Origin of the sequence: Nostoc sp. CCY 9925 (genome assembly GCF_963920935.1) — a bacterium.
Classification (GTDB): Bacteria; Cyanobacteriota; Cyanobacteriia; order Cyanobacteriales; family Nostocaceae; genus Nostoc.
In genome coordinates this window covers 1-48726 of sequence record NZ_CAWUDO010000066.1, presented here as the reverse complement: position 1 = coordinate 48726, position 48726 = coordinate 1, and the positions used below count along the sequence as shown (strand labels likewise).

At 40.4% G+C, this 48726-nt stretch carries 50 protein-coding genes and 1 pseudogene; 7 read left to right on the top strand and 44 right to left on the bottom strand.

Annotation, left to right across the window (positions count from 1 at the left end; translation table 11 throughout):
* Positions 1-2: 2 nt before the first annotated feature.
* From ACM0OY_RS27085 to ACM0OY_RS27015, 15 genes are all read right to left on the bottom strand, one after another.
* Complete coding sequence (locus ACM0OY_RS27085) at positions 3-356, bottom strand: hypothetical protein (RefSeq protein WP_414571882.1); 354 nt, start codon at positions 354-356, stop codon at positions 3-5.
* Between the two features lie 220 nt (positions 357-576).
* Positions 577-1629: an SAM-dependent DNA methyltransferase gene (locus ACM0OY_RS27080; RefSeq protein WP_414571881.1), complete on the bottom strand. Its 1053-nt coding sequence runs from the start codon at positions 1627-1629 to the stop codon at positions 577-579.
* Positions 1598-1939, bottom strand: a complete 342-nt coding sequence (locus ACM0OY_RS27075; RefSeq protein ID WP_414571880.1) for a hypothetical protein — start codon at positions 1937-1939, stop codon at positions 1598-1600. The genes ACM0OY_RS27080 and ACM0OY_RS27075 overlap by 32 nt, the downstream gene beginning before the upstream one ends.
* Positions 1936-2619, bottom strand: a complete 684-nt coding sequence (locus ACM0OY_RS27070) for a hypothetical protein (RefSeq protein WP_414571879.1) — start codon at positions 2617-2619, stop codon at positions 1936-1938. The genes ACM0OY_RS27075 and ACM0OY_RS27070 overlap by 4 nt, the downstream gene beginning before the upstream one ends.
* 62 nt (positions 2620-2681) lie before the next feature.
* Positions 2682-3521 (bottom strand): ThiF family adenylyltransferase, encoded by an 840-nt coding sequence (locus tag ACM0OY_RS27065; protein ID WP_414571878.1) that lies wholly within the window; start codon positions 3519-3521, stop codon positions 2682-2684.
* On the bottom strand, positions 3509-4105 hold the full coding sequence (locus ACM0OY_RS27060; RefSeq protein WP_414571877.1) for a Mov34/MPN/PAD-1 family protein: 597 nt from the start codon (positions 4103-4105) through the stop codon (positions 3509-3511). The genes ACM0OY_RS27065 and ACM0OY_RS27060 overlap by 13 nt, the downstream gene beginning before the upstream one ends.
* A gap of 2 nt (positions 4106-4107) precedes the next feature.
* Positions 4108-4830 (bottom strand): hypothetical protein, encoded by a 723-nt coding sequence (locus ACM0OY_RS27055; protein WP_414571876.1) that lies wholly within the window; start codon positions 4828-4830, stop codon positions 4108-4110.
* Positions 4827-5555, bottom strand: a complete 729-nt coding sequence (locus tag ACM0OY_RS27050) for a hypothetical protein (protein ID WP_414571875.1) — start codon at positions 5553-5555, stop codon at positions 4827-4829. Before ACM0OY_RS27050 ends, ACM0OY_RS27055 begins: the two co-directional genes overlap by 4 nt.
* Before the next feature lie 43 nt (positions 5556-5598).
* Positions 5599-6021, bottom strand: a complete 423-nt coding sequence (locus tag ACM0OY_RS27045) for a hypothetical protein (protein ID WP_414571874.1) — start codon at positions 6019-6021, stop codon at positions 5599-5601.
* A 5-nt stretch (positions 6022-6026) separates the two neighbouring features.
* Entirely contained in the window at positions 6027-6521 is a 495-nt protein-coding gene (locus tag ACM0OY_RS27040; protein WP_414571873.1) for a hypothetical protein, read from the bottom strand.
* 2 nt (positions 6522-6523) lie between these two features.
* On the bottom strand, positions 6524-7522 hold the full coding sequence (locus ACM0OY_RS27035; protein WP_414571872.1) for a bifunctional DNA primase/polymerase: 999 nt from the start codon (positions 7520-7522) through the stop codon (positions 6524-6526).
* A gap of 73 nt (positions 7523-7595) precedes the next feature.
* Complete coding sequence (locus ACM0OY_RS27030; protein ID WP_414571871.1) at positions 7596-7814, bottom strand: hypothetical protein; 219 nt, start codon at positions 7812-7814, stop codon at positions 7596-7598.
* A 29-nt stretch (positions 7815-7843) separates the two neighbouring features.
* Positions 7844-8590, bottom strand: coding sequence for a hypothetical protein (locus ACM0OY_RS27025; protein WP_322641975.1), 747 nt, complete (start codon positions 8588-8590; stop codon positions 7844-7846).
* 101 nt (positions 8591-8691) lie between these two features.
* Positions 8692-11412 (bottom strand): DEAD/DEAH box helicase, encoded by a 2721-nt coding sequence (locus ACM0OY_RS27020; protein WP_414571870.1) that lies wholly within the window; start codon positions 11410-11412, stop codon positions 8692-8694.
* 244 nt (positions 11413-11656) lie between these two features.
* Positions 11657-12283: a hypothetical protein gene (locus ACM0OY_RS27015; protein WP_414571869.1), complete on the bottom strand. Its 627-nt coding sequence runs from the start codon at positions 12281-12283 to the stop codon at positions 11657-11659.
* A 148-nt stretch (positions 12284-12431) separates the two neighbouring features.
* Between ACM0OY_RS27015 and ACM0OY_RS27010 the strand changes: the two genes are divergently transcribed.
* Positions 12432-12875, top strand: coding sequence for a hypothetical protein (locus ACM0OY_RS27010; RefSeq protein ID WP_414571868.1), 444 nt, complete (start codon positions 12432-12434; stop codon positions 12873-12875).
* Between the two features lie 247 nt (positions 12876-13122).
* Here ACM0OY_RS27010 and ACM0OY_RS27005 read toward each other — a convergent pair whose 3' ends face one another.
* The 3 genes from ACM0OY_RS27005 to ACM0OY_RS26995 form a co-directional block, all read right to left on the bottom strand.
* Positions 13123-13959, bottom strand: coding sequence for a glycosyltransferase family 2 protein (locus ACM0OY_RS27005; RefSeq protein WP_414571867.1), 837 nt, complete (start codon positions 13957-13959; stop codon positions 13123-13125).
* Positions 13956-15146: a tetrahydrofolate dehydrogenase/cyclohydrolase catalytic domain-containing protein gene (locus tag ACM0OY_RS27000; RefSeq protein ID WP_414571866.1), complete on the bottom strand. Its 1191-nt coding sequence runs from the start codon at positions 15144-15146 to the stop codon at positions 13956-13958. Before ACM0OY_RS27000 ends, ACM0OY_RS27005 begins: the two co-directional genes overlap by 4 nt.
* A 78-nt stretch (positions 15147-15224) precedes the next feature.
* Positions 15225-15455 carry a hypothetical protein gene (locus ACM0OY_RS26995; RefSeq protein WP_069072316.1) on the bottom strand — a complete coding sequence of 77 codons (231 nt, stop codon included), beginning with the start codon at positions 15453-15455 and terminating at the stop codon, positions 15225-15227.
* Between the two features lie 35 nt (positions 15456-15490).
* On the opposite strand from ACM0OY_RS26995, the gene ACM0OY_RS26990 reads away from it, so the two are divergent.
* Both ACM0OY_RS26990 and ACM0OY_RS26985 read left to right on the top strand, forming a co-directional pair.
* Entirely contained in the window at positions 15491-15904 is a 414-nt protein-coding gene (locus ACM0OY_RS26990; protein WP_414571865.1) for a hypothetical protein, read from the top strand.
* Positions 15905-16134: 230 nt separating this feature from the next.
* A complete protein-coding gene (locus ACM0OY_RS26985; RefSeq protein WP_414571864.1) occupies positions 16135-16518 on the top strand; it encodes a nuclear transport factor 2 family protein in 384 nt (127 codons plus the stop codon).
* Between the two features lie 244 nt (positions 16519-16762).
* Here ACM0OY_RS26985 and ACM0OY_RS26980 read toward each other — a convergent pair whose 3' ends face one another.
* The 22 genes and pseudogenes from ACM0OY_RS26980 to ACM0OY_RS26875 form a co-directional block, all read right to left on the bottom strand.
* Positions 16763-17614: a hypothetical protein gene (locus ACM0OY_RS26980; RefSeq protein WP_414571863.1), complete on the bottom strand. Its 852-nt coding sequence runs from the start codon at positions 17612-17614 to the stop codon at positions 16763-16765.
* 2 nt (positions 17615-17616) lie between these two features.
* Positions 17617-17979 (bottom strand): hypothetical protein, encoded by a 363-nt coding sequence (locus ACM0OY_RS26975; RefSeq protein ID WP_414571862.1) that lies wholly within the window; start codon positions 17977-17979, stop codon positions 17617-17619.
* Between the two features lie 451 nt (positions 17980-18430).
* A complete protein-coding gene (locus ACM0OY_RS26970; RefSeq protein ID WP_242062816.1) occupies positions 18431-18931 on the bottom strand; it encodes a hypothetical protein in 501 nt (166 codons plus the stop codon).
* Positions 18932-19044: 113 nt separating this feature from the next.
* The gene (locus tag ACM0OY_RS26965; protein ID WP_414571861.1) at positions 19045-19176 is read right to left on the bottom strand and encodes a hypothetical protein; all 132 of its coding nucleotides are present in this window, start codon (positions 19174-19176) and stop codon (positions 19045-19047) included.
* 125 nt (positions 19177-19301) lie between these two features.
* Positions 19302-20744 (bottom strand): DUF6884 domain-containing protein, encoded by a 1443-nt coding sequence (locus ACM0OY_RS26960; protein ID WP_414571860.1) that lies wholly within the window; start codon positions 20742-20744, stop codon positions 19302-19304.
* A gap of 99 nt (positions 20745-20843) precedes the next feature.
* Complete coding sequence (locus ACM0OY_RS26955; RefSeq protein WP_414571859.1) at positions 20844-21017, bottom strand: hypothetical protein; 174 nt, start codon at positions 21015-21017, stop codon at positions 20844-20846.
* 10 nt (positions 21018-21027) lie between these two features.
* Positions 21028-21828: a hypothetical protein gene (locus tag ACM0OY_RS26950; RefSeq protein WP_414571858.1), complete on the bottom strand. Its 801-nt coding sequence runs from the start codon at positions 21826-21828 to the stop codon at positions 21028-21030.
* A gap of 328 nt (positions 21829-22156) precedes the next feature.
* Positions 22157-24418 carry a hypothetical protein gene (locus tag ACM0OY_RS26945; RefSeq protein WP_414571857.1) on the bottom strand — a complete coding sequence of 754 codons (2262 nt, stop codon included), beginning with the start codon at positions 24416-24418 and terminating at the stop codon, positions 22157-22159.
* A 58-nt stretch (positions 24419-24476) separates the two neighbouring features.
* Positions 24477-24902 (bottom strand): hypothetical protein, encoded by a 426-nt coding sequence (locus ACM0OY_RS26940; protein ID WP_414571856.1) that lies wholly within the window; start codon positions 24900-24902, stop codon positions 24477-24479.
* A 450-nt stretch (positions 24903-25352) separates the two neighbouring features.
* A complete protein-coding gene (locus ACM0OY_RS26935; protein WP_414571855.1) occupies positions 25353-27119 on the bottom strand; it encodes a type IV secretory system conjugative DNA transfer family protein in 1767 nt (588 codons plus the stop codon).
* 139 nt (positions 27120-27258) lie between these two features.
* Positions 27259-28713 (bottom strand): hypothetical protein, encoded by a 1455-nt coding sequence (locus tag ACM0OY_RS26930; protein ID WP_414571854.1) that lies wholly within the window; start codon positions 28711-28713, stop codon positions 27259-27261.
* Between the two features lie 17 nt (positions 28714-28730).
* Positions 28731-29564, bottom strand: coding sequence for a hypothetical protein (locus ACM0OY_RS26925; protein ID WP_414571853.1), 834 nt, complete (start codon positions 29562-29564; stop codon positions 28731-28733).
* Positions 29561-31402 (bottom strand): TrbI/VirB10 family protein, encoded by a 1842-nt coding sequence (locus ACM0OY_RS26920; RefSeq protein WP_414571852.1) that lies wholly within the window; start codon positions 31400-31402, stop codon positions 29561-29563. The genes ACM0OY_RS26925 and ACM0OY_RS26920 overlap by 4 nt, the downstream gene beginning before the upstream one ends.
* A gap of 17 nt (positions 31403-31419) precedes the next feature.
* On the bottom strand, positions 31420-32205 hold the full coding sequence (locus ACM0OY_RS26915; protein WP_414571851.1) for a hypothetical protein: 786 nt from the start codon (positions 32203-32205) through the stop codon (positions 31420-31422).
* 7 nt (positions 32206-32212) lie between these two features.
* A pseudogene (locus ACM0OY_RS26910) lies at positions 32213-32314 on the bottom strand (four helix bundle protein); the annotation flags it as partial.
* A 16-nt stretch (positions 32315-32330) separates the two neighbouring features.
* Entirely contained in the window at positions 32331-33482 is a 1152-nt protein-coding gene (locus tag ACM0OY_RS26905) for a hypothetical protein (protein WP_414571850.1), read from the bottom strand.
* Positions 33483-33550: 68 nt separating this feature from the next.
* Entirely contained in the window at positions 33551-34282 is a 732-nt protein-coding gene (locus tag ACM0OY_RS26900; RefSeq protein WP_414571849.1) for a hypothetical protein, read from the bottom strand.
* A 113-nt stretch (positions 34283-34395) separates the two neighbouring features.
* The gene (locus tag ACM0OY_RS26895; protein WP_414571848.1) at positions 34396-37236 is read right to left on the bottom strand and encodes a hypothetical protein; all 2841 of its coding nucleotides are present in this window, start codon (positions 37234-37236) and stop codon (positions 34396-34398) included.
* Between the two features lie 38 nt (positions 37237-37274).
* Positions 37275-37610: a hypothetical protein gene (locus ACM0OY_RS26890; RefSeq protein WP_069072332.1), complete on the bottom strand. Its 336-nt coding sequence runs from the start codon at positions 37608-37610 to the stop codon at positions 37275-37277.
* Positions 37611-37701: 91 nt separating this feature from the next.
* A complete protein-coding gene (locus tag ACM0OY_RS26885) occupies positions 37702-38298 on the bottom strand; it encodes a hypothetical protein (RefSeq protein WP_414571847.1) in 597 nt (198 codons plus the stop codon).
* 400 nt (positions 38299-38698) lie between these two features.
* Positions 38699-39256 (bottom strand): DUF192 domain-containing protein, encoded by a 558-nt coding sequence (locus ACM0OY_RS26880; protein ID WP_414571846.1) that lies wholly within the window; start codon positions 39254-39256, stop codon positions 38699-38701.
* Between the two features lie 364 nt (positions 39257-39620).
* On the bottom strand, positions 39621-41255 hold the full coding sequence (locus ACM0OY_RS26875) for an ATP-binding protein (RefSeq protein WP_414571883.1): 1635 nt from the start codon (positions 41253-41255) through the stop codon (positions 39621-39623).
* Positions 41256-41437: 182 nt separating this feature from the next.
* Between ACM0OY_RS26875 and ACM0OY_RS26870 the strand changes: the two genes are divergently transcribed.
* Entirely contained in the window at positions 41438-42016 is a 579-nt protein-coding gene (locus ACM0OY_RS26870) for a hypothetical protein (protein WP_322642112.1), read from the top strand.
* A gap of 552 nt (positions 42017-42568) precedes the next feature.
* Here the strand turns inward: ACM0OY_RS26870 and ACM0OY_RS26865 are convergent.
* Complete coding sequence (locus ACM0OY_RS26865; protein WP_190897615.1) at positions 42569-42790, bottom strand: hypothetical protein; 222 nt, start codon at positions 42788-42790, stop codon at positions 42569-42571.
* A gap of 6 nt (positions 42791-42796) precedes the next feature.
* Positions 42797-43000, bottom strand: coding sequence for a hypothetical protein (locus ACM0OY_RS26860; RefSeq protein WP_414571845.1), 204 nt, complete (start codon positions 42998-43000; stop codon positions 42797-42799).
* 95 nt (positions 43001-43095) lie between these two features.
* On the opposite strand from ACM0OY_RS26860, the gene ACM0OY_RS26855 reads away from it, so the two are divergent.
* The 3 genes from ACM0OY_RS26855 to ACM0OY_RS26845 all read left to right on the top strand — a co-directional run bounded on the left by ACM0OY_RS26855 (position 43096) and on the right by ACM0OY_RS26845 (position 47419).
* On the top strand, positions 43096-43584 hold the full coding sequence (locus ACM0OY_RS26855; protein ID WP_414571844.1) for a hypothetical protein: 489 nt from the start codon (positions 43096-43098) through the stop codon (positions 43582-43584).
* A 556-nt stretch (positions 43585-44140) separates the two neighbouring features.
* On the top strand, positions 44141-46654 hold the full coding sequence (locus tag ACM0OY_RS26850; RefSeq protein WP_414571843.1) for an NACHT domain-containing protein: 2514 nt from the start codon (positions 44141-44143) through the stop codon (positions 46652-46654).
* A gap of 219 nt (positions 46655-46873) precedes the next feature.
* Positions 46874-47419 (top strand): DUF6429 family protein, encoded by a 546-nt coding sequence (locus tag ACM0OY_RS26845; protein ID WP_414571842.1) that lies wholly within the window; start codon positions 46874-46876, stop codon positions 47417-47419.
* A gap of 186 nt (positions 47420-47605) precedes the next feature.
* Here ACM0OY_RS26845 and ACM0OY_RS26840 read toward each other — a convergent pair whose 3' ends face one another.
* Positions 47606-47785, bottom strand: coding sequence for a hypothetical protein (locus ACM0OY_RS26840; RefSeq protein ID WP_414571841.1), 180 nt, complete (start codon positions 47783-47785; stop codon positions 47606-47608).
* Positions 47786-47966: 181 nt separating this feature from the next.
* Positions 47967-48407, bottom strand: a complete 441-nt coding sequence (locus ACM0OY_RS26835; RefSeq protein WP_414571840.1) for a hypothetical protein — start codon at positions 48405-48407, stop codon at positions 47967-47969.
* Positions 48408-48726: the final 319 nt, after the last annotated feature.

Here is a 48726-nt window from a genome sequence, read left to right as displayed (position 1 = left end):
TCCTACTTATCCTGACTGATTTTCGCCTTCTTTGCAAAAAACTGGGATGCTCCCGAGGTAAACCCTCTCACAGTGCTGTTCTCAATGCACTCTTTCTTTAATTCGGTAAAGTTGTTCATGTAAGTGTCTTCCTGAATAATTCCAGTTTTGGTGTTTAAAAGTGTCTGATATATTTGCTGAAGATTGATGATAATTTGTCTAAGAACAGATGTATTTTCAGTTGTGAAAGTCAGTGACACAGATGTTGTGCTTGAATTGTGTATTGCAACTGTTTGTTCTTCAGGTGCGCCATAAGTTGTTATGTGACTATCTTTACCAGGAATAAATCTGTAGGAAGCAATAGTTTCAATTGCCATATTTATCTCCTTGTTCGTTGGGGTCTAATTTCAAGCATTTTATTAGTAAGTTTGGTGACATTAGTGACTTTCCAACCAGCAAGCTTGCACTTAGTAACTGCTAGTTCTAATTCTTGCTGTGTAAGGGTTTTGTATCTCGTATACTTTCCCCATTTAGGGAAGATGTATGTGACATACCTAGTTTGCTCAATTTGGCAGTACGCCATGCGCTTGTAGTACACTATGGTTTAATAATTTTGACGATTCTAGTAGCGACATTTGTAGGGTTATTTGAACTCAAGAAGGCATCTTTATCTACCAATTCGACATAGCTATTATTGCTCTGTAGCCACTCTTTAAAGCTTTGATACTTCCGGTTGAAGAAAACCGATTCAGGGACGACTGAAACTAATACACCACCTGATATAATTAACTTCCAAGCTTGATAGATATGCTCAACAAGTTCGCAAAATGGAGGATTCATGATACAGGCATTGTATAAATGACTGGGGTTAAACTCCAGAAAGTTTTTCCCTACGAGATTAAATCCTTTGAGTTCTAAAATTTGTCGTAGGTTGTAATTCACCTCAACTACCTCTAGTTGAATATTAGGGTAGGTATTAGTGATATACTCAGCAATATTTCCGCTACCAGCGCTAGGCTCTAAAATTCGCCAATTTGCTTCAATATCTGCCAGTTGAACAAGTCGCTGACAGACTGGTTTGGGAGTAGGGAAGAAATCTCCAGATTTCATGCCAATGATTTCTAACTCAAGCTTGTTTAGTCGTTGCTTGGTAGTATCAATTGCTTCAGGTTTTACTACCTGTTGAATTTCTGTTATTGCTGATATGATTTCGCCTGATGTATTTAACCCCGCGCGACTGAGAGATTTTACCCAGTCTTGGTAATATTCGCCTTCTAGTATTTCTTGGACTTTCTGGCTAGGTTCTCCACTTTGAGAAATCCTAAATAGCACTTCCACCTGTGATTTGCGAGATATACCGCGTAGTATTGGTGGAATATTTCCTATTTCCCACATTTGTGCGATCGCAAATAACCAAGACTGGATAATCTCAAGTTCAATTCCTTCTTGGATTATCCCTTGAGCTATAGTTTTACGGCGCTTGGTTGCCCTTTGATTCCCAATAGCAGGATTTTTCTTTTGGTCAATATTTGACTGCATTGAGGTAGCTAGCTTGCGGAGAGTTTCTGCTTTTTCTAAGTTAGGAATATTGAAAATATCTAGTGATGAGTTATCCTCGTTATAGGACAGATTCAGTAGAGATAGTTGCATTGCTAGATTCCTTTAAATCTTTAACGGCGCATTTAAGAATTAGGGAGGTTGGTACATTCCAAGTTTTTACCTCCCATTCAGTAGCTAATCGTTCGGAGTGACGGATAACTGCACTACTACATTTGTTTTTTCGGAGAAGCCAATCTCTAAACTTTTCGGCTTGTTCTTTGGTATCGAACCCGAAATAGCTGGTTTTCCGGTTTCCCAAGGGATCAGTAATAGTTGCTACTCGACGTGAGAGAATATTGAGCGTCCAACCACCGTTAGAAGTGAGTTCGATTTTGGTGATATTTAATTCTGTTGGATTCATAATTCCACTTCAGGAATTGCTGCTAAATATTCCGTAGTTGATATTTCTCTTGCCAGCCATTTATCATGTGCTTCTTGAGGAGTTATTTTGTCAGCTAAATGTTTCTTTTCATTGTTGTCTCCTATAAAAGGAGCGAGTGTTTCTTCTAGCCGTTCTTTGAAAGCCAAATGTTTCTTTTCAGAGTAAGTAAACTGGTAGATGCTATCAGTGTTGATGAACAAGTAAACTAGGCTAATTTGTTCTAATGGCATTCCAGTTCGTTCGTGAAGGAGAAATAATCTCAATTGGGTTTGCCACTTGCTTTCAAGAATTTCAAATTTAGGAGGTTTTTGAATTGTCCAGTCAAACCCAACTACTTGATTTTCACCATAGATAATAAGGTCGCACTCGCTATAGAGAAGGATATCGTGGTATAAATATTGAATTTGGGCACTCCATTGTTTGTTTCCAAGGATGTTTATAAAAGGTTTTACCTTATCGACCCAGTTATTAATTTGGGGGTATTCCTTTAAGAAAGGTTCGACTGCTAGCCCTAACCCAATTTGTTGCATGACGAGATGAAACTGACCTCCAGCAACTTCGGATTCACTTTTTACAGTGAGATTAGAATAATTTCTCGTCGATAAACACTCTGGATGATGTTCGGCTAGCTCAAGTGTTTTGTGATTGAATCGATTCATAAAAATCTATCCCAAATTTCTTTTTTGGGATAAATATGCGTGAGCTATTTGTGGTAATTTCTCTACGGTATATAGTATTTTTTCAGATTGTCGATACTTGCGTATAAACTTCGAGTTGACATTGCTTTGAGGTCAAAATAACTGGCGAACTTTTTCAACCCCCCGGTAAGGGTTAATTCTAGTAAGTACTGGGCTGCGATCGCACTCGTCATTTTATTGACAAATAGCGACTGATAATTTCGTGCTTGAATTTCCGCACATGAGAGGTTATTGTCAGTGAGTTCTTCCAGTTGAGGAACTAACAATTCCGGGTGAACCAGCGCCGGAGAGGGAAGATGCAACCAGAATTTAGGTTTGTCTGGGTTATTGGCAGCTTGAACTATATCAAAATTAGAGTGCGTTCCAACTACTACTTGGCCGGAGTGGTTGCTGTTTCCACAATCCAGCCAAAATAGCGATGCTGGCTCATTTGCACTGTTCAGTTTGAGAACTGAGTGAATTTTTCTCCTGGCGGCGCTGTTATCTACACAACCAATAATTACCGTTAGGGTGTTCCACCAACTTGCGGTGCGAATCATGTCTTCTTCAAACCAGTCGCAAATGGCTGTAATCTCAATTCCATACTTGGCGCTGCATCTTGCAACCAGTGTTTCTACCTTTGTTAGTCCAATTTCAGCTTGTTGATAATTTTGGTGGGTGATATTCTTAAGTTCGACAGTATCGCCATCGACGATCGTAAAGTTGATTTCTTTCCCCGTGCGCTGGAGTTGCAGGATAATTCGACATAAGTCTTCTGCAAGAAACCCCCCTGTTCCTCCTGCTCCCACTAGGATGAAGTTGATACGGGTATGATTGCGAGGTAAGACGGGTAAAGCTTGTTGGTAAGCAGTTAATTCGAGCATTTTACCTGTGGCGGAAGTTCAAATATGTGATTAGGGTTGATGTCGAAAAAGTGATTGTATATCCCAATGCGGGTATAGATTGTGGGAATGGTATTCAGTGTGCCGATGATAGCGAACACTCGAAATTTGCCTTTTTCTTCCTGATTGTCCGCACTTGAAGGGTAAGCAGCTAGAGTCCCATGACTATGTATTTCCACTAATCCATCTGTATAGCTTTTATCGAGTGCGCTTTCTAAAGATAGGACGTGAGTAGAAGACGCAGTTTGCAGTGGCGTGTGACACCACCATTGGTTGTTTGTCACTCCCAAGTAGAATAGGATTTCCTGTTGGGGGTTGATACTAGCAGCATTGATAATATCAGCAATTACAAGGCTTGGGACTTTTGGGACTTTCAGGCGAAAGTAGGGTTCAAGGGGTTGGAGTCCAGCAACTTGAGTTTGAGTTAGTTGCAAGCAAACCTCTAACTCGCGGCGGTGCGATCGCAAGAAAAGCCCATTTGCTGCCAGCCAGTATTCTTGGAGTTTTTGGCTGTAGGGAGGAAAATTATTACTTGTAGCGAAGTGATAACCAATAAAGGCATTCATGTCTAACTGAACAAATGATGGATAATGTCTTCTGGGGTTGTGACTTTCCAGCTATGAACGGGAACAAGGTCACTTGAAGGGTAGGATTTAGCTTTAGATTCGTGTAATTTGATTAGCTGATTGCAGATATTATCGGGATGAGTTTTTGACTTGCCTTGAGATAAGTCCTTATTAAAGGGTGATTTCCAGAACAGATCCCAAACTTGGCTTATGGTTGCAGCACTGCATATACCGGGAGAATTTTCCCCAAAACAAATACCAGAGTCGTCCCAAACGTTAGGTAGAGGTGGCTTGTACAGTTGCGCGTCTGGTTTAAATACCCTCCCTTTAACTGCCCATAGGTAATATCTATTACCGCATCCAGCCAACAAAAATGCAGGCATGGGGACAGTAATTACTTTCGTTTCCTGTCCCATAATTTGAATTTGATATTTTTGGGGTGAGTAAAACTGAATAATTGCCTCTCCCTCTGGATTTTTACCCCACCAAATCGTGTTGCTAGAAAGCCATCCAGATGTAGCAGTTTTACTTGTGAAGGCTTTCTCTACTGCTTCAGGAGAAAGAAATTTGTACTTAGATTTTTTGCCTTCGTGTTCGACTAAAATAAACTGTCCTTTGAGGATAACTAACTGCGCTACTAACTCATCTTGGGGAATATTTGCAAGCAGAATTTGCGATATACTTTCTAAGTTAATTCTTGGTAATATATTTGTATCTACATTCATGCTTTTGATGCTTGATTCCAAATTTTGACTGCTGCTTTTCGAGCAGGAAGGGATGTTTCTAGAAAGTGGGTAAGCTTATTTGATTTTTCCATCATCGAGACGGCTTCTTTCCACTTTTGATTGAGAAACATGATATTCTCATAAGTCCATTCCAGCCAATCGCTTGTTTCACACGTAACATCTAGCCAGATATTTTCAGTCGAGTAATCTATAATTCGTATGGCTGTATCTAAATAGTGAAGAGGACTTTTGTAACGACGGCATAGCTTGACAAGTTTATTGAAGTAAATTCCTTCTGCTAGAGCAATATAATCAGGAGTAAAACCAAAATTTAGTTCCCATTGACTTATATTGTACCCTTGCCCCATCAACGACAGTAGGAACTTTTCTGAGTATTCTAGTTCCTCAAAATCTTCATACCACCACTCAACTCTTTGTGGTGAGACAGGAATACTATTATATTCGGAACTAGACTCAATATCATCGATATATTCTATTGGGAATAGATGATCATTCACCAATTGAATAAATTCAATTTCTCTATCTATGTAGGCACTTGTTGGATGTGATTGTTTATCAATAGTAATGGTTGATTCTAGCCATTGTTCTGGGAATATTTTTTGATACAGACTTAAAAAATTTACTCGTTCGGAGAGATTTTCTAGGTAGATAATTGCTGTTAAACAAGTAATGGGTATTTTGAATGATTGTATGTTCGCAAGCATAATTAATCAGCCGCCATAACTCATAGCGGCTATAAATTTGTTATTACAGTACGGGATATTTACTCGTGGCAGCAGGTTGATGCTTAAGGCTTCGAGTTACTTTTTCGATGTAGGTTTCCCAATTTTGACCGAGCTTGATAGCTTTTTCTATCTCAGGTTGTAGGGTAATTAAATTTTCGAGACTAATTTGATTTTTTATCTCCAGAAGCTTTATCTGCCACCCTAACTTTAGTGCAGGATTTATTTCTTCAGAACTATTTTTCAATTCAGAGAATTGACTTCCCTTAGTACCTGCTTTTTTTACCAGACGAATTGAAACTGTATCATCAGTTGTTTGTCGTTCAATTTCGGCATTAGCATATTCTGGAAAGTAGACGCTAATGGCTGTTTTGAGGGTATTGTCATCTTGGGCGATCGCCTCATCAAGAGGAATTTCTTGTCCTTCGATAATCGCAATGTACTTCATGGTAATTAAAATAGTGACAGTTGGTTGTTAGGCGCGGGTGTTTTGTCTTTATCTTCAGACAGGTTACGCTTTTGTACTTGTCTTGATTGTTCCTGTCGATTCTGATGTATAGTCTGCTTTTCTATCCTTTGCTTGTAGATATCTAACATCTCTGGGAGAGATTTTTCTAAATCCTGTAGCAAGTTATTTATGACAGGATGAGATGTTATCTCAGCAAGGTTCATTGTCTTGATAATTGGAGGTGCGCCTTTGATTCCAATTGAGACAATTACTGTTTCAGAATTTGGTATTAGTTGAATGGTTATTAAGGTGGCTTTTGTGTCAGAATTGTCTAAATCTATCTCGGTAGATGAATCTTGGTTTATAACTTCAGTGTTTACTAATTCATCTAATGTTTCTTCTAAATCGCTATTCTCCTGAATATCAGGATTAAAATCTCTACTGCTATAACTGTTTTCAACGTTAGTTACATTCTGGTCAGGTGATATTTGACTGCTCATGATTAAGAGAGATTGGCTAATCTAAATAAGGTGCGGATAGTAATACCTGTCTTGTTAAAAGACTGCCATTTGTAGGCGCATTCGCCTGATTTGTACTTAGGAGAAAGTTGGCTCCAAGTGTCCCATGCTTTAAATAAAATGGGACTGACACTATGAAGTGCCATCCCGACTTGAATCCACGAGTGGTAATCATCTGCAAATCGAGGGTGTATGACTTCGAGTAGTACAAGTGCAGTCTGGATATTTGTCTCGATTGAGGGAATTAAATGAGCGTATCTGTCTACCCCATATCTGCGGTTATATTTTTCTTGGGGTAGGTTAAACTTTCTTGCTTTCTCCTGTTTGGCAAGCATCTGAGCAATTACCCAGTCGGGGGCTATTTCTATTTGGCGCTCAGATGGACTACAGCCAGGAAGCCATCTGTAATTTCTGCCCTCTGGGTGAAAGGAAGGGGGAAGGATTGAGGCTAGATTTTTGCCTCGAAATTCCAGATGTTCATCCTTCCCAGTTTTGATTTTGCGAGATTTTACTTCCCAAGCTTTTGAATTTGGGATGAGGTATAAGCGCTGGCTCCGATATTTCCTCCCAGAGGTAAATGCAATTGTGGGAGGAAGGTATTTTTGAGCGCGATTGTGTAACGACTCCATAGGAGTATCGGTTGCTTCGGCGGGTATTATCTGGTTGAGTTCTTCTGGTTCTGTATGTTCGTTAATTTGAATAATTTGTCGCCAGGAGGTTTCGCCGTCGCAATCAATAGCTACTAAATATCCTTGGGGATGATTAGAACCGCATACCAAGGCTACACCAGTGGGGGTGATCAATCTGTTATTTGTCCAAACTTTTAGGCGGCGGCGGACGAGTTCGGCTTGTAGTTCTCTGGGAGAGTAGGTATTTTTTTCCCATTCTTTCCCTAGAGGACGTTTACCAAAGGTAGGGACGATTCGCCATTCTTCGGGTAAGTTGTCAAGCGAAGATACCAAATGACGGATTTGGGCGTGCATGAATTCATGTGGCTAATTATTTCGATAATTCATGCACAGCTGCGTTAGTGAGTGTGGTGGTTTGATATTATGATTACGGTGCTAACTGATGGCCTGCTTCAACTAGCTTGGCAAGGGTATTTTGGTCAAACGCTTTGATACCGGATACAAATTGTTGCCACTGCTGCCATTTCTCCTTTGAGTAAGCATGATTGGGATCAAAGTTGCAAACTTCACAGAATTTATGAAAGTCAGCATTCCAATGAAACGTGCAGATGCCTGTTATTAAATAATTGATTTGTTGGTTGCTCATGAGTGATATTTTAGCTTCTGATTTCTGTTTTAAGCCAACCTTTGGTTCAGAGCATTTTCGACTTGATAAGTTCCAAGAGTACAGTTTGTATTGAAGGGAAACGTAGGAAATTCAAGATAATTATTCATGGTTTTTGTTACCTTGCACAGTACCATTATCCCGTCCCTACCCTTTTTTTCTTGATTATGATAGTAGCTGATAATCTCAAACTCATTATTACCAGCTTCAAATCTGCTTCCTGTATATTGGGAGATAGCTTTTTTCCAGTCTGGCTGCCAGAGCATGAGTGTATCTATTGCCATTGCTCTAACAACCGGGTTATCTAATTTAATCAGGATATCTGGTAAGTAATGGCATTGTTTGGCAATTACCTCTCGTGCGTAATTTATTAGCCAATACTCGGCTTCTTTTAAGAGAGCTTTTGATTCTAGATTTTGGCATACTTCATCGTAAACTTTAGACATTAAATATGCCCTTTGTTCAAAAACCATCCCATTAGTTCGCAATTTTAAGTCTGATGGATAATTAATCATCAAATCAGCAAGCTCGTCACTGATTTGAGGGAGAGTATATTTTTCATTGTCTTGCTCTTTGGGATGGGATATTTTTACTTCATATCCTAGATTTACAGCATGATTGATAATAAAATCGATGCTATTAGACTCAACAAAATCTCCTAACTTAAAATCTGTTTCTAGGAGGAGATATGTTGGTGCATGGAGAATTTGAAACCGTTTAGGGTTTTGACTTGAATCCGCTAATAGTTCAATATACATTGCTTATTATCACAAATTTTCATAAATCTTGTGCGTAAGCGATGTATGTGGTTTAATTACTGAAAAAATAATCCTACCCAAGATGGGTAGGATCATCTTAATTATTGATTAATGGTTCTTGTTTTTGTAGGATTGATTATTTCCTCCAGTAGAGATAGCCCAACTGATTTAAACAGTGCTTTGTTATCATCAGGGCAGCGTTGAATTGTTGTACAAGATGAGCAACCGTATTTGCAAGGGCAATTATCTACTAGAAACTTTGCCTTAATAAAAGCGGTTTCTAAATACTTGATGAGAGTATCGCACATACCTGTACCGTGTTCGCATGTATCGAAGAAATAGCCTACTATGTTATGATTTGATGGTACTTCGATTAACATGAAATCGATATCTCGACTGTTTGCTCCATGTTCGACAAGTGGTAAACTGAGCATGAGTTGGTGCGCGAGAGTATGAACGCAAATCTGAGTTTCATTGCTTTCAAATAGCTGTTTCTCTTCATTGGAAATATATTTCTGTTTGTTGAGTATCTCTTTTCGGAGATTTTTGACGATAGCTGAAAAATATTTTCTGGCATCAGCGTTAATTTCAACCCTAACGCAGAATGTATTGTAGTTAAGAGCAAATGCTTCCTTGTATTTATTTTCCTCCAATAGTTCGACAAATTCTCGTTCAATAAGTTGGGTACTGCAAGCAGGACAAGTTTGTATGTGTCCGGGTAAATTTAAATTGAAGTTGCGACATCTGTTATTAGTGCAAGTCCATTTTTGTTCCAGCCTGTACAAGTTGTACCCGTAAATTTCTTCTTTGATTTTGGCTGAAACAGGTGTAAATCTAGCTGCCCCTTGGGAAAGATTGATAATTTTGGCTTCCCCTACAATTTTGATTTCCTCGAAATTTAGGTTTCCTTCGGGACGACTAAATAGATTGGTTGCCTCAATTGGCTTGAGAATTGCTTTCCCGTCGGTTAAGTTTAGCTCTTGTGATTTATACTGTACGGGGTTGCCGTCAAAGTCTTGAGCAAGATATATAGCACCAGGGTAAACTTCTCGTAGTGCAGATGATGCCGAACTTTCCTCAAACTCTTCCGCGCTATCTTGATTGATATAACTGATGTTTTGGTCAGTGTTACCTCTGAATTTAATTTTTGAGTGGACATAACCAAGGTTTCGATTAGTTGTCAGTCTTTGGTTATAACTGAAAATCAGTTGATTATTACCGATTAGCTGTCGTGCAATCGCATCGCCAGAAGTACTAAAATGTCGAGCAATTTGAGCTTGTGTCGGTTTACTTTCTTTGCAACAGGCGAGAATGTGCTGCTCCAAAATTGTTTCATAATTGTGGTTAAAGTTGATAATTTCTGGAGGGTCAGATAAGAGGCGTTCCGGGTGATTGGCGTAGTAAGAATCCATAATCGACCTTTTCGACGGGATAAATACCAATAGCCCTGCTTCTTGCCTGCCTGCACGCCCCGCCCTTTGGCGAAAGGCAAGAATTGAGCCTGGGTAACTATGTACGATAGTTGCATCGATAGACCCTATATCCAGACCCGCTTCTAAAGCACTCGTGGATATAATGAACTTGACCTTCCCGCCCTGTATATCTGCAATAATTTTGTTACGCTGATTTGCCTTCATACTGCCATAAAATGCTGAGATGCTTTCTCCCAAGTGAGGTAATTGCATCTCCACTAAAGCTTTACGAATGGCATTAGTTAAAACCTTTACCAGTTCTCTACTATCGCAGAAACAAATCCCGACTATTCCTTTACTTACAAGCATAGCTGCAACTTGGGCAGTTTGGTAAAGAGTATTGTTTCGTGCTTTGAGGCTAAGGAAAGTAATCTCCGAGCGTTTTGCCCCACTTTGGTCGATAATAGCAAGGTTGCTTTGTTCTACTCGATTGGATATCTTCTGGGCAATTTCGCTGCTGTTACTAATTGTTGCAGAAGCGAATATGTACTGCAATTTAGAAATATTATTGCCAGCAGATTCTATCATTAATTGAGTTCGCCGATTAAGTAGGGCAAAGTGTGAACCGAATATGCCTTGATAGAAATGCGCTTCATCACAGACTATGATTGAAATTTTTCTGATTGTTTCCCTAAATCCCCAGTTTGAATCAAACTGATAGTTGTTCAGTTCGTGGTTCCATACATCGGGTGTCACGCATAAAATCGAGGGTTGATGGCTGTAAAGTTGTTTGCGCTCCTGGGGAGGAATATCACCATTTATATTGAGAACTTGGGGGCGAATTTCTTCATCTAGGTGGCTAACAAACGAGCGAATTTTCTCTACCTGATCAAATGCAAGTGCTTTCAAGTTAAAGAATACTAAAGCTGATTTACCTTTTAGGCACTCGTGAACGATTGGAATTAAAAAGGAGATACTTTTACCACTACTGGTAGGAGTTTGGAGAATGATATCTTCCCCTTTTTTGTAAGCCTCCCATGCTTCGACTTGATGAGAATATAGTTGGGTAATTCCTGACTTACTTAAGGCAAGTTTAACTAGAGGGTGAATATCATCTGGTATAGGACAAAGTTTAGCTTCTTGAGCCGGAATTACATCACAATTCTGTACTTTTCCTGAGCCATCAAGAATAGCTGCTATTTCTTGGTACAGAATACTTTTACCTGTTGGTGCTTGATTAAGAGGTAATAAATTACCGCTATTTACCTCCTGCTCCCAGTCAAAAATAATTTGATTTACACTTCCCTTTTTGAAGTAAAGATTTTTCTCGATGATGGCGGCGATATGGATAACACCATGTTCTTTAGAATAAACCTGTTTATTTGCTTGTAACCATTCAAGCTGGGTCATAAAAAGTTACCTACTTGTTGTTTTAGCAAGTAGGCGTTAGTCAAAAGTAGTGGTTTTTGTTATTGCCATATTAGCTATAGAACCCGACTTGAGTATTGCTAAGTTATGGTGCAATATGCTTGGGTTAAGGCTAAAATTCTTTGTCAAGGTCAATTTTCTGAACATAGACGCGTTGGCGTACCTTGAGGGGATCTTGCTACGCGCAGGTCTCATATAGAAGCGGCTTAAAGTTTTTGAATATTAATTAATACCAATATTCATGCCCATACAGTTCATAATACTTTTTCACATCTAATGAAACAGGTGGATGCCAACCTGATGCTTTCAATTCATTATACTCTGGATGTATAATATCAAAATTCACAAATAACGTTGTCACTTGATCACAAGCTTTATAGCAATAAGGCAATTCTATAGGATTGTACCATCCTGCATCTTGAAATTTTTTCGGATAATGGCATCCTTGGTTAATCACTTCTAATTTACCACGTCGATATTGATATGGCATTTTTTCGGCTTCAGCAAAGCCTAAAGCTCTTGCTTCGGCTGGAATATCAAGGCTAAAACCAAACTCATCTCTACCAACAGTTAAACAATAGTCTTTATAACTGTAACAAATATTAGTTGCTGCACTGTAACCTGCTTCTTTTGCTTCACTGTCTAACGATTTAAGCACTTCCAGTGTAGATACTTTAAATAACTGATCTATTTTAAGAAGCCACATTTGATAAGGAATGCCACACATTCTATTTTGAGGTGGCAAACCTAACGCTTTACATACTTCGTGATTAGGGCAGTTCTCTGGTAGTTCACCCGTCATCACTTTGCAGTCTATAAATAACCAACAATCTTTCTCCTGAATTTTAGGCATATTTAATTAGATGTTTTCAATTATTAGGATACTTAAAAATCAGTTAAATTTTAGCAAAATTATCTTATTTTTAGATTATATTACCCTAAGATAAACGTTAGGAATAAATCGAAATTTTCTAAATTGTTATTAAAGCAAAAAGGAGAAAATGAATAACGTTATTATTCCCATCGAATTTGAACTCGCGGCAATAAAAATAGCTCAAGCGCATTTCCCTTGGCTACGTTTTAAAGTATCTCCTATCGAGGAGAAGGGAAGAGTCTACAATCGCTCATCAGACGCTATTTATTTTGAAGCTTACTTTCAAAATAGTTTGATTGATTATGATCCTCTCCACAAAAATAATTACTATCCTAGTTTTAACTTTTACTTGTTGCCAGGAAAGAGACTAATTCAGTTAAGTGGCTGGTGGCGCAATCAGGTGCTAACTTTCATCTACGCACCATTAGACCCAGAACCATACAATAAGCACTGGCAAAATGACAAAAACTTGGCTGTACCTTGCCCCTATCCAGACGGCGATAAATTTGAACAGATGGCAATCGCTTTATTTTCTTTAGTTCAGGAGTATTTAGTAGGGTATGAGGGGTGATGCTGCAAGAGCAATTGTCTAGGATTTTTCAGCCAAGCCATTTTAGTAGCTCAACTTACCCAATCAACCCCAATACGCTTGGGTTAAGCATTTTTTCTCTTCTCTCTGTTTCCCCTGCGGCAAGCCGCTCCGCGTCTACGTTAAAAAAGTTGACTTTGACAAAGAGTTTTAGCCTTAACTGAACCGTATTGCCTCCTGACTCTTTACTTCAGGCTAGATTCAGCGCTGTTGACAAGCTTCTTTAGATTTAAAGAAGGGCAAAAGCTTTTGGCGTTAATGAGATTTTGCCTTTAGTAATATAAGTGTTTACAAGCTGCTCTAAGGGTTCAACAGCATTGTCCTGAAGGATGAAATAGTTTGCTTGGTTACTGACAATCAGCGATAGCTCAGTTGCCCATTGCTCATAGTTGGAACTACCAATAATACCGATAGAAGACTGAATATAGTTAACAAGAATGCTGTTATTGAGACCAAAGCCACCTTCACCCCAGATGCAAGCACATTGCAGCAAATACTCATAGTCTGCGAATACTTGAAACTGGGGGTTCCATCTAGGAGCATTGCTTCGGTAGTGGACGAAACCATTGCTGTCGAATATCTCTTGTTGCCATAGAAGCTGCTGTAAGGAGCAGCAATTGCTAGGCGAAACAAACGATTTACCTTGGCGAACAACACTACCATTGTGGATGACATCGCGGCGGCGCTGCTGTCTTGCCATGCTGTATTGGACATTGGGATGTTGTTCAAAGTACTGCCGCATTGAGGCAACAAATTCAGGAGCAATGCTGTTGTCATCGTCCAGGTATGAAACAATGTCACCACCAGCTGCATCTAGTCCCAGGTTACGAGCGTAGCACAAGCCAAAGCCACTGCTCGGTAATGGGTGTTCCATTTCAATGTAACTGATGGGAAAATCAGCTCTTGCCTTAATGCTGTTGATGATATCTTTGGTATCAGGATTAGCGCCATCATTGATGACGATCCACTCGAAATTGCGGTCAGTTTGACCTTGAATGCTTGGCAGTGCAGTAGATGCAAGCTGCATAGGTCTATTGTAGGTTGCAGTAATGATTGATAGTCTCAAAGCTCTATACCTCTATCAGTTGATTGCGTTATTGTTGAATCGATCGCAGTTTGAATTTGCTGCCATCTTGCTATATCCTCGTTTGTTATACCCCTGGCGGTTTCTATTTGATTACTTGCAAGAGTGAGTCGAATTAGCGTTAGCTTTTCATTGGTTCTGGCAACAGTTAAACTTTGCGTGGTGCTATTGAAGCTGATCTGGTAGTTACTACCTTCCAAGACAAATAGGTTTTCTTTTTCTGTGCGAATGGATTGAGGATAGGCAGTTGCTTGCTGTGCGAAGAACACTCTAGCTATGGGGGCAATTATAGTAGCGCGTTGCATCTGTTCTTGCTGTAATTGCTGATAGTCCCATTTCCCAAGTTCTATGCCCAAATCCATTTTTACCAAACGTTCTGCTAAAATTGCCATTTCTATTGGGCCAACACCTCCAGGGACGGGCGTAATGTTCTGGGGGATTCTGTAAGCACTGCGGTCTACATCGCCAGCAGCACCAGAAGCAGTAGGTGTAAAGCCACCATCGACAACCAAGCGATGAGAGGGGAGTACATAGTCCGTGAAAATTCCTCGTCTTCCGGTGACTGATACTACAATGTCAGCTTCTTGAGTTCTAGTCAGGTCATCGCCGTCTTCCAAACAGAAACAGCTGATTCTACTTGCTTCTAAATATTTGATGACACCATTGCCCACAAAGCCACCTCCGCCGACAACTGCAACATTGGAATCCCTTTGTGCGTAGGATTCAACAATTCTGGCGATTCCTTCAGCAGTTGCACAACTTTCAAAGAAATTGTTGCTTTGCCTGCGGACGATATCTATATCTTTTTGTGGCTCTAATAGCCCAATTGAGCTTGTAAACTTCGCTGGAATTGGATATTGAACAATAGCAGCAGTTACCTTGCTATCTTCATTAATGGATTGGATAATGTTGTCAAATTGCTCTACTGCGATATTAGGTGACAGCACAATATAATTGGGAGTAATGCCAATAGCGTTGAACGTTGCTACTTTTTGTTCTGCTGAGATTTTGGCTGCTTCATATCTAGCTCTTAATTCATTGCTGGCATTTTCTGAAGCCTCAAATCTGATGATTGCTACTTCTTTTTGAGACGCTTGAAATATGGATTTGTATTTTTGACATTCTTGCTTTACATGTTCTCGTATTAACTGTCCGTCTATAAGGGTCATTTAATATGGCGTTAAATTTAATGGAGAAAATTGTCTGGTACAAACAATTTTCTTAATTTCTAATAGGATTTGTTGGAATTAGGTAGGGCGTTTGGTGATTTCACCAACTTCTTGGCCGTTGCAGGAAACCCAGTTAGTGACGTAGCGTTCAGTGTCATGGAAGCCACTAAATTCAATACTGTTATCAGAACACTTCTCTTGGAACCATTGTTGTGCTTCTTGTTCTGTATTGAATGTTCTAGCGGCGACTTCTTCTACTGGAATCTTCCAGTTTGTATTGCCATACAAATCGCAAACATAATGTGTCATATCTGTTACTCCTTTAACAATATCTAAAAACTACTATGACAATTTTAAATCAACAACAGCAGGCTGAATTAATTATCCAACAAGCTTGCAAGGAAAATTTTACTGATAGCGAGAAAGCTATTTACGATGACTTTATTCTGGAAGCGGGGGTAAAAAATCCAGCTAAGATGACTGAGGCTACTGCTGATGCTTTGATTACATTCCTTAATGGCTGCGAAGCCTCTAACGAGTTTGTTGCTAATGTAGTAAATCGCCTCGCGCAAGTTGCCCCGGCTCATATCATGACCAAGATTCTTCTTAGTGATAATGACGGTGATGGTGTGCCTTTATACGAGGAATTAAAACTTGGAACAAAGGTTACTGAATTTGATACCTCTTTTGAAATAGCGGCTGCAAGACAAAGGCAATATCAATTTTCTCCAACTCGGAATTGCGATATGGAGTTGTAAGTATAACCTGAATATTATTAGGAATTTTTATTGAAAATATAGATAATACATTTTGAAGTGTTGAATGTGATATAAAACAACCTTCCTTACAATAGAAGAATTAAAAACGAGAAATCCTCGAAATAAACCTGACATCAGGCATGATAGTGTCGATAAAAAAAGCTTCAGCTAAACTCTGTACAATAAATTATTAGATTAGTCCTTACTGCATCTGCTTCACCATACCGCTTATGTCAGATCAAAGAGCATCAGAAATCGAACTGCTCCGTGCGGCGTACGCAGCCTTCAACGCGCGAGACATTGACGCTGCCCTTGTCCTCATGACTCCGGACGTGGTTTGGCCGAGAGCGTTCAAAGGCGGTTTTGTCCGTGGGCCTCAAGAAGTTCGCGCTTACTGGACGGAGCAATGGAGCGAGATCAATGGACACGTCGAGCCGATTTCCTTTTACTTGGAGGAGGGCGGGCGCATTTTGGTCGATGTGCATCAGGTCGTGCGTGACAAAGCTTACGCAGTTCTTGCCGATCAGCACGTAGGCCATCGATTCACCCTTGAACACGGCTTGATTCAAGCTATGGAAGTCTGTCCACTTCCATCGTCCACCCCAAAGGTCTAACCACGCGCAAAGAGCGAACAGGCTAAGGCGGCCTTCTTCTGTATCCGGGGTGAAGTAAGCATCCTTACAGAAAGTTACGCGCTTAGATTTGATGAGCCGCTTTTAACCCAAGCGATCGCTACGGAGAAACTTGTACCAATTGAAGCATAACCTTCTGTATATTGAGTATAAAAAATGCGCTACTGTTAATTGTAAGCGCATTCCCGATCGTGTACAGCGATCGCAATACTCCCAGCCCAAATAATCAGGCGATTCCCCTGTAAGTATAACTTTGGAAAATTACGCCAGTATCCTGATCTTCATCCCAAAACCACCAACCTTGGGATAGTTCAGAAAGAACGCGCATTAGTGCTAACTGTTGCTGTGTGATTTCCCCACCGCCGTAGCTGACGTTGCTAGTGCCATCCCATAATTTAAGAATTGATTCTAAATTGTATCCATTGCCCATAATCCAACTGGCGTAGAAGCAGTCTTTGGATATTTCTTCCATGATGGCTAGCAGTTCAAGGGCTGCATCAGGATTGGGTGATTTTAGGGCTTCAAGTGCAAGGCGGAGGTTTTCTTCCCTGTCTGCAATAAACTCCGAAAAAGCTGCTCTATTTGATGGTAAATTCTCCTTTTCAAGTGTAATTAATTTGCCATTTACAATCTTGACTGGAGTTATATTTGAGTAGTCAGTTCGGTCATCTTCACTTGCCTTTACTTTCATAGCTAAAGGATGCCAATGGATGCGTTCAATTTTATTGGTCTGAGGATTTGTCCATGTCCAGAATAGTTTGTGAGATGCAGCACCCTTAACTGTCAGATAAGTTCTTTTATGTCGAATGGGATAGTCTACACCTTCTTCTTTTTTGGCTTGCAAAAAGGCTTCTATTGATAGATATTCTTCATTGAGGTATGCCATTTTACGTGGTGCTGTCGCATATGTATAACCCGATATGCTGCTGCTATCACCATCTTTCAAGACTACCAAATTCCATTTTTCGCTTATTGGATTGTATATCCAAAACTCAACTGATATTGTTTGTACAAACTGATCTAAAATTTGGACTACACAAGGATAGTAAAGTGTGAGTTGTTGGTTGCTATTAGTCATTACTATTCCATCCATTCGATTGGGGATATGGTTTCATTTTTGGCGGGAAGTATTTTGACTTCGTAGCCATAAAGAATTAATTCATACAGAGTTTCTAATAGTTGTTTGGGTGATATACTGTCCCATTGCTTGCACTCTAAGATATGTTTCAATACTTGCTCTGGAGCATTAACTACCCAAAGACTGTGAACTTTTCTGTTTCTAAATCCCGCACATAATTGAACAATTGGTTGTAGCTCAACTGTTGTTTTTGGTATGTGTATAATTGCTGAACTTATAGGGATTGTTGGTTTTACTTCTAGATTTTTGGGTGGTAAAAAATCGGGGTCACTGTACCATTGTCCGTCGATTTGGTATGCAATCATTAGGTATGGCAATGCTTTAATTGCATTTATAGTTCCCCATCTTGTAGTTTGTCCTGCGTGAAACCAGATGTAAGAGCCGTTGTGTATTATCATGTACAATTTTTATGATTTTGACTTGAGGTTTTGCTTGCCTAGCTAGTTGATAATTTCGTCTGTGGTAGAAAATTTAGCTCTATTTTCTAGCTAGAGAATGATTCGTATTTGTATGAACACTTAGTTAAAAATCGCCATTATTAACCATGTGCACTCAAATTCATGCTCAGGTAAAATACTTTGGATTTTATTGATTGCTGAATTACTCCTAACAACTACCTTTACAAGGTGTGTAATAACTGTGGTGATTAATCTATGAACAGATTAATTTTTATTTAAAATATTAAATAAATTATTGAAAATAAAAAGTGCGCCATCTTAATCGATAACGCACTTTTATTAAAAATAAATTTATCATTTAAGCGTGGTGAAGGATAATATTTATTGCGTCTTGAGTGCTAATTTGATATTGTGTAGCAAGTTTATTCATATTGGCTTCACCATTTGCATGAGCTTTGACAATTGCGCGAATAATATTTGGTGAAACATTTATCTCACAATTTGTAACAACTGGTTTGGGTAAAGTTTGAGAAATGAACAATTCTTTTCTTCTTAAGAAATGTATTTGACGGTAATGCTCTTTTCTGGGTATCCATTGACAATTTCCGGGAGCAAAGTCACTCTCTAGGTCAATACGTGCTATGACTGTTCCTTCGGGTGCTACTCCCATATCTTTTAAGAACTGGGTAAAGTTATCGCGCCAGGATGCATCGACTTCAATTCCGCACCCGCCATGATACTTGTACTGATGGTGGTTTTTGTTATAGCAGATGCGCTTGATGTGTAACCAGGAGTTATACTCGTGGCTTTTGCAGTGGCCGTGGACAGTTTTATCGCTCTTGAGGGTTTCGCGCTGCAAGCATCCGCAGCTTTGTGTAAGCCCTCTTTTTAAGCTATTTTTACTGATATACTTTTGGGTTCCGCAGCTGCATAGGGTAAGGAGTAGTAATTCACCCCTTTTCCCCTTAACTTCTACATCGGATATAACTTGTAGTCTCCCAAAGTTTGCCCCAACTGGGATGGATTCTTTTCTTTTTTTACAACCGCAATTAGTTGATCGACCATTGGTAAGGGTGTGACTGTAGATAAGTTTTTGGGTTCCACAATCACACTGGCATAATACTTGCTTTCCTTGTTTATTTAGTACAATCCAGCTACCGAATTTTTCACTTATATTAATTACTCGTTTTATAGTCTCCATAAATTATTTGGGTGCTATTACTGCTGGGTTATATATCTAAAACAAGCTGTTTTTCTTGCTCCAGTTCCTTCTTTATCCAGGCAAGTTGCTGTCCAATGGCTAGGTGCTGCATTGGTACTTTTGTCTCGTATCCCTTTGTTTGTAAAATGGGTGTTACCTCCTGTCTGTAAAGCTTGCCCGTCAAGAATACAAACTCTATTTCCGGGGACGCAACTTGTATGAGGCTTTCTGCTACTTGTCGTGCCCATAGTATGCGTTCCTGATGAGATAAGGAATAGGGGGATTTGTCGTAGGGTTTGATGATTGTTTCTGGGTTAATAACTTGATGTAATGGTGACAAGATATACCATCTTGAGTCTTGTCCTTCTACGTAGCGACGGCACGCTTGAAAGTGCTGGGAATAATATAAGTCTTTGGCGGCAGCAGGGTAGGTAAGCTGCTTGCCACATCCTGCAATCAGGTAAATTTTTTCCTTGGGAGTGAACTTTCTGTAGGTGCTGATCACCAGATTGAGGTTGTGGGCGATTCTTCCCATAGTATGCGTCCGTCCTTTGTTTGTCAGCCGAGGGTCAATCCTATGTCGGTTGAGAACCCTGCAAACATGACAGTTGCACTCTGGCGTGCAGTAGGCTGGCATCCGAATTAATTTTTCCTCATAGCTGACGAACATCCCACCGCCTAGTGCTTCTCGGATAAAAGTTGAACCATCAAAGGATAGTCCCATCTGAATAAAAGCTTTGGCATACTGGGGCGAGCATAATCCAAAAACGTGCAAGTGAGCATTTGGTTCGTGCAATCGTGCGATGGCTACGCCCGCCGCAGGCATCGCATCCGCTTTCGGCAATACTCGTTCCGAGTCAATTAGCGATGGCGAAACGCCCGCCTTCGACAATACTCGTTCCGAGTCAATTAGCGATCGCACAACGTCAGTGATTGTTTTGATAATGTGTAAGTTAATCGAATACTCTCTCGCCTGGGAAACAAGCCCACCGATGCCGAGATGGCGGTATCCCAGTCCCAGAAAATATTTTGCTACTTCGAGGCGTTCACTGAGAGACTGCCCGTGGATGACTGCTAGGGGTATTCTGTTGGGAAGATAACTTTTAGCAAGTTGGATAAATGTTTCTGCTTGTTTAAGGTTGTATTCTTGCCGTTCCCTGATATTTTCTCCAACAAGTAAATGGTCGGGACAAACAATAATATCGCCGACCTTTGAGCGTTCTCGATATCTATGAATAGACCAGTGGGCATCAACATATTTACCGTTTAGAGTGGGGATATCTTGGTCACGGTAGTTAAATGCCCCACAGTCATGAATAATAGGACTATCTGGAACAATTTCTGCCTTGATTGCGAGTGAGTATAGCCAGCCCACCGGCTGATACTCAAGCAACTGCCAGATTGGGATTTTTTTACCCTTGCTTCTAACAAAATCGCTCTTACCCAATACTGGATAGAAACCTAATTTCATAGTATTTAAACGAGTAAAAGTTGATTTACATTCGTTAAGTTAACCCTCTGCTTGGAGAAGGCTAACTAGTAGATTACTGTCTGTATTTATTTGCAATATTTAGAAGATACTGCCGCCAACAGTTAGATACTTTTGTAGCAAGAGTGCTAATATCACTTGCTGCAATTTCTTCTCCTTCAGTTTCAAAAGCATCATCAAAGTGAATTTTGCGTGATACTCCATAGCATCGAAGTGGATATTGAAACTAGGATTGAGTTTAAAGTCTTGAATCATATTTTTATCCTTACTGGGGAAGATATAAACACTTGTTTTGTTCCGCTAGCCTATTTGTGTGATAGTTATCAAGAATCATCTTCTTAAATTCTTCTCTTGTTGCTTGCAAGTCGCGGAATATTTTGTCAGTAGGATAGAAGAATAGCGACTGTTGGCGGCTGTAAAACCAGACCAGTTGATTGATACTATAAGTATCATTGTTATCAAGCAGGACATAACTTATTTGTTGGTAAAAATTCTCTAGAGAGAAGGGACGCTTTTTGGCAGTTGTTCGTACATCAATGAGAGTATTTCCAGCAATTATCTGGCAATCAGCACCTCCAAGATATTGACTTAAAGGGTATGAAGCATTGCAGGTAATATTCCCACTTACTTGATTAGCTACTGTTTGCCAGGTACGGGGTAAAATACCGATGATTTGAGATGTATCTTGGATACTAGGAAGCCATTTTTTGAAATATTCTGGTTCAATTTTAAGGGTTTTTTCTCCTTGTAGAAAAGGTTGAATAATCTCATGAATATTACGGCTACGAGCATAATTTTCTAATGCACCCAAGAGCATACACTTTAGAGCTTCTTCTTCAAGTGAATTTGAATTTTTAATGCAATAATCGAAGGCATATTCTATTTTGAGGGCTTTTGCTCCAACCTGAGCAAGACAATTAGTAAACCATGTTTGGTCTTCATAGATGTTTCCTAAATACTTGGCAAGGGCTTTGGCGATCGCATTTCCTACTAAGGGGAAATCTACACCATCAACTGGTCTGATAATTTCTTGATTTTCTAATAGCTGGTTATGGTTAGTAATCATCTTGATGACTGTCTTGTTGAGTCTAGAGTCAAACCATCTCCTGATAGGTGAGTTTCTATTTTTTAATTCGGATGTTAAGCTCACTTCTTAGTTTTTTGTTTGAGATACTACATTGAGTATCTGCGTGAGCTTTACGTAGTAATTTTTGTTTTAATCGCGTTGCTGATTTAAGTAAAGAGACTAATAATTCAAAATTAGTGAAAAGCTTACTTTATAAGCTTTTGAAATTTCGTAATTCGTGCGAATTGGGATAAATTCTCAACCAAAGTTTTTATATTTTCAATGCGACTTTGCAAACTTGGTGCTAGACAACCTGGTGATAGTTAATTTACAATTCAACTTCTCTCGACTTGCTTTTAGGTGCAGCCGCAACAGTTTGCCGTTGAGGGGAGGGTATGTGTTCAGTTGGGGTATATTGCTGCCGAATTTCTTCCCCTCGCCATTGTTGTAAGTCGCTCATAATGTCTTTGAGGGGAACAAAATCGACGACTGTTTCTCCTTTCTTTTCAGCTTCATTTGTCTTATGGTTTAAAATCTTGAAGTACATTTCCCTCTGGTCGGCAATTGGTAACTTGCCGTCATTCTCATTTATCCGTTGAAGAATCTCTTCATTACCCTGGTTTATTGCCTTTCCCCAGTCAGGGCTACCATGCTTGACCATGTTCGCCCATTCCTCAGCGATATATGGGTGAACTTTGACAGGCAGATCGCCAGCTGCTTGTATGACTCGTTCTTTGGGTGCGGCTGCGGCTGCGGGGGTAGATTGTTCGTTACCAAAGATTTGTTCCAAGTTGAGTTTGCTGGCGTTCTGGGCAATAAACTTAATTTGGTTGATGTCGTAGTCAGAGATATTCATCTTACTAACTTCTTTAGTAATCCCAACTTCGGTTTTAGTTAGGTCAAACCGGACAAGTTCCTGAGTACCTTTCTCTTCAGTAGTTTTAAATAATTGCAGGCTAGCTCGATTGTTTTCGGGGTCGCGCGATCGCTTGATGGTAAATTCACCTACTGTAAGTTCTTCCTTATCAGCCTGGATGAGGACATTATTGAGAGTGTGCAACATCTCATTTTGTTTGAATACTTCCAGCGTTTTAATCGTGCCGACAGGTGCAAGACTTCCCAAGCTATTTGCTACATCACGGATATCAGCATTGTTGAGGTCAGGGAGCTTGCCATTGTCGCCCAAGTACTCTGCCACTATCAGAAACTCCTGACGTTCAACAGGTAACATCTCTGTAGGTTTTTTCGTTATTTTGGGTTCCTCTTTTTTGTTGAGTTTAAAATCCATTAAGGAGTTTTCCCACCCAAAGAGTTCATCACTGCGACGGTAAATGCTAACAGTGTCTCCCTCTTGGCGAATCACAAATGTATCGCTACGGTAAATACGTGACCCATCTTGTTCAAGAGTGCCGTATTTTTTTAACATTGCGATCGCGGTTTCAGCAATGTCTTTATTTTCCCCGTTGTAGCGTTTCTCCCGCGCTTGTTTATTATTAATTTGATAGATAGGTACTTCAACCTGACGCGCCCACTGTTGCGCTGCTGGCTCTACACATTGGGAGTTAGCTACTTCTTGATAGATAAATTCAGGTGCATATTTGTTTCGATTATTAGTTTCTAGCTCCTCTGGCTCTTGTGCAAAAAACTGATTGCGAGTTGCATTTTCGTTTACCTCTCCTTCAGTTTTATCTTGAGATTGGTAGTTACTAACAACTATCTCTCTGATTTGAAGAGTTTCTTTGGACTGTGCGATTTCTTCTTGAAGATTATTGACCACATCATCTTCAAAACTCTCATCTGCTTCTATTTCAACAGATGAGTTTATTTCTTGAGTTATGGGCGAACTGTTTTCGCTGTTTTCATCTTGTAGTAACTTATTTATAGTCAGCTGACTATCATCTAACAGTGGATTTACTTCTATAGCAGTGAAATTTTCATGATCAGATAATAACTCTTTTGTATCTTCAGAATTTTCAATAATTTCAGCAGATGGAGGTAGTAGCTTAATCAGTGGTTCACTTGCTACATCTATTATTTCATCTGGGGTAAGTATTTCATTGACGAGATTAGTTGTACATTTACCTTCGCTATTTTGTTCGTAGATAACGATTTGTTTTTCTGAACCCTCTGACTCCAGATAAGCTGTAATTTTCAGAGCGATCTCACCTGTTTGCTGATAATCACTATTTAAGTTGGGTATATCTTCTAATAATCTGGCAGCAATTCTTTGTGCTTGATAGTCTGTAAAAGGTTCAGTTTCTATTGTGTATTGACCTTCTATTAATAGATCGGGCATGAACACAATATTAGTTTCTTGATTGCTTTTTATACTTTGGCTGGTTAAATCTACCTTTTCCCATTTATACGCACCAGGGGTAGATTCATCAGGTACAAGATTGTAAATGTCTTTGCCAACTTCAACTGCAATTTTACTTGCTTCTTGAGCTTCTTTGAGTTTTTCGAGAATTACTTTAGTTATCTGAGTAAGTGCATTGATGAGGGTTTTACTTAATTCCCGACTTGTTTTAATTGCAGTATCAGCTGTATTTAAATATGATTCATTAACTTGAGTTTGTCTAGGGTCAAACATATCTTACTTTGAAATGGGTAATTTTTTATGAAATCGGGCTGAAGCTGAGGTAGTTTTATTAAATAAAAAATTTAACCTCTTCAAGTGATAGAGAGGTTGAATTTCCATTTTGATGTTTGTTTTGACTTAGTTCTATTTGGCTATTTTTGAAATTTTGATTTATTTCGCTTAGTTGTTCGCTTTGGTTAGCAATAATTTTTAACATTGCTTCTAGCTTGTCATCTAGTCTGGATATTTTAACTTCCATTGATGTTAGTTTTTCTTTTGCTATAAATATTTCTTGATTGATTTGTTGGTGCTGTACATTAATATCCTCACAAGTTTTATGCCATTTTTCTAAGAATTTGGTTAATTCTATTAATAGCGTTGTCGAGTTGCAGGTCGTAGTTTGTGACTTTTTCAGAATATTCAATAAGTCGTCTAACTTTCCGTTCAATATCTCTTCTATACTCAAGTTGTTGTTTTTCTGCTCTGTAATATTCATTGATAATTGCCTCGTAAGAGAGTTTAACTTTATATTCTGAATTCCACATACTATATTTAGGGAAACTAATGTCAATTAAGTTTCCTTGGCTTCCTGTGGCACGGTTGAAAATAATATGTATGTTTACTCTTTGATAAGGAAGTAGATATGCAACATATTGTTGTTGTTCAAAACCAATTAAATTTACATGATGTTTGATTAATTCACCATAGTTGTTAGCATTTATTTCAATTTCGATTTTATCGATTACAATCTGTCTATGTAGCCCATGAAGTTTCACTCTTGGTCGGAGGATAAACTGTTCCTCAAAAGAGCTAATAATTGAATGTGCATTCTTGCTATTTACTTGATGTGAACTAATTAATTGACCTTTTTGGTGATAATTATTTATTAGCTTAATTATTTTTGTCTGAGTGATATTTTCGTCTTTGACGCTACATTGTATCATTTTTAGAAAAAGCTCTTGTATGCATCAACAGGCAACGGTGCATTGCCTGCTTGTACGGGTGCTTGTGGGATAGGAAACTTCCGATCTACTTCCTTGACTCGTAAATCTAAATCTTCCTGTGTGGGTTTTTTCTGGGTACTTTTCCTAGCAAGCTCTTTGATGAGTTTATCCCACTTAGTATCGTTTTCTTGTTCGAGTCCGATAATATATTTCGGGATTTTGATATTTTTTAATATTGGTACTGAACCCTCATTTTTATTACTATAAGCTGGGTTGATAAATAGACATTTCCCCGGTGGTAATTTGAGGAATTGGGCAGGCTCGAACAGCTTCCGAGTCCGTTCTTGTTCGCTGATAGATGTGCTAGCCCTACCCCCTCCAGTTGAGCGAGATTTTTGTTTATATTTAATTTCCTCTTCACCTAAATATGCAGAAAATAATCTAGCAGATTCTTCTTCACCAGGATTAAAAACAAATTTTGTGCCGCACGCACCGAGGATGGCTTTAGAGATTTCCCTACCATAAATCTTTTCTAGCTGACCCATATTTTGCCAACCCAGGATACCGCAGAATCCTTCGGAACGAGATTCGTTAAGCCATTTAAATAAATCTGGAAGGAAGATACTTGGCAACTCGTCAAGACACACTACTAATGGGCCATCTTCCTTTCGTTTTTTGGCGATACTGCGGGAAACTACCATGTGGAGAATACTGGTCATCAGGGGGCTGACAGCATCGCGGCGTTCGCGGTCTAACCCGAAGATAATCATCTGTTTGCGTTTTACCTCCAGGGGAAGGGTTGTTTTACCGACAAAGCATCCCAATGTACCCCTTGCCATGAACCGGGTGAACATCAATGAAGCGCTACCAGCGATACCCGCCACGGTTTTTTCGGAGCCTGCCGAACTAAATAATTGACCAAAAGCTATCTTAATCCAGGGGTTTAGTGCTGCTGCCATCAAGCGTTCGACCATCTTCTCACTGGAAAGTATTGCCGCAGCCGTCATAATATCAGCGCGATCGCCAAACTCTTTGGTTAACATTAAGATAGCCTGCGTTAACTGATCGCCCGCAGGGCCAAAGAATGCATCCTCAGACGCATTACCCAACAGGCGGAAGTTCTTGTTAATTACTGTAGCTAACTGCCGTGCGGTTTCAGCATCAGAGGAATCGCGCAAGAAATCGATTGGGTTACATACCTCTGATTCGGGAAATCCCGGTGCGAAGATGTGTACGTCATACCCCTTTGATTTGGCATAACTGGCGATTTTGGCAAGACTTGCATACTTGAAGTCGTATAGTACGATACCAAAACCTTGGTCAATTGCTGAGTAAATCATCGGGTTGATAGCCGAGAATGATTTACCGCTACCAGGTGCGCCAATTACAGCAGTTCCGCGTTGGACATCGGGGACATAAACTGGTACTCCCCCACTCCCCTTGGGTGATTTTTGACCCTTGTATTTGTGTATTCCAATATATAAACTGGCACTATCACATTTAGGAGCGACGATTTGCTTGAGGGCTTTTTTCTTAGCTTGGGCGGTTTCCTTTGCTCCGCCCCAATAGCTAGTAGCAAGCTTGCCTTTTTTACCATTACTAAAAAGCTGTAAAAGCAACAATAAGCCAATTCCACCTGCAAGTGCCAAACCTTGAGGTGACATGAGCTTATCTGTATATTTACTAAAGTCAGGATTGCTATTTTTATGAGTAGCTTTTACTTCTTTAACTGTCTTAGTTTTAGCAGTTACAAACAGATAATTATTCATATTAATCTGTGCTAATTTTGCAATGAGGAAATCGAAGAAATATGCGATGAAGTGAAGTTGCATATTTCTTCATTAGATATCTGGTATGTCCTCTCCAAGTCAAAAATTAAAAAGGATAAATTCTTCTATGATTGCCTTTTTACTTTTTAGGGACTGTGAGAGGTGTACCAAGAATAATCGGGTCTATCTCGCGGTAGGTGAAGAAGGGAACAGGGCCAATGAAGTAGGGCGAGCAGCCCAAGTCAACCCAACCCCGCTTGCAAATACGGAAGAACATCGCGGTGGTGATACTGCCGTCAGCTTCGTTAATATCCCAGATGACTTGTTTAAATGATTTTCCAAAGGGATGACGACCTGTGGGTTCTTTCCCACCGTTGAGGCTGCCCAAGATGCCGAATCCGCCTTTAACGTTTTGGTCTTTACCAGACATCCATTGTGCGCCAACGATAGTCTCACTACCCGAAACTTCGATGTGACCGCACTTTTTCTCACACGGGACATTAAATCCAGCTTGATAGCTACCGCTTATTGACTTCCAGCGTCCGCTTTCAAGCGAACCGAGGGGTAAGTCTACTTTGCCGATAAAGCTAACATCGGGGATGGGAACACTGGGGAACTGGTCAAATGGAACATCAGCCAATCCCGGAACCTTACTAATTGTTGTGTTTTGCCAGTTAGTAAAGTCCTTTAGCTGTGCATCCTGAATACCGGGGATGCTGGTTAGTTTATACTTATCGAGTTTGACATACTCACCAAGTTCCACTTCTCCCAGTTTGGGATAATTGTCTAGCACTTCACCAACAGTTTGGTAGCTTGCGGTGCTGCCTGTAACTTTGGTCACTAGTTCTTTAATTGGTGGGATGGCTCCGACTTCTGAATCTTCAAGCTTGGGAATTGCTTCGGCGAGGTCTTCGAGTGTTTGCCACTCTAGTGTCTCAAAATCTGACAGGTTGAGATTTTTGAGGTTAATTCCTGTGATGCTGGCGATATCTTCAAGCGTAAAATCTTCAATATTGAACTCAGTTGCTTCAAAATCGCCCAGTTCCATGACTTCGGCAAGGCTTTGTCCGGTACTCCAGGTGCGTGTCTCCTTCATACCAGGGTTTTTGATATTAGGGAATTCGACGCTGCCAGCACCACCAAATTTCATATTTTTGAACGTGATACTGCTCCAGTCAGGAGTAGGTGCGCCGTTGACGTATTTAGTTGCGACGGGCTGTGGCTGTTTGGTTTGTTTTGTTTTATCTATCGAAGTGTTCAAATTTGAATACTTCGATGGAACTGTTAGAGCTACTGCTTTCTCTCCGAATAGGAGACTGCCGATATTGTAGCTACTTCCAAACCGGATTAACCCATGTAGGGCAAGTCCTGCAATAAGTCCTGCTACCATCAGGTAGCGTAAGTTATTAAATTTTTCCATCCGATACTCAAGCGCTCGGTTGGTTTTGTTGTGAGTAGTTTCCTGACTTGCATCGCTCACTGGTACGATGGCTACGCCCGCCGTTCGCGGAGCGTCTCGTAGAGAAGGCATCGCAGTTACCTCTGCTGTGATATCTAAAATTTGGTTGTTGGAGGTCAAATTTTCGTTATACATCACTGGTTATTTAAAAATTATTGATTCAAGAGAAAGTTTGTTTTACCTGTATTTGGTGTTATTAGAGGGTTATTGCGCTGTGGCGGTATTTCTAAGAAGCGCTTTCCACCTAGCACCATGAGTTTTTCAACCAACTGCATTGATACTCCGGTGGTGCTGGCGGCGACAACAAGTTCCTCTCCTTGCGATCGCAACTCCACAAGTTGGTTCAGACGCTTCCAAAGTTTGCTATCTGTAGTAACCCACTGGTTTTTTAAGGCAACTTGCATTCCTTTAGCGATATGTCTGCTATCAGATAATGCGGTGTAACTGACCTTTGGTTTTACTTCTTCAGGTTTGCTGGGAGTATCGCCAATAATTTCAATTTGGCTGTACTCTGGTGTGCCACTGCCCGCTACAACCCGAAAGTGATAGCTTTTCCTTGTTGACCCAGATTCGGTAATCACCGTCATGTGCGCCCCGTAAGAAGCTTGTGGTAAACCGGGGATTTTGACTGTCTCGATGCGGCGAATGTGAATTAGTCCAGCACCCGTGCTGCTTCCAGAACACTTACCCAAGCCTTCAAGACATCCGTCTACATCAAAAACAAACCTAGATGGGTCATCCAGCCAGATTTTCTTGATGACTTCTCTGGTGTTGTAGAACGATATTGATACCCCATGTCCAGGCCAGACCTTAACTGTCTGCAATTGGGCATTCTCCCCTGACACCTGGGACGCTGCAACTTGACGGATAGTATTTGCCAGTACAAGTTGATTTGGTGCAAGCACGGAGGCAATGGTGAGGCACCCGCCAAAGGCGATCGCGCAGGGCATCATTAAACTAAAGCTGGCTATATATCTGAATTTCACAGCTTAATTGACCTATCGACTTTGATTGTAATTTTGGTGTCTTTAGGCACATACCAGACATTGGGACGGCGGTTGATTTCGTCGGTGGCACGTTCTGTCCGTTTGCTGACTGTTTCGCCAAGTTTGCCAAAGGCACCTTCAAGGAAGGCAGCTCCCAAGTTGCGGTTGTTATTGCGGCTGCGGGTTCTTGTCCCACCTAAAGGCAAATCTTCTGTGACTTCTTCATCCGGCTGGTTGATAATTTCCCCTACCTTGGCAAGACCAGCTATTGTTCCTAAAGTGGTATCGTATTTGGCTATTTCAGATCCCTTGTCGTCGTAGGGTCTGGCGGTTAGGGGGGAACCTGCTTCTCCCAGGACTGATATCGTTCCGGGTGATAGGGGGTATTCAGTTCCGTCTTTGAGAATAGCGGTGACTTCGGCACGCACGCCTGATGTGCTATCAACCGAAATCATGGCGATAGTTACCTGCGTTCCTGCTGGAATGGCTATTTCCCCAGTATTGCTGTAAAGCGGCTCGTTCAACTGGGCGACAAACCGTAACGTATTTGTCTGCTCCTGAGAACGACCGTTATTGCTGATTTGGGGCATCACGAGCGGAGTTACGAGGGTTGCACTTGCAAACGAACCGACAACTAGATACTGCGGTTGTGTTTCTTGAAGTATCTGTGCTTCTTCTGGCAGGTAGTTATTTGCAACTCGTTCGACTTGCTGAGGGAGATTGTTTTCTTTATTACCAGCAAAACTGGATTCTAAGATTTTTTCTTTGCTACTGCCAAGTTCTGAGCTAGTTTGTGGTTTTTCTACCAAGAAGCTATAAATAACTGGTACGGCTTGATTGTTCTCTTCGTCACCAGTATTGCTATACTCTGGAGTACTGTCGTTTGTGGTTACAGGTTCCCAGCGCGGGCGCAGTTCTTCAATTTGGTTAGGAGTGTTGGTAACTGTTTCGGTATTCTCGCTGCGGCGGTTACGGCGGCGACGGGTATTTTGTTCTGCTGGGCGTAATGTTTCTTCAGTTTTAGCTGTAACTTCTTCTGCTGTTGTGCTTGTAGGTTCACTTACAGTGGTACTGGCTAACATATAATCAACCCGACCAACCGAACCCAGGCTACGCAGGCGTTCGAGTTCGGCTATTGGGTCTTTAGCGACACTCTGGTTGCTGGCAACTATTTGTTTGGCAAATTTTGGCAGAGGAGCGCTAGGACGCAGGGGTTGTATTGGCTGTGAGGCGACTTCTCTACGTCTTGGTCTAACAGTTTCGGGTGCTTCTTCTCGGTATACACGTCTTCTAGAAGTAGGGGGAGTTTCTTGAGCGACTACCCTTCGTTGTCGAGTAGGGCGTGTTTTCTCTTTATTTTTAGATTGTTCTTCTTCAGTACCTTCCTTTTTCTCTTCTTTGTCTTCCGTCTTGCCTTTACCATTTAGTGCATCAAGTTCTTCCTGTTGCTTGGCAAGGGCAAGCTTGGCATAAACATCCCCATCTTTTTTCTCAGATGCGGCAACCGTGGGAGTAAGGGTAGGGGTTACTTCTGGTTTTTTGGCATTTTTACCACCCCCATTCATCATGCCGTTGAGGACAACAAATATAACTAGGAACCCAGCACCGAATGCACCACCAATAATTCCTAATCTTGACCAGGGAGATGTGACAAAATCGTGTTTAGTTTGTATTAATGCGGGGTCTTCTACTTCCAGATCATCTTCTTCAGCCACCTCATATTGTGAACCTTCCAGTTCATCTTCTACAGGTTTTATATCTTTACTCTCAATTGGTAAAAGACTATCTACGGAAGATAATTTATGCTTATTTGAAGTCTCATCTTGTAGCTGTAACATATTTTGGTGTTTAATTACTAATTATTTTCTTTTTTGCCGAGATTATAATCAACAATTTGAGTAATTTCTAAACCTGGCTCTCGTACTAAATAAATTTTTTTATCAAGTTCAGTTGGCTTGGCTGGTAACTTGGGAGTATCGATAGCTTCGACAGTAATTGTTTTGTTAAAGGCGATTCCTTTGCCTTGGTTTTCATTTCTATCAAAGCTTACAAGCGTACCGATATAATCAACCTCCCACTTTCCATCCTTGATTTTTCTGGGTTCAGAGATATGGCGGGTGACGAGTGAGACTTGAACTTCACCGTTAAATACACCATTTGGGACAATTTCTGCTAATTTTTTGAGGAAGTTTGCCCGAAAATCTTGATTTTCAGATAGTGCAAATGCAGCTTCCCAAGCTCTAGTCGGAATTCTTTTTCTACTATTTTTTGTTGTTTGAACATCTATTCCTTTATCAGGTTTGGTAACGTTTTCGCCATTCTCTGTTGCTTCGATTATTCCGTTCCAACCGAACATTTTAATCATGCTATCTGAGATAAAGCGTTTGATAGTTTCGTCTTCGCGTTCGTTGGGAGCAGCAAATTTACCAGGTGAAATAGAGCCATCTTGGAGTTGAACAACCGTCATACCTTTGACATGACGATTTGTACTAGAAATCATACCAATATTTACGATTTGCAATAGGATAGATAAGATAGTTCCTCCTGCTGTTATGGTGATTGCCATTGCAATAGGTGTAGAGGTAGATTGACCGTAACTGAGAAGGCGGGATGGTTGAGATTTAGACTTAGGTTTAAGCATATATTTACGATTTAGGAAACTTACTAGTAAATTGATATACTAATAAAACAAACTGATGTGCTTTTTGCCAAACTATCAAATATTGAAATGTCTTAGCTGACTCCTGAATTCTGACTTCTGACTAATTACTTTTTAACTTTAATTTTGGAACTAACAAATTTGGTGGCATTGACAGCAACCGTAGCAGTTGTACTTGCTCCACCAGTAGCGATTCCTGCTGCAATTTCAGAGCCAAATGCTACTGTTTTACCTAATCCTGTCCAAACAGCTATTCCACCACCTGCGGCTAATGCAGATGAAAGGATAGGAGAAACCAACCCAACAAAAAGGAGAAATATCATCGGTTGGTTTTGTTCGGAATTAGCAATAAGTTGTCCGCACAAACCAATAATCATGTTGAAGCAAAGTTTTGCCATTCCAACGGTGAAATAACCAGTTAGCCAAGCGAAAATAGGTTTCGCGCCAAAGGGGAGTAGTGAACCGCCTATTGCCAATGGGCCAAGCAGGGCAGTTAAAAGCATCGTGAATTCGATACCCCACTGGTAAGCGTTATTTAGGGCGAGGAGGATGACTGCGACAAATCCGGTAATCATTGAACCGATTGTGCTGGTGATAGAATTACCAATTTTTTCAGCAATTTGACCGGGGGAGAGGTCGTTGAGCGCATCTTTGGCATCAGATAAAGCCTGAAGTGGGTTAAATTCCCAACTACCGCTATCGGGGGCTTCTCCTTTAAATAGATCGGGCGCAGAGGTTTTGAGTTCTGCTTCTGCTTCTTGCAAGCAGGTGATTGAATCTTGCGTGTTACCAGGGATTGAGCGGCATCTTTCCATTGCCGCCCCTACTTGCTGCTGGAGGGCAATATTGCCGACTGCTCGATTGAATGCTACTTCTAGGTTTGCTCCGGCAGCAGTAAACTCAAGAATGTCATTATTGACAGTATTAATATATCCTCGTATGGCGAGTGTTCCACTTCTGAGTAAAGTGCCATTGTTAGCTAGTAGCCCGATAACCAGGATGGGCCATATCCAACTGGAGAGAGCTTTCATATCCTCTTGATTTATCCAGTTTTTACCTAACTCAACCATAAAAAGGGTAAGTGTGGCGATCGCAAAAAACTGACCAACTTTGCACATCGAGCCATACAAGCTACCGTTGAGGGTTTCTTGCCAAAGTTCATTGAAACCTTCAGCTACTAGTTGCGCTCCAGCGGCGGCATTTTCTAAAATGTCTTGTCCAAAAAATGGGTCGGTTGCAATTATGAGGTGTTCTAACATAGCACTTGGTTAACAGCGTGAAGGTTTGGTCATCTCTGCAATTGAGATGACCAATTGATTAGGGTGAATTATTCACCTGCTGTAGTTTTGAGACTGCTAAACCCGCTGATTTCGATGTACTGGGCGCTGATACCGTCCATCATCAGGTTTTGACGGCGGCGATCGCTTGCCCCTTGTTCGGCAAGTTGAGATAGCATCAGGTTAGTTTGCTGGACATCGTGTCGTGCTTGCAGTCCGTCGGTGCGGGATTGCCCCAACATTGAGACAATTTGCGAGTTTTGGGCAGCAATTACCTTGAGGATGTTTTGTGAAGCATCCATTGCCTGTGCAGATTCCGCGAGTTCTTTGGCCTCGGCTACAGTTTGTTCAGTTGCTTCTATTTCATTTTTGGTACGTTCCTGTCCGACTTCCCCTAAGACGCTGGCGATCGTAGCGCGGGTGGTTTCTCTCTCCAGTTCGTTAGCTGCACCTACAGCACCTTCAACTGTGTTACTTTCATTCCAGTTACCCTTTTCCTTGAGTTGCTCTTTGAGCTTTTCGGCTGAATTTACTGGGTCTGGCATATCCATACTGCCAGTCTGAATAGCAGTTTTAGCTTCGCCTTTCATCCCACCCCATTCATTAGCTGCTGCGGTGAGTTCGTTTTTGGTTTCCTCAAAATAGTTATTGAATTTGCCTAAAACCTTGAAAAAATCGTCAATTGAAAAGGCATAACTGGGTGCTGTACCGAGTAAAGTAACCAGACCAATGATTGACCCGATTATTATCCCTTTCTTAGTAAACTTGAACTTTTGCTTCATACTTTTTGTGGATAAAATAACCAATGTGGCAATTAAACTTAAGCCACTTTTTTATGATTTATTGATTCTTCTTTTTCCCAGTCCAGATTATTTGTTAGTTTTTTTTATATAATTTATGCTGGCTTTAATTGCTTATTGTTATTGTTATTGTTATTGTTATCCAGTAATTGTTGTGCTTCTTGGCTTAACTCATCTCCTCGAAGCATCTGTATGTAGCTTTCTGAAAATCTCACCATACCGAGCATTGGATTATCGACATATTTATTGAGGAAGAGAGTGCGTAATTCTTGCTCGTTCGGGTTATTTGCTACTGCTGCAAGTAAACAATAAGCAGGGTAATACCTACAGAAGGTAAGCTTGCCATTATCGTCAAGTAACCACTGTGAGTAGATACTTTCGCGTTTTGGGAAGAATGCTTCGGTACTATTGCGCGAGATGATTTCATAAGGGTATTTAAACCTGTTAACAAATGGGTCAACAGCTGATGTTTGAATCCGACCGATAAGGCGGGTAGTGATGTTAGCAAATATTTTGGAGGCAGACTTACTTTGGAAAATACTTTCTGGTTCTTGGGCAGATAAAATTACACGTATACCTGCTTTCGCACCGTTGGCGCAGAGTCTACCAATTAGCTCGGCTATGCTGTCAAAACTAAATAAAATCGGCGCTTCATCTAAGAAAAATATTGATACTTTAGATGATAAAGCTCTACGTAATGCTGCGGAATAGGCGCTAAGGGCAAGGACTGCTGCATCAGCTTCACTCCCAAGCGATCGCAATGCGAATACCAGTAGTCGGGCATCAGTTTTAAAGCTAGATGGATTGGCGATTGATTGTCCAACTCGTGAGTTTAACCAGAACTTTAATCGCAATCTGATTTGGTCAAGAGCATCAAGAATTTCTTTACTATTATTAGTGATTGAATCGAGTTTGATAAACCCAGGCGAACAATAATTATAAAAATCCTTAAGTGTGGGAATATCTGCCCATTCAGGTGTTCCTAATCCATTTTCTAGTGCTAGCTTATACCGGAGCTTTATATCTTCATCGTTGTAAAAAGTTTCAATTGTGATTGTAATGATACTCTCGATATTTGATATCATTGTCGGACTTACCCCGACAGGATTTGTCCCAAGTACCATTATCATTAATGTTGATTTCAAGAATTCCTTGAAATCGGTCATCCTCTCCTTAATAACTTCCGGCTCATACCCCCTTAAATCAGGTAATTCAAATAGATTGTTCGATTCTTTACTAATATCGAAATATGCCCCTTCTTCTCCCATAAATTTGGTATAGTCGGTAAACGTGCTAGTACCATCGGGTTTGGGATAATCAAGTGCAATTACGGGAATGTCTTGAGCCAAGGCAGGTGTTAATAGACCTGCTACTAAGACAGATTTACCTGCACGGGTAGTACCGAAAATAGCGAGATTTTTGTGCTGCTTGTACAAGTCGAGATGTACTGGGGTTCCTCCCTCTTCAGCAATTAGCTCAAACCCGGATTTATCTCCCGTAGCCGTTCTAACTATCGGCATGAGTCCGGGAACTTCTGATGAGAAATAGGGGAGGCGACGGTTAAAGGGTCTTGTAAGTAGATTTTCCCAAACAACAGGTACACATTGTAACCATGTTTTCCAGGCATACTCGATTTCTCTATCAACTACGGCAGGTCGTAAGAAACAGCTAGAAAGGTATTGGCAAGCCTCATCAAGTTTTTGACGACTGTGACGATGAACACAAAAAACAACAGCAGTGTGGATGGGCAAACTGCCTCTGAGGATAGTTTCTTGTGCCTTAACTGCCTCCTCAATGTTCATATTGGCTTTTACGTCAATTGATCCCTTCTCGGAAGACATGGCGCTGGAGGTAATTGACTGTTTAGTAATTCGTTGAAGGGCAGTTTTGGCAAGTCCCTGGTTAGCTTTAGATAGCTGGCAGATAATCTCAGTGTCGGAGATTTTTTCTTTGGATATTACCTCCCACAGGTATCGAAGCTGGGCGTATTCGTCTACCCACCCTTGGGGCTTTTCGCTAAACTGAAGAATGCCGATATACTTGTCTTGCAGTCTTACCCAGCTGCGATCGAGAAAGGGGACAGATTTTTCGTTCTCCAGCATCAGGTGGCGAATATGGAAATCGCTGGTTTGAATTTCTCGAAGCCCCTCTTCATCTAATATGAGGGGATTGGGAACTTTGGGTGCGTCGCTACGGTTAAACTGACTCCAAAGAATCGACCATACTTCCTCACTTGTGACTGCTCGCACTGACAGCCCCATCGAGTTTGTAAAAAGTTGTTCCCACCGTTGAAACCCAGAGGTAAAACTATCCCGTAAGATTGTTTCGATTCGCTCTTGCCGCACACCGTGAATTTGTCCAGTAAATTGAAACCAGGCATTTTGCAATTGTTTGATAGTTTTTTCAATTGCATCATTTGAGCGACTGTCTTCAGAAGCCAGGACACTATAGGTACACCAGAAGCGTAAGAACTTGTTTTTACGGGTTCCCGCTTCGGTGAGTTCTCTTGCTCGCAGACGTTCCGATCGCACTAATAAAGTTAATTGCTCTAAATCGCATTTATCCTCTATCTTTTTTAATTCCTGCTGCCGGAGAAAATCATCAGTGAACGAACCAAGATGAATTGTTAAGGTTTCGCGTTCGGGAAGTTCTTTGAGTCCGCCTTCAATATTTTCAAAAATGGGGAGAATCTGTTCTTCTGGTAAAGACGGGTGGACTCCTTGTACGTCGAAGCAAAACTTAATTTGAATATCTTCTTTTTTCTGGAGGATGAGTGCGCCGATATCTCTACGACCAGCAAGCGAGATACTTGCAATCCCGGCTAAATGGGTAATATCCTCAAACGGTGTCAGGTTTTTGACAACACCTAATTGTTCGGTATCAAGGGATTTTTTACCAATTTTGTGCTTTATTTTTGTTGAGGCGGTCGAACTCATAGCCTATATTTTTGTTCGCTGGTATTAATTGAGAAGCTTTATCTGCGTTTTTTCAGCTGGCGCTTCTTCTTGGGTTGAGGTTGTAGAGGATTAACGAGGGAGACAAATGGTTTGTAACCACGGGTGATGCGGGGCGTGCCGACAAACTTACCAAAAAAAGCTTTGTTGGAACTTACTGTCCACCAGGTTGCCCATCCCCAGGCGGTTACAATTCCGGTTGCAAGCCAGGAAGCTTGCATAAAACCCTTGACTACCATGTAGGAGATCAGAGCGATCGCACTCCAGGGAACAATTTGGTCGGCGGGGAATGGCCCGAGGCGTGGTTGGTCTCCTAATACGCGGTTGACAGTACGAAATTCCCGAACTCTTGTCATTATTACGAAAGGCAAAAGTCAGCTTTTGAAATCTTGATGAGTGGCACACTTCAAAGTGCCACTCGTGATGGCTTTTTTGACGAGTGGCTCCTCAGCCTGTTACCAGTCCTGCAAGCAAGTCTCCGACTACAACTGTGAGGGCAACGATAATTGGTGTACGGGCAATTGTTTGCCAATCTTCGTCATTGCGGGCTGCTTGAACGACGCGGATAAGACCAATTCCGAGGTAAATTAGGAACAAACCGCGCAGTACTGCGAATACGTATCGAATGATTGTTTCGTCAATACCTTCAAAGTATTCGGTAAAGAAGTCCTCTGCGTTTTGCATGAACTGGGCGTTTGCAGGTGCAGCGGCGATATCCAACATAAATACTACACCTACTAAGCAGAACAAGACGGTATAGATATTGATGCCATACTTGCGCTGCCATTTCTCGAAGTTGGAAAGTAGCAAGTTTGCTTCCTTGGGTAGTAACGCTACAATACCAGTTCCAAAGGCCAGCGATGCCATTACCATGTGATGAATGGAGATATCTGCAATCATCAAGCCAGTACCAACTGCCATTAGTCCGGCGATGCTGGCGTTTTCTTTCCAGTTGCGACGGCGACGGGTGGGAGCGGGGTATCCGTATTCTTCGTAGGAAGGAATGCGGTCGTTGCTAAAATTAGATTCGTAGTCTGTTCTCATAAAAAAAGTAGATGATTTCGGAAATTACTGGATGAAACTTTGTAGGGGTAATTACGCCTGAATTACTGCTTTATTCCGTTGGCGGAGTCTGCCCCTAGTACATAGTTTGGATTGGAGTAAATCTCTGCTCCAACTTCTCGCTTGTAAACCTATTTTATGAGACTAATATCCGTAAAAGCATCTAAGAATTTTCCATTTTTAAACACTATGATTTTCAGTAAATCATTAGTAAAAAATTAGAATAATTGAATTGACAACTTTCAACATTTAAATCAGTGGTATATTTCATAATGTTTGACCCCCGATATAGTCTATATCGGGGGTCAGTAATTGATATGTGAGGTAGTGTAATTACGGTGGCTTACCGTTAATTTACCCAGTGAAATAAATTGTCCGTCAACTAATTCTGCGTTTGATTTGGGTTGAAGTCGAGATGGAGCTTCTTACCTACTTTGAGGTTGAGGGTTTTGGTACTGTTAGCAGGTAGTTCGATAACTTGGTTAACAGGATAGATGGAATCGTACTTAGGACAGATTTTTGTTTTGCAGGGGGGAGCCGCCTCTACGATTGATTTAATAACTCCATCTTGGAGAAATATCATATCTAAAGGAATATACGTATCCTGCATCCAAAGTTTAATTTTTTCAGGTTTGTTGAGGACAAATAGCATTCCGTGATTTTCGGGAATAGAGTCACGAAATTTGAGTCCGTGGGCATATTCTTTTCTATCGTCTGCTAGTTCGAGTTGAACTGTCTGATTATTACTGGTAAAGGTTGCACCAATAGGTAGATACTGGGGCTGGCGAGTCCAAAAGTATAGTGGTAGGGGTGAGAGAGCAGCAGTAAAACCAGCAATCGGCCCAACGATATTGAGAATTTTGAAAAACAGGCTTTTTTCTGGATTTTGTGCTTGTTTAGTTTGAATGTTGGTTTGAGCGGTTTGTCTTGTAACTTCCATAATCTTAGATAAATAAAGTAGAGTGGTTAGAAATGGCAGGCATTATGAACTTTTGAAATGTTTTGGCTACATTTGCTTTCGTTCAAACATGGTGAAACTTTGAATTGATTTATGATGTTTACAAAGAAGTAGTCAGAACTCAGGAGCGGAGCCGGAGAAGCTCTGCCTCCGGTCAGAATTCAGGAGAAAGCTTGCGTAAGGCTTGAGGACTTTGTACGAATGACTCTTAACTGTTGGTTTAAAGCCTCATCAGAGTTGTTAAGCAAAACAAAAAAGTTTTTAGTTTTTAACCACCAGCGCGAAACTCCTTCCTTTATGGCTGGAGTTCTTCTGACTCCTGAATTCTGTATTCTGGCTCCTTTCATTAGCTAAAAATCTCGATGTTACCAACAGCAAACTTGCTTTCATCGAGGGGACTACTAGGTAAAGCTTGTTGGTCAGCTTTGTTACGCATCGACTCGACTTTATCGGCTTCGCGGATAGCAAGCGGGTTAATCTGGCGGCGTTCTTCTAGCAATGCTTCGACTGTTAGTTCGAGTGCGGGGAGTTTGCTTGATGCGTAGGTATCTTCTATTACTGTTTCGCAGAATATGGTACTAGCGGCGCGTTCTACAATTGTCTGGATTTCTGCACCTACACACCGATTGGTGGCTTTAAGAATTCTGCGCCACTGTTCCTCGCTCCAGGGGTCGCCGCCATTGCGAAAACGTTCGTCAAATCGGGCAGCGTGCAGTTTGAAGATACTATATCTTTCTCCATTATTGGGCAGGTCTACCTTAAATAAATAGTCAAACCGTCCAGCACGGGTGAGTTCGGGTGGCAGCCATTCCATTCGGTTGACTGAGGCGATGACCAGTACATCTGACGTGCGCTCTTGCATCCACGTCAGCAGCTGGCCAGCAAGCCGTTTGGCGAGGTCATCCTCCCCGGCGAAGCCTTTATCAAAGTCGTCAAAGTACAAAATTACTTGGTTGAGCCTATCTGCCAGTCGCAACAAGCGTTTGAGTTTAATTTCTGCTTGGTTGCCAAAACTTCTAAAGTTGCCCCAATCGACCATGATCAGGGGAATACCCATATTCTGGGAACAGGCTTTTGCTGAGTGTGATTTTCCCGTCCCCGGTGGCCCCACAAGCATAATCCCTTTGGGTACACGCAGATTATATTGTTTGGCACGCGGGGTAAGCAATCGCTTGAACTTTTTGAATGACTGCTGCATGAGTTCCAACCCACCAAGCTGGACTTTTGGCGGAGGTAAGAATTCGATGTCATACAAGCGGTTGAGCAGTTGAATTTTTTTTGATAGCAGAAGCTTGGCTATCTCACTGGAATTTCCTAAATCATGATTTTTTCTAATATCGTTTAGACAATACATAATATCAGAAATATACAAACCAGCACTAGCGTTAGCAATTTCTAAATAGTCTTGTTCCGTATATGTGAAATAAAAATTTTTGCTTTTAATTAAACTATCAATAATTTCTTGTGCGTCTGGTAGTTCTTGACTCCATAGGGGAATTTCTGCCGCTATTTCGCTTGCTATCTCAGCGTTGGCTCCTAGTAATATAGTAGTTTTACCACTATCTTTTGTATAAAACTTGAGGTTAACTAGCGACGACTTAATCCATTCCGATATAATAAAATCGGTTTCTTTAGGTGTATTTTCTTTTATCCAAGGGAAGATATTCTCTACGATTAATATTCCAGTGCCAGAATAAACCTTCCAGAAATTGAGTACTTGAAAATAGTCTTCTTTATTTTGTTTTATGGAAGGTTTATAGCCGTCAAACTCTCGAAGAACCAGATTTTCTTCGGCGCTGACTACTAGTTCTTTAATACTGTCCTCGCTGAGATTCCATATGTAGGCTTTTTTGCCAGCTTGCTGACAGTAAGTAGTGATCCGGGTGAGGAGGCGGTGACGTTCTTGGAGGGGAGATTCGCAGGCGATGATTGGATAGTTGTCCGCAAGAAGGTCTTCTAGATAGTCAAAGCTAGACTTCATCTTAATTGCTTGTAGCGTACTCAGAAGTAATCTTATCCAGAAGGAATGCTGTACGAGAACTGATAATTTTCTAATTCTTGCGTCCATAAATTAGAAAAAAGTTGGTTGATTTTCAGTATTTTGTTGATTGTGTAATCGCGTTGTGAATTTAGATAATTGCAGTATGAAGAGTTAGTGCAAGTATGGCAAAGACACCAGAATATCCAATTGTTGTTATCCCAGAGTTAGTTAAAGAAAAAAAACAGTTTACCCCTTTAGTTTTTCCTTCTGGACAGGGAGATGCACCAATTGGGGCAAGTGAGGGGCTGTTTGAAAATGTTCTCAAACACTATTTTGGTGAAATTGTTTCTCCCCAGCAGGTGATGCTTCCACCAGGGCATCGACTACCATTTACAGCTGATTTTCTGATTATTGAACCAAATACTGGCTTACACATAGATTTGGAGGTTGATGAGCCAATTTCGTTTGCAACTCTTAAGCCTACCCACTGTATTGGCGAGGATGATTACCGAAACAAGTGTTTTGTCGATGCAAACTGGCTTGTCATTCGGTTTGCAGAGGAACAAGTCTCGTCTCAACCAGAACGCTGCGCTCGATTTATTGCTGGTGCGATCGCCCAACTGACGGGCAATGATACTTATCGCCAGAAGCTACTTCATGTAGAAAAAGTTACTCCTATGCGTCAGTGGTCTGCACGTCAAGCTTCCAAATTAAAGAAGAGTGATTACCGCCAAGGCTATCTTGTCCAAAGGAAGAACTAAGGATGTGATATTCGATACAACAATACTAGTGAGAGCGATTAGCATTATTTATGCTTCAGTTTAATTGAGAAAAAATCTGGCTTTCAAATACAAATTAATTCCCCAATCAAATTCGCTGCTCGCTCTCCATATTTTTGCTGAACAGCACTGCTATATGGCAATTTAGCTTCGCTCAAAAAGTCGCGGATAAATAGAGAAAAGTTAAATCCTCTCTTCGAGTCAACATATTCTACTAGTTCAATATTAAATAATGCTTTGAATTCGTCTTCTCTTTGTTTGAGCGCGCCTCATTAAACAGCTTTTCCATTAAGCGATCGCTCATATTTTTCTCTACACTTCTTTCCTAAGTTTTACTTCAACATACCTTCAAGTTGTGTAACTGTGCTTTGAACTAAAAAATGAGAAAATTTTTAAACCATAAACAGAGCAAGAGGCAATGTAATTTCGTACTTGAGCGCCAATAATGACATAAAACTTTGCATCTATGCTCTCTTAAAAATAACCGCAAGCTAACTTAAAATTTACTGTTTATTCCTATTGTCCAGTAATACCTTAATCTAAGTCTATTATCCACAATCCATTATCCCATTTCCAACCCCAAGAATTCATATTATAACGTTCAAGCTCTGACATATTAGTATAAGTTTTCAAAGATTTATCTTCTACATAAATGATACCCGGCTCGTTTATCTCTGAGCCAATACCAACATTGGCTGATTCATCGTACTTAACAATTAGGTTTAATCCGTTTGATAAGCGTTGGATTGTTGACATAATTTACTACTGTTTATCTAACTCAACCATTTCTTCAGTATATGGTTGCATTTGCTCCATTTTAAGGGAACGAGTAAGTTTTTTGGTATCATCAAGGGGGCGAATGCACTGCAACCGACATTTAAAACAACGCCAGCCCACATGTTGTTTAACATCAAGAGCGATATCTGACCAGTTTTCTGGATAACGTGATTGGGATTTAGAAGGCATTTCTTGATTCTCAAAATGCGTAGCGATTTAATTACCAGTTCTTGGATTACGATTAATCTACTACAAATGGAGTTCAACATAGTTAGGGGTGTACTATGTGGTTTTGGGAAAAGGAATCGGTTGAGTACGAGGTATTTAAGAAATATGAAGGAGCGCTGATAACTATCGGTGTGAATTTTGCCGATGCCGAAGTCCAAGATGCACTTGAAGGTTGTTCGTATGATTTAGAAGATGCGTTGCGAAGTGCAATCGAATATGCTCTGTGGCTGAGTGAACACGAGAAAGAGATTTTTCCCAACGCCTTATTAATTCGTGCCCTACAGGATAATTGGAAGCCTAAAGCATGGCGTAATGAATATTTAGAAAGGGAGATGTTCTCTTCGCCTGGGCAACGGTGGTGGAATGCCTCAGAAAAAATGTGGGGACGCGATCTGCGAAATCAATTGGTTGTTGATGTATTTTCTGACGAAGGTAGAGAATTTATCAAATTCAGCAACGGTAAAGAGATCCTAGTAAAAACTGCATGGGTCTGGAGATGGGAACGATTGCTTGAATATGCCAGCCCAATATCTGTTTATCGATAATGACTTTTTTCATTGCCTTTGGAGAATGCGGCACGCTCCCAAGTGACTCTCACTACCTCTTGATGGCTACCCGACTACTGTGACCCCTAAATAAATAATTGAGGCGACAGAGTTCTAGACGGACTCCAATATGTCTACACCGTCTACAAGTGTAGACGGTGCTACAGCTTCCATAAAATGTCTAATCTATCTCTCCAATATATATGTAAACGCTGTATACACAGATGTAGGCGTGCATTGTATACCCCTAAAGCACCTAAACTCCATTTGGTTTAGTAACTATTGGGTGAGTGGGACTACTGGCTAGTTTTTGCTGGTTGAAATTTGTCGTTATCCAACACTGGGAAGTATCGACGAGCATTGAGGGGTTTTTGAGAGCCAGTCAACTCTCAAGGTTGAGCATCGTTGCCGATTGATTTGACTAGCAGGCAATCGCATAAAGGTATCTACTGCCTTAAAGAGAGTAATTATCTTAGAGACAACTCATAGATATCTTAGAAAAAGTTACTAAAAAGACTTGTTAAAGTTAAATAGTTCATCAAACAAAGTGATAATTATGTCTAAACGGTCATCTCAATTATCAATTGTAGGCTATATAATTGCTCAAAAAGCTTTAGAATCAAAAGGCTGGACTAAAGAATTTTTAGCAGGTCTACTTGAACTATCTCCAAGTACTATTCATAATTTCTTTGCTCGAAAACCTATTGAAAAAGAGAATTTTGCTAAAATTTGTGTAGCCCTTCAAATAGCCAGTAAAGAGGTTATTGACATCCCCAAATTTCAAAATAATGAATCAATTGATAAGCTAGTTGCAGACATTCGTCAAAAATCTCAAAACAGTATTATTCAAAGATGTGGGATAATGAAGGTACTAGATATGACTTACCCCATTGAGATTAACCACATTTACACTACTGTAAATATTTTAGATAAAATCACTGGAAGACAGCGAAAGAGTATTGATGAACTTACACAAAAATTTGACCGAAATAATTTTGATAGATTGGGATTACCTCAAGTTGTTGAAAAACGAGTTCCTGGATTAGAAGTAGTCAAGAAATATGAGAAAATGATAGTTCTGGGAAAACCAGGCTCTGGTAAAACAACGTTTTTAAAGCATTTAGCAATTCAATGTATATCAGAGCAAATATTCAGTAATTATCTCCCAATATTTTTATCTCTTAAAGAGTTTGCAGATACCGATATCAAACTTAAATTATTAGATTACATCTGTCAACAATTAGCTGATGATAAGGTTGACAATAATGCAGTGATATCAGTGTTTGAATCTGGACGAGTATTATTGTTGCTGGATGGCTTAGATGAAGTCCAACAGCAGGCAGATAATCATGTGATAAGAGAAATTCGTGATTTTTCTCAACGATTTTCTATCAATCGGTTTATATTGACTTGCAGAATAGCCGCAAAAGAATATACATTTGAGCAATTTACCGAGGTAGAAGTAGCTGATTTTGACCAGGAACAAATTCAGTCATTTGCCACCAAGTGGTTCACAGCTAAAAACTCTAATCTTGATAAAATATTTATAGAACAAATACAAGAAAATCCATCAATTTATGAACTGGCATCGAGTCCTATATTACTGACTTTATTATGTATTGAATTTGAGGATGCTGGTGACTTTCCCAGGACTCGTACTGAACTATATCAAAGGGCAACTCATACACTTTTAAGAAGATGGGATGCTAAACGTGCTATTAAAAGAGATGATTTCTATAAGCATCTTTCAGTACTGCATAAGGAAAATTTACTCAGCTATCTTGCTTTGATGACTTTTGAAAAAGGAGAGTATTTCTGGAAGCAACAGGATGTGCAGAAGTATATCGCTTCTTATATTAGGAATTTCCCAAAATCTCCCCATGCTCTAGAAGCTTTAATGTTAGATAGTGAAGCTGTATTAAAATCTATTGAGTCTCAACACGGATTATTAGTAGAAAGAGCTAGAGAAATTTATTCCTTTTCTCACTTGACATTTCATGAATATTTTACAGCTAAAGAAATTGTAGCTAAAGCCAATCCTGAAATATTTAATGACCCATCTCTACTTAATTTGAGCAAGTATGTTTTTTACAAACAATGGCACGAGGTTTTCTTATTAACCTCAGAGATGTTAAAAAGTGCTGATGTTCTTTTGCTGTCTATGAAGTTTCAGATTGATATAGCAGCATCACACAATAGACATATTCAGGAATTATTGGCTTGGGCTAGCCAAAAATCTATTCAAGTATCTAGCTCTCACCACCCTGCTGCAATTAGAGCATTTTATCTTTGTTTAGCTGCGGGTATTTGCATATTGGATAATACAAGCTATCCGTTTTTTGAAGAATGGGAATTCCTAGAACTGAGCCATTTATTAGAGTCGTTAGACTCTAATATACAGTTAAGCTTTTATATAGGAAGTGCTTCAGGCTTTGGCATGGGCAATTTTCGCGCTCCTGTTGAACTTGTTGATTCAAATCTAGCTTTAGACATTAACCTAGCTCATGCTCGCGCTCAGGCATCGTTGCTGTATCGCACCGCTAATAGAGATATTGAAAATGAGAATTTTACAACTATCCTTCTCTGTCAAGCAGATGATTATGAATATTCAGAGTACGATGAGGAAATGAAAAAAAATCATCCATTTGACGATAGTAATTTTTTTCAATTAGAGGATGCTTTATATGCAGCTATAAATTTGATTGATAATCAAGAATTTTCTGATGAAGTAGTCAAGTTATATGAACAGTTACCACAAGGAGTTTACGAGCATTGGGACGAATATTACCAGTGGTATAAAAATGATAGCGGTGCTTGGGCTAATCGGCTCAAGGAGTTGAATAAAAAGTATCGTAATATAGATTACGATTGGCCATTAAACAATGCAGAACAATGGGGACTCTTAAGAGCCTATTGCTATGCTAATAAATTGTTATTAGATTGTCTTAATACCCAATGCTATGTCAGTCTTGACACTAGAGAATATATTCAAGAAACACTGCTATTGCCTTTTAATGAAATTGAAAAAATGATGGAAATAGAGAGAAAAAAATTACTTAATAGAGATTGAATCTAATACTACTCCCAGACTACAATGCAAAGCTCACATAATCCCGAGAAGCTAATGGTGGTCAGATAAGGAAATCGCTTATCGGTGATTCCTGTCCCTGAAACGGTGGCTCAGAAGATTCTGGCGCTCATAACCTCCTAACTCACACGAATGTCAGTAATTATCTATAAACTGAATATAACTAAAAATAAACTTGAAGTATGACAAATTAATCGATTCATGACTAAGCCCTTCAAAGGAGAAACCCGCCCCCGCCATAATTGGTCAGTGACCCTCTGCACTGACCCAGAAGGTAAAGGCTTTTACGCGCAATGCACTTCGCCATTCGGCTTAATTCTTTGCACAGATATCTACACTGACAAAGGTTTAGTTTGGCAACAAGGTTATGAGCTAGTAGACCGGACAATCCGCTCCGAACAAACCCGTCGTTACAATGCGATCGCTCTGCCTCTGACTCTTGCATTGTTATATGTGTCTGGAGGAGATGAGTACGGTGAATTAGGTGATGAATTAGGTAATGAACAATGTTTTCAAGGTAGGCGTGCCTACAAAGGCTATGACTTCGATGTTTTAGATTTACTGACTACTGCTGGACTCATAGAAGAACAACGCTATCCTAAACAAGTTAAGTCGGTAGTTTTAACGCCAAAGGGAATTAAGGAAGCAAGACGAGTTTTACGAGGATTTAATCTAGATGGGGTCGAGGAGTTTCTTGGCGCTCTTGCCGAACACGATGATTTACCAGATGAATCAGAGAATGAATAAAGTAAATAAATCTCTCACCAGGGGCGGTTACTCAGAATTGATATCACGAGCTTGATAGCAAAAATTTACAAAACGGTGGTAGATAAGCAAGTACAGACAATTTTGATAGCAAAACTGATACCAGCCAGAAAGAAAGCCATCTTTCATTAGCTGACTCAAGTTTTTGCTCCCGATGCAAGTTGACGCTTAGGCACAAGCCTTGAAAAAAGATACCAGCCGCCACACAGCAGCTCTTTCTCTGGTTGAACCTGATAGCCAAACTTTTTTTTGTGCTGCCTCTACTGACTGGTCAGCGCGGTCAATGGTGGTGAGGGTGGCTTGCTGCTGTTGGTTCAGTTCCAACCACAGATTAAGGTGTTTGCTCATTACTGATACTCAAGAGCATCCTTAAAAATCCATCCAGATGCAAAGCTGCTTTTTTATATTCTAGAGGCTGCCTGCCCAATTTCAGAGAAGTAAGGTAGTGTTCTCGTGCCGCGAGTAACCTTGCAAGGTCGCTTCATATCATCAACGTTCCCGGATCTACCAATTTTAAACGATGGAGTTTTTAGATTTTAAAGTCTTGCCAGTTCCAAAAAATGCCACTACGACTAATTAAGAAAGGCTTACTAAGTTTATCCAATAGGCGAGTGCAACAGCTTAGAAGTTGAGCATAATCGTCAGGATGAATGTCAAAGCTGCTTCTAGCTCGCGTTAACTCTTGTGTTTGGTTTTTGTGCCATTCCCAAGACTTATACCACCACGATGGATAGAATTCACTTTGTGGAGCGATTACGGCATAATCACGCCCCTTTTGCCTATCTTCATAATCCCATGCAGGAAGGTATGCAAGTAAATCAGTGGTAGCCCACCATTCTTCGATAATTGCTGTACCATCATCATCGCGCGTACCGATTCGCTTTCTGGCTTTGATGCGAATTTTTGCATTCCTTGCAATCGCGGCGTAATCTTCCAGTCTTGTTGCTAGTGGATTGAACTCGATCAACATAATTTAATTCTCTGCTACCTCAGCACCTATAAAGCTCAAATTGTGGTTGTAAAGTTATTAAAACCAACGATACTAGGTTAATCAAGAATATCAAAAGTCAAGTCAGTAATACACAAAAATAATAATCCTTGAAAAAAGCACATTGTGCTTGAGCAATTTATTTTAGGGAAGTACCTTAGTTCAATCCCTAGCTGACTCCAAATAAAGATAGTTGTCCTGGCGATACATTTCCCCTGCGTCGAGTATGAAAACTCAGGTGACAAGCCAGGGCGGCCGCATCTTATTTACTAATAAAAATTAAAACAGATCTGAAAATGTC

What these genes read in the sequence shown, in the direction of transcription:
- ACM0OY_RS27085 (WP_414571882.1), bottom strand. Translation starts at nt 356, where the DNA reads ATGGCAATTGAAACTATTGCTTCCTACAGATTTATTCCTGGTAAAGAT.
- ACM0OY_RS27080 (WP_414571881.1), bottom strand. Translation starts at nt 1,629, where the DNA reads ATGCAACTATCTCTACTGAATCTGTCCTATAACGAGGATAACTCATCA.
- ACM0OY_RS27075 (WP_414571880.1), bottom strand. Translation starts at nt 1,939, where the DNA reads ATGAATCCAACAGAATTAAATATCACCAAAATCGAACTCACTTCTAAC.
- ACM0OY_RS27070 (WP_414571879.1), bottom strand. Translation starts at nt 2,619, where the DNA reads ATGAATCGATTCAATCACAAAACACTTGAGCTAGCCGAACATCATCCA.
- ACM0OY_RS27065 (WP_414571878.1), bottom strand. Translation starts at nt 3,521, where the DNA reads ATGCTCGAATTAACTGCTTACCAACAAGCTTTACCCGTCTTACCTCGC.
- ACM0OY_RS27060 (WP_414571877.1), bottom strand. Translation starts at nt 4,105, where the DNA reads ATGAATGCCTTTATTGGTTATCACTTCGCTACAAGTAATAATTTTCCT.
- ACM0OY_RS27055 (WP_414571876.1), bottom strand. Translation starts at nt 4,830, where the DNA reads ATGAATGTAGATACAAATATATTACCAAGAATTAACTTAGAAAGTATA.
- ACM0OY_RS27050 (WP_414571875.1), bottom strand. Translation starts at nt 5,555, where the DNA reads ATGCTTGCGAACATACAATCATTCAAAATACCCATTACTTGTTTAACA.
- ACM0OY_RS27045 (WP_414571874.1), bottom strand. Translation starts at nt 6,021, where the DNA reads ATGAAGTACATTGCGATTATCGAAGGACAAGAAATTCCTCTTGATGAG.
- ACM0OY_RS27040 (WP_414571873.1), bottom strand. Translation starts at nt 6,521, where the DNA reads ATGAGCAGTCAAATATCACCTGACCAGAATGTAACTAACGTTGAAAAC.
- ACM0OY_RS27035 (WP_414571872.1), bottom strand. Translation starts at nt 7,522, where the DNA reads ATGCACGCCCAAATCCGTCATTTGGTATCTTCGCTTGACAACTTACCC.
- ACM0OY_RS27030 (WP_414571871.1), bottom strand. Translation starts at nt 7,814, where the DNA reads ATGAGCAACCAACAAATCAATTATTTAATAACAGGCATCTGCACGTTT.
- ACM0OY_RS27025 (WP_322641975.1), bottom strand. Translation starts at nt 8,590, where the DNA reads ATGTATATTGAACTATTAGCGGATTCAAGTCAAAACCCTAAACGGTTT.
- ACM0OY_RS27020 (WP_414571870.1), bottom strand. Translation starts at nt 11,412, where the DNA reads ATGACCCAGCTTGAATGGTTACAAGCAAATAAACAGGTTTATTCTAAA.
- ACM0OY_RS27015 (WP_414571869.1), bottom strand. Translation starts at nt 12,283, where the DNA reads ATGCCTAAAATTCAGGAGAAAGATTGTTGGTTATTTATAGACTGCAAA.
- ACM0OY_RS27010 (WP_414571868.1), top strand. Translation starts at nt 12,432, where the DNA reads ATGAATAACGTTATTATTCCCATCGAATTTGAACTCGCGGCAATAAAA.
- ACM0OY_RS27000 (WP_414571866.1), bottom strand. Translation starts at nt 15,146, where the DNA reads ATGACCCTTATAGACGGACAGTTAATACGAGAACATGTAAAGCAAGAA.
- ACM0OY_RS26995 (WP_069072316.1), bottom strand. Translation starts at nt 15,455, where the DNA reads ATGACACATTATGTTTGCGATTTGTATGGCAATACAAACTGGAAGATT.
- ACM0OY_RS26990 (WP_414571865.1), top strand. Translation starts at nt 15,491, where the DNA reads ATGACAATTTTAAATCAACAACAGCAGGCTGAATTAATTATCCAACAA.
- ACM0OY_RS26985 (WP_414571864.1), top strand. Translation starts at nt 16,135, where the DNA reads ATGTCAGATCAAAGAGCATCAGAAATCGAACTGCTCCGTGCGGCGTAC.
- ACM0OY_RS26980 (WP_414571863.1), bottom strand. Translation starts at nt 17,614, where the DNA reads ATGACTAATAGCAACCAACAACTCACACTTTACTATCCTTGTGTAGTC.
- ACM0OY_RS26975 (WP_414571862.1), bottom strand. Translation starts at nt 17,979, where the DNA reads ATGATTGCATACCAAATCGACGGACAATGGTACAGTGACCCCGATTTT.
- ACM0OY_RS26960 (WP_414571860.1), bottom strand. Translation starts at nt 20,744, where the DNA reads ATGAAATTAGGTTTCTATCCAGTATTGGGTAAGAGCGATTTTGTTAGA.
- ACM0OY_RS26955 (WP_414571859.1), bottom strand. Translation starts at nt 21,017, where the DNA reads ATGATTCAAGACTTTAAACTCAATCCTAGTTTCAATATCCACTTCGAT.
- ACM0OY_RS26950 (WP_414571858.1), bottom strand. Translation starts at nt 21,828, where the DNA reads ATGATTACTAACCATAACCAGCTATTAGAAAATCAAGAAATTATCAGA.
- ACM0OY_RS26945 (WP_414571857.1), bottom strand. Translation starts at nt 24,418, where the DNA reads ATGTTTGACCCTAGACAAACTCAAGTTAATGAATCATATTTAAATACA.
- ACM0OY_RS26940 (WP_414571856.1), bottom strand. Translation starts at nt 24,902, where the DNA reads ATGAATATTACAGAGCAGAAAAACAACAACTTGAGTATAGAAGAGATA.
- ACM0OY_RS26935 (WP_414571855.1), bottom strand. Translation starts at nt 27,119, where the DNA reads ATGAATAATTATCTGTTTGTAACTGCTAAAACTAAGACAGTTAAAGAA.
- ACM0OY_RS26930 (WP_414571854.1), bottom strand. Translation starts at nt 28,713, where the DNA reads ATGTATAACGAAAATTTGACCTCCAACAACCAAATTTTAGATATCACA.
- ACM0OY_RS26920 (WP_414571852.1), bottom strand. Translation starts at nt 31,402, where the DNA reads ATGTTACAGCTACAAGATGAGACTTCAAATAAGCATAAATTATCTTCC.
- ACM0OY_RS26915 (WP_414571851.1), bottom strand. Translation starts at nt 32,205, where the DNA reads ATGCTTAAACCTAAGTCTAAATCTCAACCATCCCGCCTTCTCAGTTAC.
- ACM0OY_RS26905 (WP_414571850.1), bottom strand. Translation starts at nt 33,482, where the DNA reads ATGTTAGAACACCTCATAATTGCAACCGACCCATTTTTTGGACAAGAC.
- ACM0OY_RS26900 (WP_414571849.1), bottom strand. Translation starts at nt 34,282, where the DNA reads ATGAAGCAAAAGTTCAAGTTTACTAAGAAAGGGATAATAATCGGGTCA.
- ACM0OY_RS26895 (WP_414571848.1), bottom strand. Translation starts at nt 37,236, where the DNA reads ATGAGTTCGACCGCCTCAACAAAAATAAAGCACAAAATTGGTAAAAAA.
- ACM0OY_RS26890 (WP_069072332.1), bottom strand. Translation starts at nt 37,610, where the DNA reads ATGACAAGAGTTCGGGAATTTCGTACTGTCAACCGCGTATTAGGAGAC.
- ACM0OY_RS26885 (WP_414571847.1), bottom strand. Translation starts at nt 38,298, where the DNA reads ATGAGAACAGACTACGAATCTAATTTTAGCAACGACCGCATTCCTTCC.
- ACM0OY_RS26880 (WP_414571846.1), bottom strand. Translation starts at nt 39,256, where the DNA reads ATGGAAGTTACAAGACAAACCGCTCAAACCAACATTCAAACTAAACAA.
- ACM0OY_RS26875 (WP_414571883.1), bottom strand. Translation starts at nt 41,255, where the DNA reads ATGAAGTCTAGCTTTGACTATCTAGAAGACCTTCTTGCGGACAACTAT.
- ACM0OY_RS26870 (WP_322642112.1), top strand. Translation starts at nt 41,438, where the DNA reads ATGGCAAAGACACCAGAATATCCAATTGTTGTTATCCCAGAGTTAGTT.
- ACM0OY_RS26865 (WP_190897615.1), bottom strand. Translation starts at nt 42,790, where the DNA reads ATGTCAACAATCCAACGCTTATCAAACGGATTAAACCTAATTGTTAAG.
- ACM0OY_RS26860 (WP_414571845.1), bottom strand. Translation starts at nt 43,000, where the DNA reads ATGCCTTCTAAATCCCAATCACGTTATCCAGAAAACTGGTCAGATATC.
- ACM0OY_RS26855 (WP_414571844.1), top strand. Translation starts at nt 43,096, where the DNA reads ATGTGGTTTTGGGAAAAGGAATCGGTTGAGTACGAGGTATTTAAGAAA.
- ACM0OY_RS26850 (WP_414571843.1), top strand. Translation starts at nt 44,141, where the DNA reads ATGTCTAAACGGTCATCTCAATTATCAATTGTAGGCTATATAATTGCT.
- ACM0OY_RS26845 (WP_414571842.1), top strand. Translation starts at nt 46,874, where the DNA reads ATGACTAAGCCCTTCAAAGGAGAAACCCGCCCCCGCCATAATTGGTCA.
- ACM0OY_RS26840 (WP_414571841.1), bottom strand. Translation starts at nt 47,785, where the DNA reads ATGAGCAAACACCTTAATCTGTGGTTGGAACTGAACCAACAGCAGCAA.
- ACM0OY_RS26835 (WP_414571840.1), bottom strand. Translation starts at nt 48,407, where the DNA reads ATGTTGATCGAGTTCAATCCACTAGCAACAAGACTGGAAGATTACGCC.